We start from the raw sequence: 55,139 nt of genomic DNA on the forward strand, positions 1-55,139 counted from the left end.
TGACCTGCAGCGGGGGGGGGGGGGGGGGCCCCCGGGGGGCGGCCGGGGGGGGGGGGGGGGGGGGGGGGTGGGTGGCGGGGGGGGGGGGGGGGGGGGGGGGGGGGGGGGGTTTTCTCGCCCCCGCCGCCCCTTCCCGTCCCGTCCCCAGGGGGCTGTGCCCCCTGGACCCCCGGGACCTTTGCCCACCCACCACCCGACTCGGTGGGTGGAGAGGTGGATCTCGAGAACAGTCCCGTCCCTCAGAACGTCGCCCGGATCTCCCCCACCACCCGGCCCCCGCCCTCCAGCGGCGCCCGTCCGATCCGTTCCACCACCGGCGAGTCCACCCCCATCAGTTCCAGCGCCCGCCCCAGCACCGGACCGAGCGCCCGCCCGCCGCCGTCCTCCACCTTGAAGGCCAGGGCACGGCCGTCCGGCAGGGCGACCGCCTGGACCGCCTCCGCGCCCATCTTCGAGAGGGTGCCCGGGACCTCGCGCATCAGCCAGGTGTCGGGGCGACGGGTGCCGGCGACGTACTCGGGGTGGGCGCGCATGGCGTCCGCGACCCGGCGTTCCGCGGTGCCGGGGGCGGCTCGGACGAAGGTGCGGTAGGCGCGGGCCAGGCCGGTCAGACTGATCGCCATCAGGGGCGCCCCGCAGCCGTCCGTACCCACCGCGGCGACCTTCTCGCCGGCCGCCTCCTCCACAACCGTGTGGATGAGCTGCTGCAAGGGATGGTCGGTCGCCAGATACGTCTCCAGCGGCCAGTCGCGCAGCGCGCACACCGCCAGCATCGCCGTGTGCTTGCCGGAGCAGTTCATGGTCACGCGGGAACGCACCGCGCCCGACGCCACATACGTCTCGCGCTCCTCGGCGTCCAGCGGCAGATCGGGCGGGCACTGGAGCAGGGAGGCGTCCAGCCCGTGTTCGTCCAGCATCTTCTGGACCAGGTCGCGGTGGAAGGTCTCCCCGGAGTGGCTGGCCGCGGCCAGCGCGAGTCGCTCGCCCGCCAGGTCCAGGCCCGCCCGCAGCACGCCCGCCGCCTGCATCGGCTTGTTGGAGGAGCGCGGGAAGACCGGGGACGTCACATCGCCGAGTGCCAGCTCCACGGCCCCCTCCGCGTCCAGCAGGACCAGACTGCCCCGGTGCCGCCCCTCGACGAACCCGGAGCGCACGACCTCGGCGAGGACCGGCGGTATGGCAGGGAGTACAGCGGAACGGGACTCGGACCTGGCAGACGACTCGGGCATCGGCGGTGGCCTTCCGGAGATCGGGGGATCGGGTGACCCACCCGGGCTGCGGGCCCCGGGATCACCGGTCGGCCGCCGCCTCAGGTGAGCAGGTCGTCGACTTGAGCTTCCCCTTCACGGTACCTGCGGGCGATCTCCGCGCTGCAGTCGTCGGCCGTGCGCTGCAGCCGCTGCCGACGCCGGGACACCTGCTGCTCGTACCGCACCAGCCGGCCCATCGCGGTGTTCAGCTCCAGGTCGGTCCGCGCCCGCAGGTCCGACAGCTCGACCTCGGCGAGCATCTCCGCGGCCAGCAGCCGGTACTCCTCGCTGTGCGGGGTGCCCAGCGTCACATGGCGGGCGGAGGATCGAATCCGGGCCGGGGCGTCGGCGAGGATCTCCGACAGCCGGTCGACCACGGCCGCCGCCCCCGCGGGGGACCGCCGGGCCAGCTCCGCCCGCAGGATGTCGATACGGCCCTGCAGCAGCCGCCGTACGTAGCTGAGGTCGGCCTCGTCCCGCTGGGCGTCCCGGCGCAGGGTGCGCAGCTCGGGCAGGCTCAGTACGGCCAGAGGGGGCTCCGACGGGTCCTTGGGCAGCAGCGGGCTGCCCGTGCGCTGCAAGGGGGGCCGCTGGGTGCCCAGCCGCCCCTCGGTACTCGGTGTGCTCATGTGCCTCTACCGTCCCCTCGACCGGATGTGGAAGCATCGTGCCACCCCAAGTGGCCGCTATGTGACCGAGTGCCCCCGATCAGCCCCAGATGGGCGGTTAAGCATCAAAAAAAGGCACGTGCAGAGCACCGCGGGCCGCCCGGCATGATGGTCCCATGCGTGCAGTGGTGCAGAGGGTGGACGGCGCGAGCGTCGTCGTGGACGGCGAGACGGTCGGGGAGATCGACGGCGAGGGACTGTGCGTCCTGGTCGGCGTGACCCACGAGGACACCAAGGAGAAGGCGGCCCAGCTCGCCCGCAAACTCTGGTCCATCCGCATGCTGGCCGACGAGAGGTCATGCAGCGACATCGACGCCCCGCTCCTGGTCATCAGCCAGTTCACCCTCTACGGCGACGCCCGCAAGGGCCGCCGCCCCACCTGGAACGCCGCCGCCCCCGGCGACGTCGCCGAACCCCTCGTCGACGAGGTGGTCGCCCACCTGCGCTCCCTGGGCGCGACGGTTCAGACGGGCCGCTTCGGCGCGAAGATGCGGGTGTCGCTGACGAACGACGGCCCGTTCACCGTGCTGATCGAGATCTGAGCACCAGAAAACCCGGGCCCCTAGGGCTCTACGACGACTTCCTGGGCGGCGGCGGTCGTGTCGGCCAGCAGCCGCGCGTCCAACGGCACGTTCCGCTTCACCAGCGCCAGCGCGATCGGGCCCAGCTCGTGGTGTCGTACGGACGTCGTGATGAAGCCGATCTTGCGGCCGTCGGCGCCCTCGTCCGCGAGGCGGATGTCCGTGCCGGCGGTCGGGAGGTGGACCTCGCTGCCGTCGAGATGGAGAAAGACGAGCCTCCTCGGCGGCTTCCCGAGGTTCTGCACCCGGGCGACCGTCTCCTGGCCGCGGTAGCAGCCCTTCTGGAGGTGCACCGCGCTGCCGATCCAGCCCAGCTCGTGCGGGATGGTGCGGTGGTCGGTCTCGAAGCCGAGGCGGGGGCGGTGGTGCTCGACGCGCAGCGCCTCGTACGCCAGGATCCCGGCCGCGGGGCCGGTCTTCTCGGCGTACGACTCCAGGTCCGCGCGCGGGAGGAAGAGATCACGGCCGTACGCCGTCTCGCGTACGACGACGCCCTCGGGCACCTCGGCGATGGAACCGGCCGGCAGGTGGACGACCGCGAAGTCGGCGGTGCGATCGGCGACTTCGACGCGGTAGAAGAACTTCATCGACTCCAGGTAGGCGATCAGCGCCTCCTGGGTGTCGGGCTCGACGTGGATCCAGACCGTCGCGCCGTCGTCCACCAGGTACAGGGCGTGCTCGATGTGGCCGTGCGCGGACAGGATCAGGGCCTCGGTGGCCTGCCCCGTCGGCAGGTCGCTGACGTGCTGGGTGAGCAGCAGGTGCAGCCAGCTCAGCCGGTCGTCACCGGTGACGGTGACGACCCCGCGGTGCGAGAGATCGACGAAACCGGTGCCCTCGGCGAGGGCGCGCTGTTCGCGGAACAGGTCGCCGTAGTGGGCGGCGACGCCTTCGTCCACACCCTCGGCGGGGACGGCTCCGGGCAGGGACAGCAGAGGGCTCTTCATACGCATAAGCCTACGACTCGGTAGTTGAACTCTTCAGGGAGCAGTCCTCGCACCGGCCGAAGATCGCGAAGTGCTTCATGTCGGTCTCGAAGCCGAACTCCTTGCGGAGCTTGGCGGTGAACTCGGCCGCCACCGAGATGTCGGCCTCGATGACGTTCGTGCAGTCGCGGCAGACCAGATGGATGTGGTGATGCCGGTCCGCGAGGTGGTAGGTCGGCGCCCCGTGCCCGAGATGGGCGTGGCTTACCAGCCCGAGTTCCTCCAGGAGCTCCAGGGTCCGGTACACGGTCGAGATGTTGACCCCCGACGCGGTCTTCCTCACCTCGATGAGGATGTCGTCGGGGGTCGCGTGCTCCAGGGTGTCCACGGCTTCGAGCACGAGCTGACGCTGCGGCGTCAGCCGGTAGCCACGCTGCCTGAGGTCGCTCTTCCAGTCGGTGCTCACCACACCACAGAGTCTAGGACCACTTGGGCGGTGGGCCCGATGGAAGAGACGTGAGAGACCTACTTGAAGAACGCGATGCCGTCGTCCGGCATGTCGTCGGGGAGGGCCTTCGCCCAGCGCTCGACGTCCTCGGGGGTGACGACCTTCTTCAGGTGGGCCGACATGTAGGGGCGCAGCTCCACCTCGGGGGTCTGCTTCTCGCCGACCCACATGAGGTCGCTGTTGACGTAGCCGTACAGCCGCTTGCCGCCGGTGTACGGGCCGGAGGCGGCGGTGCGCGCCACGGCGTCCGTGACCAGGTCGATCTGCGGCTTCTTGGCGGCCAGGTCGCCGTACCAGATCTCCACGACACCGTCGTCGCGGACCATGGTGACCTCGAGCTTGCGGTCGGCGTCGATCCGCCAGAAACCGGACTCGGACTCCAGTGGCCTGACCTTGTTGCCGTCGTTGTCGAGCACCCAGGTGTGGGAGCGGTACTCCAGGAAGTTCCGGCCGTCGTGCGAGAAGGTGACCTCCTGTCCGAAGTTGCACTTCTCGGAACCGGGGAAGTCGTGCACGCCGGCGCCCGCCCAGTTGCCGAGCAGGAAGACGAGCGGGACCAGGTCCCGGTGGAGGTCGGACGGGATCTCGATCATGAGCAGCAGTTCCTAGACGTGGGTCAGCGCTGGCCCTGGTACAGCTTCTTCACCGTCAGTCCGGCGAAGGCGAGCACGCCGACGCAGACCAGGACCAGCAGGGCTTCGAAGACAACCTCAAGCACGGAGTGCTCCTTGGACGGGTGTGAGCGGGACAGAGCCGGGCCCCAGCTTACGCGGCCGGGGCCCGGCTCTCTCCGTGAGGTCGCCCTCGCGGACGTCACCCCAGCAGCTGGCTCTGCAGGGTCACCGTCTGCTGGAACGGAACGGGGTTCGCCGTGCCCTTCCGGGACTGGACGATCAGGGCGAGGACGTCACCGGCGGCCACATAGGCCTGCCGGACCTGCTCGGCGCCGTACGGCTTCGACTCCGTGTACGCCGAGCGCTGGATGTCGTCGACCCGGGCCGACGCCGGGAAGTCCTCGTCGAAGACGGAGGAGCCGGCACCGCGCAGCAGGCGGCCGGGGCTGCTGTACGGGGCGATGTCCGTGGAGAACGCCTTGTCCACGACGGCCGCGGTGTCGAAGTGCAGCAGGTAGATCCGCGTGCGCGTGCCGTCCTCGGCGGTCCACCCGCGGGCCGCGATGTGCCGCAGACCGTCGTCGACGAGCTCCTGCCGGAACTCCTCGCGCTCCTCCGGCTCGTACGCCGCCAGGAAGTCCTTGGTCGCCAGCCAGCCGTCCGCACCGCGCAGCGCCTTGTCCTCGGTGGCTCCCACGGGGGCGGGCAGGAGGAGGGCCCGCAGGTCGGCGTAGTGCGCGCCGGCCTTGTTCGCCTCGTCGAAGGGCTCCGGGCTGCCCGACGGCAGCGGCGGCTTCGCCAGCTCCGGGTAGTCCCACCGCCCGTCCGACTCCGTCGCGAGTCCCGGTACGTCCGTCCGCTCCATCCGCGTGATCCCGTACGCCGCCGAGGCCCCGACCGCCGCGAACACGACGACGGCGGCGGTCCAGCGCAGGACCGCGCGCAGGACTCGGCGGTCCTTGGGGGCCGGGGGTCCGTAGGGCTGGGGTGGGGGCAGCAGGGGCTGCGGTGCCGTCGCCGTCGGTTCAGGCGCCGTCGGCTCCGGTTCCGTCGGCTCCGGTTCCGTCGGTGTGGGATCCACAGCCGTCGGTTCCGTGGTCCGGGGCTGCTCGGTCATACCGCCTCCCCCGGCTCGGCTATGCGGTCGAGCTGCTCGGCGAGGAGCATCGCGACTCCCTTGGTGTCGAGTGGCTTGACGCCGTCGGCGGTGGCGGTGAGCAGGACGTCACCCTGGTAGGCGGAGCAGTACATGCTGTCGAGGTCCTCGTCGGCGTCCTTGGGCGGCAGAAAGCACTCGGCGTTCTTGTGGCCCTTGATCGCGGGACCCTTGCGGAAGACGTCCAGGGCGTCGAGAAACTCGTTCTGGAACGTGGCGATGTCCCGCACGGCCGCCTGGCTCTCCATCTGCGCCAGCACGATGCTCACCGTGTAGGTGCCGTCGTTCTCGCTGAGGGGGTCGGCGTCCGAGCTGAGGTAGCTGCGCATCGCCATGCCCGTGATGCGCTGCCGGTCGATCTCCTTCTCCAGCTTCTTGCGCCGGCTGCGCGGCAGGTCACTCAGCGACTCCTTGCGCAGGGCCGTCGCCTGGGCCCCGCTGAGCTGCGCGTCCGAGCCGTACTCACCGAGGTCGGGGCCACGGGTCCAGCCGTCGGTGCCGTACGGCACCAGCACGCCGGCGAGCCCCTTGGCGGTGGCCGCCTTCTCGTCCTCGGACGTGGTCTTCGGGAACGTCCAGACGGGGGCGCCGGCGTCACGGTCGGCGTCGTTCACGGTGACCACGGTGTAACCGACCCCGGCGACGACGGCACCGACCAGCACCAGGGACCCGGCCACGGCGGCGATACGGCCACGGAGGAAGGGCTTCTTGGCGGGCGGCGGCGGGACGGGGACGCCGTAGGCGTCGAACCCGACGGGCTCCGAGGGCCCGCCGGATTCGGAGTGCTGGACGAATTCGACGGGCCCCAGCTGGGCGCTCGCCGCCTCCGTCCCCGCCCTGGGAACCGGCTCGTTCTGGTTCTCGGTCACAGCCGCTCCATCTGCCGCTCGGCGAGGTCCATGATCTTCTTCTTGCTGATCGGCTTGGTGTCGTAGATCCAGATCTCCATGGCGATGTCACCGCGCCAGGCATGGGCCTCCGCGCTGTAGAGCGGCAGGTATCCGGCCTCGGTCTCGGGATCGGTGTGGACGTACGCCATGCCGCTCCCAGTGCCGGGGACGGTCCAGCTGTCGGTGGCGTCCTTGTCCTCCGCCCAGTACTGGCTGTTCTCCACCGCGTCGGCGGCCGCGGGAGACTCCTCCTGGCGGTACTGGATCAACCGGATCTCCAGGGTGGTCGTGCCGGACTCCCAGCCGGTCACGGCCGCCCGGCGGAACTCGTCGCCTACGAGGTCGCCGAAGATCTCGTCCGGCTTCTCGTACATGTCGGCGTAGCCGGCCAGGTCCATCCAGCCGTCGGAGCCGGCCAGCCAGTCGGCCTTCTTCGCCCCGCCCGGCTTCTTCAGCAGCAGCTTGCGCAGGTCGCCGTCGGTCTTCACCCGGCGGTCCTGGGCGGCGGACAGCGGCTCGGGCCCCTTGCCCTTCGCCTGCGGCAGCGTCGGCTGCGAGAGCGAGGGCAGCTTCGTCGGCTCGCGGTCCGCCTGCACGAGGTAGCCGCCGCAGGTGCCGGCGACCAGGCCGAGGACGGCGGCGCCGACGATCAGCAGTGCGGTGCGCCCGCGGCGGCGTCGCCGGGGCGTGACCTGCGCAGCGAGCTGCGCGGGCGGAGCAAGTGCGTCAACCGGAGCAACCGGGGCGACTGGGGCGTCGGCTACTTCTTCGGGTACTTCCAAGACGTCCCCCCACAGAACGTGAAGTGCGCATTCCGTATGCGCGCTCACAGGAGACTCATGGTCAAACTACGGAGTTGTAAGGGAGTTGATTACGATTCGGTCATGGCGAAGAAGCTCGTGATCAAGGTGACGGCGGGGGCGGATGCCCCCGAGCGGTGCTCGCAGGCGTTCACGGTGGCGGCGGTGGCCGTGGCCAGCGGCGTCGACGTCTCCCTGTGGCTGACCGGCGAGTCCGCGTGGTTCGCCCTCCCGGGCCGGGCGGCGGAGTTCGAGCTGCCCCACGCGGCCCCGCTCCCCGACCTCCTCGACTCGGTCCTCGCGGCCGGCCGCGTCACCCTCTGCACCCAGTGCGCGGCCCGCCGGGACATCACGGAGAAGGAGGTCATCAAGGGCGTTCGCATCGCGGGCGCCCAGGTGTTCATCCAGGAGGCCCTGGGCGACGAGACACAGGCGCTCGTCTACTGAGACAGCGGTCTCGCCGGACAGCCGGACCGGCTGATTACTGCTGCCGCCGCCGCTTGCCGTCCAGTTCGTCCCACCACTCGTCGGACTTCGGGTCGCCGGAGGGGTCGTCCCACCAGCGGTCGTCGGGGCCGCGGCGGTTGGCGACCATGGCGGCGACCGGCGGGATCAGCATGGCGACGACGCACATGCCGACGGCCACGGGGACCGACCAGAGGCGTACGACTCCCCAGGCCAGGACGAAGAGGCCGATGCAGGTCCCCATCATGGCGAAGTACACGTGCCGCCGTCGTGCGTACATGACTCCAGGGTAGGTCCGTGGGCCGGGCATGCCGAAGGGCCGCACCCCAGGGGTCCAACCCGTGGGTGCGGCCCTTCTGCCGTTCGTGAGGCGTCCGTTGCTGAGGCGTCGCCTCAGACCGCGATCGCGACCTCCGCGAGGCCGCCCTGCTGGGCGACGACCGTGCGGTCGGCGGTGCCGCCGGGCACGAGGGCGCGCACGGTCCAGGTGCCCTCGGCCGCGTAGAAGCGGAACTGGCCCGTCGCGGAGGTCGGGACCTCCGCGGTGAACTCGCCGGTCGAGTCCAGCAGACGGACGTAACCGGTCACCGGCTCGCCGTCGCGGGTCACCTGACCCTGGATGGTGGTCTCACCGGGCTTGATCGTCGAGGCGTCCGGGCCGCCGGCCTTCGCTCCACACATGTCGTACTCCTGAAGAGGTCTTGAAAGGTCGGTCGGGGGATCTACTTGTTGGCGCCGAGCTCGATCGGCACGCCCACGAGGGAGCCGTACTCGGTCCAGGAGCCGTCGTAGTTCTTGACGTTCTCCACGCCGAGCAGCTCGTGCAGGACGAACCAGGTCAGCGCGGAGCGCTCACCGATGCGGCAGTAGGCGATGGTGTCCTTGGCCAGGTCGACCTGCTCCTCGGCGTAGAGCTCCTTGAGGTCGTCGTCCGACTTGAAGGTGCCGTCGTCGTTGGCGTTCTTCGACCACGGGATGTTGCGGGCGGACGGGACGTGACCCGGGCGCTGCGACTGCTCCTGCGGCAGGTGGGCGGGGGCGAGGAGCTTGCCGGAGAACTCGTCGGGCGAACGGACGTCGACCAGGTTCTGCGAGCCGATCGCGGCGACGACGTCGTCACGGAAGGCGCGGATGGCCTTGTTCTGCGGCTTGGCCTTGTAGTCGGTCGTGGGGCGCTCGGGCACCTCTTCGACCAGCTCGCGGGCGTCCAGTTCCCACTTCTTGCGGCCGCCGTCGAGAAGCTTGACGTTCTCGTGGCCGTACAGCTTGAAGTACCAGTAGGCGTACGACGCGAACCAGTTGTTGTTGCCGCCGTAGAGGATCACCAGCGTGTCGTTGGCGATGCCCTTCGAGGACAGGAGCTTCTCGAAGCCCTCCTGGTCGACGAAGTCACGGCGGACCGGGTCCTGGAGGTCCTTGGTCCAGTCGATGCGGATCGCGTTCTTGATGTGGTTCTTCTCGTAGGCGGACGTGTCCTCGTCCACCTCGACGATGGCGATGCTCGGGTTGTCGAGGTTGGCCTCGACCCAGTCGGCATCGACCAGGACGTCGCTGCGGCTCATGCTCTTTCTCCTCCGGGGCAGTTACGGCGGGGCGTGCAGGTGAGAAGCGTGCGCGTGCAGGCCGTCGAGGGCGTACGCGCACGAATGCCCTGGGCAGGGCGGCGGGAATGCGGAAGGCGACGCTTCCGCTCAGAAGGTGCGACAGAGCATGGCGGCGACGCGGCACAGGTCTACTGCCCGCCGCTTCGTGAGATCCGCCTGTCGCTTCATGACATCGATCGTAGGGACGGACGGGCGCACATGTCACCGGCGTGTCGCATTTTGAGACGCGATCGTCCGGGATGTGAGACAAGACGGCCGCCCGGGCGATAAGGGCATGGTTCCCGGGCGGGTGTATCCGTCATCACAACTACTCTACGGACGGCAGCGTCTCGTCCTTCGGACATCCGCCGTCCAGCGCGCCGACCCTCGTCCTACCCGGCCAGCCGGACGTTCGAACCCTTCACCGTGATCTCCACACCGTTCGTCGCCGCCTGCACCTTGTCGAGTTGGATGCCGCCGGGCAGCCCGTCGATCTTCTGCTCGAAGTCGGTGACCGTACGGGCCCGGTTCTCGGCGAGGTCGACGCCGCCCAACGAGGGCAGCTTGTCGGCGTGCACCTTCACGGTGTCGCCCTCGGCGGTGACCGTGCTGAGCACGTAGACCGGGTCCGGCAGCTTGGTGCCGAGCACCGTCGCGTCCACCTCGACCTTGATCTTGCCGTTGCCGCCGTCGGAGAGGCCGACGACCTCAGCGGTGACGCCCGGGGCGACCTGGGTCGGCTCGGACTTGGCGGTCTTCAGCAGCTCGGCGTAGGTGATCGACGCGGTACCGGTGGCGCTGTTCGCGGTGGCGGAGCTGTAGTCGCCGGAGAACTCGACGCCCTTCATGCTCGCCTTGAGGTCGTCGATACGGATCGTCCCGTCGGTGGTACCGGTGTCCGCCTCGTAGTCCTTGATGCCGACCTCGACGTCGTCGAGCACGCCGCCGACGACCTGGGTGAGGAAGGGGAAGCCCTTGATGGAGACGTCGGGGGCGGCCGCCAGACCCTCGGTGGTCTTCAGCTTGTCCGCCGCCTCGTCCTCCGCGAAGTTGACCGCGAGGCGGTCGGCGAGGACGAAGAGACCGCCGATGATCACGACGAGGATCAGAAGTGTTCGCAGTGCGCGCATGCGGTGTCCCCCACGACGGCGGTCGGACGACGGTCGGTCGACGGACGGGTGGCCGTCGACCGTGAGAGTAACCCTGGGCCGGGCGGGGGTCGGAGAATTGTCGATCACCTGTGACAGGAGAGGCGCACGGCCCGACGACGTCAGACCAGCGCCCGCCCCAGCACGTACACCGCCGGTGCGGCCGCCGCCAGCGGCAGTGCCACGCCCGCCGTGAAGTGCACGAACCTCGACGGGTAGTCGTAGCTCGCCACCCGATGGCCGATCAGCGCGCACACCGCCGCGCCCGCGCCGAGCAGCGCGCCCTTCACGCCCAGCCCCGTCATCCCGCCGACCGCGATGCCCGCGCCCGCCGCGGCGAGCAGGGAGACGACCACGGAGGCCGGGGTCGGCAGGGGCAGCGCGCGGGCCAGGACGGCGACCGCCACCGCGGCCGCGCCGACCGTGACCGCGTCCGGGTCGGCGGCGAGGTGGCCGGTCGCGATGATCGACAGGGCCGCCGAGGCGACCGTCGCCATGAGGCCGTACATCCGCTCGTCCGGGTCGGCGTGCGAGCGCAGTTGGAGGATGAGGGAGAGCAGGACCCACACACCCAGCGTGCCGAGGATCGCGGCGGGCCCGTTCTCCCGGCCGGCCGCGAGGAGCACGACGTCCGCCACCAACGCCCCCAGGAACGCCAGCGCGATGCCCTGCCGGGCGGGCCACATGCCGTTGAGCCGGAACCAGCCGGCCGCCGTGACGGCCTGCAGGACGACGAGCGGTACGAGGAGGGCGTACGACCCGACGGCCGCCGTGGCGGAGAGCAGCAGGCCGAGCAGCGCGGTGAGCGCGGCGGGCTGCATACCGGGCTCGATGACCGGCGAACGCCCCTCGAGCCGGGCCCGCTGCGCGTCGCTGATCCGCGGGTTGCCGGCGATGGTGGCGGGGCCGTAGCCGGAAGCCGTCTCGCCGGAGGCGGGCGCCTGGGGTGCTTGGGGGGCTTGGGGAGCTTGCGGCTGGGACTGTGCCTGGGGCTGCTGCCCCCCGTAGGAGCCGTACGCCGACTCCACCGGCGCCCGCTGCGGCAGATACGCCGTCTCCGCGGAAGGCACCGGCTGCACCGGGTGCTGGACCTGCGTCTCCCAGGTCTGCCCCTGCCACTGCTGTGTGTACTGCTGGGCGGCCTGCGGATCCTCGTAGGCCTGCTGCCCGTACGGGTCATGGCCCTCGTACCCCTGCTGGTACGGGGTACCGCCCGTACCGCCGTCATACGGCTGGTCGCTCATCGTCACCCTCCTGCGAACGGCGGCAGCACCTCGACCGTGCCGCCGTCGGCCAGCCGTACCGTCTCATGTGCGCGGGTGCCCACCGGGTCACCGTCGACGAGAAACGAGCATCGCTGCAGGACGCGCACGAGTTCGCCGGGGTGTCGCTCGCGCACGGCGTCGAGCGCTTCGGCGAGCGTGACCGCGTCGAACGGCTCCTCGGCGATGTGGGCCGCGGCCTTCGCGGCGGCCCAGTAGCGCACCGTGACCTTTGGCATCGGTTCCTCAATCAATCGGCGGTGTACAGGGGCCAGGCTAGCCCGGCCGCGAGAGCACCCAGTCCCCGATCCGGGCCAGCAGCGCGTCGGTGGCCGCGTGCTCCGCGTGGCCCATGCCGGGCTCCAGCCAGAGTTCTCCGTGGTCACCGGCGGCGGTGGCCAGCATGCGGGGGTGGTCGACCGGGAAGTAGCCGTCCCGGTCGCCGTGCACGACCAGCACAGGGGTGGGCGCGATCCGCGGCATCGCCTCCACCGGGGACAGCGGCACCGGGTCCCACTCCCTGTGGTGAATGCGCGTGCGGAGTCCGTAGCGGCCCACCAGGCGGCCCGAAGGGCGCGTGACCAGCCAGTGCAGGCGGCGCATGGGGGCCGTGCCCCGGTAGTACCAGCGGGCGGGAGCGCTCACCGAAACCACCGCGTCCGTTCCCCCGTCCGTGCGCCCCTCTCGCTCCGAGCCTTCCGGCGGATACAGCGCCGCGTGCCGCAACACCACGGAGCCGCCCATGGAGAAGCCGACGGTGGCCACACGCGCGTGCCCGAACGAACGCGCCCACTGCACCGCGGCGGCGAGGTCGAGCACCTCCTTGTCGCCGACCGTGGAGCGCCCGCCGGAGGCGCCGTGGCCGCGGAAGGAGAAGGTGACCACGGCGCCGTACTGGGCGAACGCCTGCGCGATCCGGCGTACGTGCGGGCGGTCCACGTCGCCGGTGAAACCGTGCGCGACGACGAACACGAGGTCACGGGAAGGTGGCCGTCCGGCGTCGTATACGACGGCCCCCCGGTCGTATACGGAATCAATGGAAATACCGTCGGCCGTGTACAGAAACGTCCGCAAAGGTGCGCGTCTGCTCGTCTCGGAGTTCGGACGAACGGTGGAACGTGCCACATGACCTGCCGCTCCGGTGCTCATGTGGGCTATTCTCCTAGGCAGAGGACTCGGGCAGCGTAGCCCCCGAGTCCTTTTGTGCTTTCGGACGCGATGTATACGAAGCGGAAAACCGCAGGTGTACGGGCCCCCGGGATCGCAGAGCAATCGCAGTGCCGCAGTGCCGCAGTGCCGCAAACGTCCTCGCAGGGACCGAGGAGGAACCAGACGTATGAGTTCTCTGCTGCTCCTGACCAATGCCCTCCAGCCGTCGACGGAGGTGCTTCCCGCCCTCGGCCTGCTCCTGCACAACGTGCGAGTGGCTCCGGCCGAAGGCCCCGCCCTCGTCGACACCCCGGGCGCCGACGTCATCCTCATCGACGGACGCCGCGACCTCCCGCAGGTCCGCAGCCTGTGCCAGCTGCTGCGGTCCACCGGACCCGGCTGTCCACTCATCCTCGTAGTGACCGAAGGCGGCCTCGCGGCCGTCACCGCCGACTGGGGCATCGACGACGTCCTGCTGGACACCGCCGGACCGGCGGAGGTCGAGGCGCGCCTGCGCCTGGCCATGGGCCGCCAGCAGATCGTCAACGACGACTCCCCCATGGAGATCCGCAACGGCGACCTGTCGGTCGACGAGGCGACCTACTCCGCCAAGCTCAAGGGCCGCGTCCTCGACCTCACCTTCAAGGAGTTCGAGCTCCTTAAGTACCTCGCCCAGCACCCGGGCCGCGTCTTCACGCGCGCCCAGTTGCTGCAGGAGGTCTGGGGCTACGACTACTTCGGCGGCACCCGCACGGTCGACGTGCACGTACGACGGCTGCGCGCCAAGCTCGGACCCGAGCACGAGTCGCTGATCGGGACCGTCCGGAACGTCGGTTATCGATTCGTTACGCCCGAGAAGGCCGACCGCTCCACGGACGAGGCGAAGGCCAAGGCGGCGGCCCAGGTAGGCCAGTCAAAGCCGGAGGATGCGGACGAGGCGGCCGCTCTGGACGGCACGGAGATCCCCGCGGAGGCGTAGTGGACGCTCGGACCGGGCCCGCTTACGCACGGGTAGCCTCATTGACGCCCTGCCCAGAGCGGGTCCATCCGCGTAGACTCCGCGCGTGGCCAAGGTAACCAGGGATGATGTGGCGCGGCTGGCAGGGACCTCCACTGCCGTCGTCAGCTATGTCATCAACAACGGACCCCGGCCGGTTGCCCCGGCCACGCGCGAGCGTGTCCTCGCCGCGATCAAGGAACTGGGGTACCGACCAGACCGGGTCGCCCAGGCGATGGCATCCCGGCGCACGGATCTCATAGGCCTGATCGTGCCGGACGCGCGTCAGCCCTTCTTCGGGGAGATGGCGCACGCGGTCGAACAGGCCGCGTCCGAGCGCGGAAAAATGGTGCTCGTCGGCAACTCCGACTACATCGGCGAGCGCGAGGTCCACTATCTGCGGGCCTTCCTGGGGATGCGCGTCTCCGGCCTGATCCTGGTCAGCCACCTGATGAACGACCTGGCCGCCGCCGAGATCGAGGCCTGGGACGCCCGCGTGGTGCTGCTGCACGAGCGGCCGGAGGCCATCGACGACGTCGCCGTCGTCACGGACGACCTGGGCGGCGCCCACCTCGCCGTCACCCATCTGCTGGAGCACGGCTACGAGTACGTCGCCTGTATGGGCGGCATAGCGGAGACCCCCTCGGTCGGCGACCCGGTCTCCGACCACGTGGAGGGCTGGCGGCGCGCGATGTCCGAGGCCGGGGTGTCCACGGAGGGCCGGCTCTTCGAGGCCCTGTACAACCGCTACGACGCCTACCAGGCCGCCCTCGCGATCCTGTCCGGGCCGAACCGCCCGCCCGCGATCTTCTGCTCCACCGACGACCAGGCGATCGGCCTGCTGCGCGCGGCGCGCGAGCTGCGCATCGACGTCCCCGGCGAGCTGGCGGTGGTCGGCTTCGACGACATCAAGGAAGCGGCCCTCGCCGACCCGCCTCTGACAACGGTCGCCTCCGACCGCTCCGCGATGGCACGGGCCGCCGTCGACCTCGTGCTCGACGACGGGGTGCGGGTGGCGGGGTCCCGGCGGGAGCGGCTGAAGGTGTTCCCGTCGCGGCTGGTGGTGCGGCGGTCCTGCGGCTGCGTGTGAGGTCCCGGAAGCCTTTATGAAGGCTCCCTGAGAGACGTCGCCGAGCTGCGAGAGACGCCTTTACATCGGACGAACGAGGTTCTGCCGGGCTTCTCAGCAAGCGCTCAGGGAGCTCTCATGGTCGACGGACAAGCTGCTTGTCATGACCGAGAGCTTCCGCCGCAGCGGCGAGTACGAGAACCCCGAGCACTCCCAGGGTCACGGCGAACAGACTCCTGACCCCCTGCAGTCGGCGTACCCCCAGCAGCAGCACGCCTCCTCCCCCGTGAACCCCGAGTGGCCGCCCCCGCCGGCACATCAGCCCGTGCAGCCGGTCACCGTCGAGCCGGGCACCACCGTGTGGCCCGGCCAGGCCTCGCAGGCGTCCGCGCCGGCCGGATTCACGGCCGAGGGTGGCTACGGCGGCGGTGACGGCAACGGCGGCGGTACGGCCGTGATGACGGCGGTACCGGCCGGGCCCGCGCCCGCCGCGGCCCCCAAGAAGCGCACCCGGGGCCCGATCGCCCTGCTCGCCGCCGTGGCGATCGTCGCCGCGGCCATAGGCGGCGGTACCGCGTACGGCATCCAGGAGCTGACGGGCAACGACACGGTCGCCTCCAGCAGCACCAGCACCAACGTGATCCCGTCCGCCGACAAGGGCACGGTCGCCGGGGTGGCCAAGGCGGTCAGCCCGAGCATCGTCGAGATCAACGCCAGCTCCAACGCCGGCGAGTCCACCGGTTCCGGCGTGATCATCACCAGCGACGGCGAGATCATCACCAACAACCACGTCGTGTCCGGCGCCTCCTCGATCAAGGTGAGCACCAGCGACGGCAAGACCTACACCGCGAAGGTCGTCGGCACCGACAGCAAGAAGGACCTGGCCCTGATCAAGCTGGAGAACGCCTCCGGCCTGACCGTCGCCACCCTCGGCGACTCCTCCGGCGTCCAGGTCGGCGACACGGTCGTGGCGATCGGCTCCCCCGAGGGCCTGACCGGCACCGTCACCAGCGGCATCGTCTCCGCCCTGGACCGTGACGTGACCGTCTCGACCGACGAGAGCCAGAGTCAGGGCCAGGGCGGCGGCAGCGGCCAGTGGCCGTTCGAGTTCGGTGGCCAGCAGTTCAACGGCGACACCGGCTCGTCGACGACCACGTACAAGGCGCTCCAGACGGACGCCTCGCTGAACCCCGGCAACTCCGGCGGCGCGCTCATCGACATGAACGGCAACATCATCGGCATCAACTCCGCGATGTACTCGGCCGCCGACGCCACCAGTTCGTCGAGCGCCGGCAGCGTGGGCCTCGGCTTCGCCATCCCGATCAACACCGTCAAGTCCGACCTGGCCACGCTGCGGGCCGGCGGTTCCGACAGCTGAGTCCCTTCCTCCAGCCAGGCCCTCCAGTCAGGAGTACGTCATGTTCAAGCAGGTTTCGCACACGGTGGCCGGCACCGACCCGGCCGGCTTCGCCCTGGCCCTTGAGGTGGCGTACGAGCTGCACGCGCCGGTGACGACGCGGGCGCCCGAGGTGGCCACCGCCGCCCACGGCACGGGCCGCCGCGCGAAGGCAGCCGCCCGCCGCCGTACCGTGCGCGGCTGATCCCACCCGAACTCGTCCTTCAGCGGCAGCAGGGAAACATGCGAGGCTGAAAGCGTTCAGCAACCTTGAACACCCTTCAGTCCTTCAGTCCTTCAGCACCTTTCAGCCCCCTGTTGTCCCACCGCACCCGAGGAATCCGAAGCCCATGAGCCCCGCCGAAGGCGACCGTGACACCCAGCGCATCCTGATCGTCGACGACGAGCCGGCGGTGCGCGAAGCACTCCAGCGCAGCCTCGCCTTCGAGGGCTACGACACGGAGGTCGCCGTCGACGGCGCGGACGCCCTGGAGAAGGCGACCGCGTACCAGCCCGACCTGGTCGTCCTCGACATCCAGATGCCCCGCATGGACGGCCTGACGGCCGCCCGCCGGATCCGCGGCGCGGGCGACACCACCCCCATCCTGATGCTGACGGCCCGCGACACGGTCGGCGACCGGGTGACGGGGCTGGACGCCGGGGCGGACGACTACCTGGTCAAGCCCTTCGAACTCGACGAACTGTTCGCCCGCGTCCGCGCGCTGCTGCGCCGCAGCTCGTACGCGGCGGCGGCCGGGGCGGGGGCGGCGGAGGAGGACGAGGCACTCACCTTCGCAGACCTGCGCATGAACCTCGCGACGCGGGAAGTCACGCGTGCCGGGCGGCCGGTGGAGCTCACCCGTACCGAGTTCACGCTCCTGGAGATGTTCATGGCGCACCCGCGCCAGGTCCTCACGCGCGAGCAGATTCTCAAGGCGGTCTGGGGCTTCGACTTCGAGCCGTCCTCCAACTCCCTCGACGTGTACGTCATGTACCTCCGCCGCAAGACCGAGGCGGGCGGCGAACCGCGGCTCGTGCACACGGTGCGGGGTGTGGGGTATGTGCTGAGGCAGGGCGGGGCGGAGTGAACAGGGTGGCACGGCGGTTCCGGTCGCTCCCGATCCGGTCCCGGTTGGCGATGCTGGTCGCGGCGGCGGTGGCGTTCGCGGTGGCGGCGGTGTCGGTGACCTGTTGGTTCATCGTGCAGGGGAAGCTGTATGGGGAGCTCAACAACGACTTGCAGTCGTCGTTCCACGGCATGTCTGCGGATGAGTTCACGCAGCTCACCAAGACCTGTCTGCAGGAACCGTCGTCGAGCCAGTTCGGCGGGGGGCGGCTCAGGGGCTACGCGCAGATCATCAGTGCTGACGGCAAGGTCTGTCTCCTGCCCGGCTCCACGGCGCAGGTGAAGGTCACCGGCGGCGACAAGGCCGTGGCCAAGACCCCTGACCCCAACTCCGACACCTTCCGCAACGGCACCGACAGCAAGGGCAACGCGGTGCGCGTGATGACCACGGCGCTCCTCATCAAGGACGGCCCCGTCACCCAGGGAGTGGTCGCGGACTACGCCATCGTCGTCGCCGTCCCTCTCGAGGGAACCCAGTCCACCCTCAACGAGTTGGCCCTGATCCTCCTCCTCGTCTCCGGCATCGGAGTCCTCGGCGCCGGTGCCGCCGGCCTCATGGTCGCCCGCGCGGGTCTCCGCCCCGTCGACAAGCTCACCGAGGCCGTGGAACACGTGGCCCGCACCGAGGACCTGAGCATCCGCATCCCCGTGGAGGAGGACAGCGACGACGAGATCGCCCGCCTGTCCCGCTCCTTCAACTCGATGACGTCGTCCCTGGCCAACTCCCACGAGCTGCAGCAGCAGCTCATCGCCGACGCCGGTCACGAACTCCGCACCCCCCTCACCTCCCTCCGCACGAACATCGAGCTGCTCACCCGCAGCGAGGAGACCGGCCGCCCCATCCCCGAGGCGGACCGCAAGGCGCTCCTCGCCTCCGTCAAGGCGCAGATGACCGAACTGGGCGCTCTCATAGGCGACTTGCAGGAGCTGTCCCGCTCGGAGGGCCAGCGGGGCGAGCGGCTTCAGGTGGTCGCGCTGGAGGACACCGTCGAGTCGGCCCTGCGCCGGGCACGGCTCCGCGGCCCCGAGCTGACCATCACCGCCGACCTCCAGCCCTGGTACGTACGCGCGGAACCGGCCGCACTGGAGCGCGCGGTCGTCAACATCCTCGACAACGCGGTGAAGTTCAGCCCCGAGGGCGGCACGGTCGAGGTGCAGCTCACCGAGGGTGTGCTCACCGTCCGCGACCACGGCCCCGGCATCCCCGCCGAGGAACTCCCGCACGTCTTCGACCGCTTCTGGCGCTCCCCCAGCGCCCGCGCCCTGCCCGGTTCGGGTCTCGGTCTGTCGATCGTCGCCCGTACGGTGCAGCAGGCCGGCGGCGAGGTGAGCCTCGGGCACGCGCGGGGCGGCGGCACGGTGGCGACCGTACGACTGCCGGGGGCGCCGACGCCGCCACCCGCCTAGGTGTGAGCTAGCGCGTCGTAAAGGCTCCGCCATTGACGTGAATGGCCTGGCCGGTGATGTGCCGGCCGCCCGGGGAAGCGAGGAAGTACGCCGTCTCGGCGATGTCCTCGACCGTGCCCGGACGCTTGTTGTGCGTCTCCTCGACGAGGGCCCGGTGGCGCTCGTCGGTCATCTGGCCGCGGAAGAAGTTGGTACCGGCGATGTAGCCCGCGGAGATGACGTTGCTGGTGATGCCGTGGGGGCCGAGGTCGCGGGACAGCGAGGCGCTCCAGGCAGCCAGGGCGGCCTTGGTCGCGCCGTAGGCGCCGCCGCCGCGCTCGGCTCCGATCGAGCCGATGCTGATGACACAACCGCCCGAGGTGAGCTTGTCCCGGACCGAGGCGGCGGTCAGGACCGCGCTCAGCAGGTTCTGAGCCAGGTTGGCCTGCCACAGGGCCAGCACCGCGTCCAGAGCCGACCCGTTGCCCGGTTCCGCCTGGGGCAGGCCGCCGGCCGCGTTGACCAGGACGTCCAGCTCACTGAACCGGGCGGCGAGTTCCGCGACCTGCCCGGGGTCGGTCGCGTCACAGGCCACGCCGTGCACCCCCAGCTCTTCGGCGGCCCGTTCGACGGTGTCGGGATCGCGTCCCGTGATGAAGACCTCCGCCCGGTCGGCGGCGAACCTCGCGGCGATGGCACGGCCGATACCGCTGGTGCCTCCGGTGACGAGTACGGTGCGAGTCAAGGTTCCTCCTGCCGACTGCTACCACTACGTTTAGACCTAAACGTAACCGATGACGTCAAGGGATCGCACAGTGGCTGACACGGTCGCCGAATCCGGGGACTCCGTCCCCACCTACCCCGTCGCGGAGATCGCCGCGGCCTGGCGGCGGGAACGACCCGGCACCCCGACCGAGTCGATCGAGATCGTCACGCCCATCTGGTGGCTGGGGAAGCTGTTCGCCAACGACCGCAACCAGGTCCTGCGCGAAGCGGGGATCGACGCGGCCACTCTCGACCTGCTGTCCGTGATCCGCCGCTCCGGGCCGCCCTACACCCTCAGCACCCGCGAGCTCGCCCACCGGACACTGGTGACCGCCGGAGCGATCTCGCAGCGCGTCGCACGGGCAGAACGAGACGGCCTCGTGCGGCGCACGCCGGGGACCACCGGCCGCCGGACCGTACTGGTGTCACTGACACCCGAGGGTCACGCACTGATCGAGCGATCCGTCGATGCCGTCCTCGGCCGCGAGGCGGAACTCGTCAGCGATCTGTCGGCGGACGAACGCGGGGCACTCATCACCCTGCTGCAGAAACTGATGACCGATGTCCGACGCCGGACGGCCGCCGAGGACTGAGCGGCACGAGGACGCCGTCTGGTTCCAGGCACGGGTTCCGGGTCGTCCGGGGAGGCACGGGACGAGACTGGCTCGTCCAATTCGCGGACGGACTGGCCCAGTTGCTCGCGTAATCGGGCAAAGTCCGACAGGCACCCCCACCTCCCTGTCAATGTCCTGTCATTCCTCACGTGATTCAGACCTTACCCGTGAGTTCTCTGGAATCTTCCTGGCCTGTCAGACAGGTGCTCCGAGCATCTGTGCGCAGCACAACAGGAGTGAGCCAACCCCCATGCGACTCATTCGCAAATCGACGCTCATGAAGATCGCCAAGAAGGACACCAAGAAGGACACCAGGAGGAGCGTCAAGAAGAGCGCCCTGATCACCGCCGCCACCGCCCTCGCCCTGACCGGCCTGCTGGCCGGCACCGGCTCCGCGCAGGCGGCCGGCGGCGGACCGGGCGGTGCGACGAACATCCGAGGCACGGACCCCGGCGACACCGACCTGATGATCGAGCGGCTCTGCGAGCAGGAGGGGAGCCTGACGGGCGTGTACGGCGCCCTCAACGTCGACACCGGCGAGTTCAAGACCCAGGACGAGTACCTGCGGGACGTCTTCGGCCTGTGGGAGCCCGCCGGGCCGTGGGAGCTCTTCCGCGGCTGGTGCGGTTACGCGGAGGCCTCGACCTGGTCCACCAAGGGTGCGGCGGTCCGTACCTCGCCGTGGATCGGCAACCGGGGTTCCAAGGACGACAAGGAGACCTTCGTCAGCAGCTACAGCACCAAGACCTTCGCCAAGAAGAGCGTCGGCGCCTCGATCAGCCTCTCCATAGCGAAGAGCATCTTCTCGGGCACCGTGGGCGGCAGCGCCGGCTACGAGTGGGGCTGGGAGAAGACCTCGTCCTTCGAGCGCCGCAGCGAGAAGACGATCCCGCCGTGCACCCAGGTCGCCGTGACGTGGACGCCGTACCAGCGGGTGGTGCGCGTGAACCCGATCTTCTACGTCGAGGACTACCAGTGGAACAAGGGCGACGGCCGTAAGACGGTGCACAGCTGGCGCGACCGCGGGTACAACACGATCTACTCGTACGGCTACTACATCGACGGCACCTCCGACAAGCTCCTGCCCAACGGCCAGCCCGACGGCCGTGAGGACAAGATCGAGGAGAAGCTGGATCCGAAGACCTGCGCGTGATCCGGGTCGACGCGGCAACCTTTCCCTCACCGGCGCCGACAAGCAAGTGACGTGATCCCCCTGTCACTTGACTCGATCGGATGCAGTCGTGAGTGAAACCCGCAGCAAGCCCCGCCACCGCAGAAGGAAGACCGCACTGGCGGTCGGCGTCCCCCTGGCGCTGACCGCCGCCGGAACCCTCGCCTACGGCACGGACTTCGGCGTCTTCGGCGCGGACGCTCAGCGAACGGCCTCCGCGGCCACCGCCGCCCCCGCCTGGGCCACCGCCACCGCCGACGGCTTCGCCTCCGTCAACGCGCTCGGCCAGAACGGCACGTACGGCGGCCGGGACGGCAAGACGGTCACCGTGAAGACGCTCGCCGACCTGGAGAAGTACGCGACGGCCGCCGAGCCGTACGTCATCGTCGTCGCCGCGACGATCACCATGGACCCCGTAGGAAAAGAGATCAAGGTCCAGTCGAACAAGACGATCGTCGGGTCCGGCACCTCAGGGCAGATCGTCGGCGGCGGCTTCTTCCTCGGCTCCGGCGTCCACAACGTGATCATCCGGAACCTGACGATCCGGGACGCGTACCAGGGCATCTGGAACGACAAGGAGCACGACTTCGACGGCATCCAGATGGACGGCGCCCACCACGTCTGGATCGACCACAACGACCTGCGGAACATGGCCGACGGGCTCATCGACGTCCGCAAGGACAGCACCTACGTGACCGTGTCCTGGAACAAGCTGAGCAACGACAACAAGGCCTTCGGCATCGGCTGGACCGAGAACGTCGTCACCGACATCACGATCCACCACAACTGGATCCGCGAGACCGAGCAGCGCAACCCGTCCACCGACAACGCGGCCCACGCGCACCTCTACAACAACTTCCTGGAGGACGTGGCCGGGACGACGATCAAGTCCTCCTACGGCAACTACTCGCGCGGCGCGACGAAGATGCTGTTGGAGAACTCCTACTTCCAGGGCATGAACAACCCGGTCATCAAGGACAGCACCGCGACGATCGTCCAGAAGGGCAACACGTTCGTCTCCACGACCGGGCGAAACGAGAGCGGCGGTACGGCCTTCGACGCGAAGACGTACTACGCGTACACGCTCGACAAGACGGCGGATGTGCCCGCGCTGCTCAAGTCCGGGGTTGGACCGCGGAGTTCGATAGGCACTTCCGCGGCTGCCACGACCGCCGCGGCCGCCACCACCCTCACCGTCGCCAAGGACGGCAGCGGGCAGTACTCGACCGTGCAGGCCGCGGTGAACGCCGTACCGGCGAACAACGCCTCGCGGGTCGTCATCGCCGTGAAGCCGGGGACGTACCGCGAGCTGGTGAAGGTCCCGTCGAACAAGCCGCACGTCACGATCCAGGGCACGGGCAGCAGCCGCAAGGACACGGTGATCGTCTACAACAACGCGTCAGGGACGCAGAAGCCCGACGGCTCCGGCACCTACGGCACCGGCGGCAGCGCCACCGTCGCCGTCGAGGCCGACGACTTCCAGGCCCGGAACCTGACCATCACCAACGACTTCGACGAGGCCGCCCACCAGGACATCGCCCAGCAGGCGGTCGCCCTGCGCACCGCGGCCGACAAGGTCTTCCTGGACTCGATCATCGTCAACGGCGACCAGGACACGCTGCTGCTGGACACGGCCGCCAAGGACAAGCTCGGCCGTGTCTACGTCTCGAACTCCTACGTCACCGGCAACGTCGACTTCATCTTCGGCCGGGCGACGGCGGTGATCGACAAGTCGGTCATCACCCTGAAGAAGCGCTGGAACGGCACCTCGGCCGGCTACATCACGGCCCCGAGCACCGTCGCCAACCGCAAGGGCATCCTGATCGCCAACTCCACCGTGAACGGCGACGTTTCTTCCGCGTCCTTCTACCTGGGCCGCCCCTGGCACGCCGGCGGCGACGCCACCCTCGACCCGCAGACCACGGTCCGCAACACCACCCTCAGTGCCGCGATCAAGTCCACCCCCTGGACCGACATGAGCGGCTTCTCCTGGAAGGACGACCGCTTCGCCGAGTACAAGAACACCGGCGCGGGGTCGGGTTCCGCGAGCTCCGACCGACCCCAGCTGACGGACGCGCAGGCCTCCGGCCAGGAGGTGGCGGACTGGCTGGGGGACTGGACGCCTACGGCGTCCTGACGCGGTCATGAAGACCGGGCGGGGACGGATTCGGCCTCTGGTCGGAGCCGGACCCGCGCGGTCGCCGGTATCGCCCGGCCGTCGGCGCCGATGTCGAGGGGACGATGGCTGCGCCCGTCCTCCGGCACCTCGTACTCCCACTCCAGCGACCGGGCGACCACACCCGTGATGGGGTGGTCGCGGTAGTAACGGACCCAGTCCGGCCAGAGCCAGGACCGCTTCTCGTCGGCCAGGAGCGCCAGCCGAAGCCGCTCCGCGGTCAGGGTCTGCTGGATGCCCTTGGCGTGACGCCGTACGGCATCGACGCTTTCGCCGTGGGTCCGTGCCTTGAAGCCGTGCGGGGAACGGTACGGCGCGGTCGTGCGCGTGGTGGTGCCGTCCTCGTCGATCCAGTCGACGGTCACCTGTCCGGTGCCGTGCACGGTGATCACCGTGTCGAAGGGGACGTTCCACCACAGTGCGCCCCGGCCGGTCCATCCGAGCGTCAGCGTCCCGTCGGGGTTCAGTCCGTGCCGGGGTACCGTGCGTTCGGCCAGCTCGTGCGGCGGGACGCCGAGACGGGCGGCGGCCTTCTTCAGGGACTTCACCAGCACCTTGTGCGCGTGCCGGGCGGGGCTGACCCAGTAGTGCAGGGCCCACAGCTCCTCCATCACGGCCAGGCCGGGCAGTTCGCCCAGGGCCGTGAAGGCGGCGCCCGCCAGACCGTCGTCCACGCGGTAGTAGGTGTCCATGGCCTGGACGTTCTTCCGGGCGGTGAGGGCGAGGTCGGCGGCCAGCTCGTCGCCGCCCTCGCGCAGCCAGCCGGCGGCGAGCAGAAAGCCGATCGCCAGGCCCCGCGCCGGGGAGGGCGGCCTGGTCTGCCCGAGTTCCCGCATCACATGGTGCGGGTCCGTCATGCCGTGGAAGGAGCCGCCCTGAGCCAGCTCCCGAACCGCGTCCCGGACCAGATCCCCGGCACCGTCGCCCTTGAGCAGGGTCTTGGTCCGGCGCTTCCACGCGGCGTCGACCTTGTACTGGTAGTTCCAGAACCCGGAGGCCGCACCGAGGTGCAGAACCAGGCCGGTCAACTCCGGTGACAGGCCGAGGACTCGGTCCCGTACGCGGTTGCTCCAGTCATTGCCGGGGTCGAGCAGGTCGGCCACAAGATCAGTCATACGGCGATCCTGCCAAAGGGCACTGACATCGGCTGACCGTGCGATCTCCCCAGTCGCGCACTTCAATCCAAGGGCATGCCGGGCATCAGCGCACTTCGCTCTTGACACTTGTCAGGAACGATGCCCATGAGGTCGCTCCGAAGACGAGCACCTTGCCGTCCGGGACTTTGCTGTCGCGGACCGGTACGAGGTTGGCGTGGCCGTCGGCGACCTCGACGCAGTTGGTGCCTCCCCCGTCGCTGTAGGACGACTTGCGCCACACGGCGGTGGTGAGGTCGGGGGTGGGTTTCATGATCTGCACTCCTCCAGAAGGCGCGCCCCGTTGCCTGGCGCCCAGGCAACGCCAGCCCTCTTCCGCAGCGTACGTGCAACCAGTGACGATCGATACACGAACGGTAATCACCGCTCGTCACGACCACCGCCACGCAAAGACCCCCGCGACCGATGCACCTCGGTCCGGGGGCGTGGCCGACGCTTATAAGGAGCGCCGACATGCGCGAACGTATCGCGGGGGTTTGCGAGTTGCTACTGCTGCCACTCGTTCGGGCGCTGTTGCCCGCGAAGGGCCGCCATCGAGCCGCCCCGGCCCAACGGACCCTTCAACACTCGGTGTTGGTGCCCGCACAAGTTGGCCGCCCGCTCGACGTATGGCCCTTCGAGCCCGACGGTCGGGGCCGACCTGGTCACAGACAGGTCCGGACTCCTCCTGATCTCCGACAAGGGCTTCGTCGCCTCCAAGGAGTTCGAGAACGACCTCGCAATGCGGGGAATCGAGCTGCTGAGGCCGTCGTTAATCAGCACGCCCACCGCCGAGCCAGGCGCCACATGCGACCGAACACATCGGATTTACTTGTCCAGGGGGAGATCCTTGGGTATGGAGTTCCTCTGTTACCACCGCGACCTACCCGGCTCCCTGCCACTGCGCGATGAGCTGCTGGATGAGCATTGGAACCAGCCGCTGCGACAGAACAGCACCCACGAAAAACCATGATGCCGCAGCTCACGACTCAGCCACATGAGACATCTTCTCAGCCGGGGGTCTGGTCCTGTTTGTAGCGCAGGCGTGTCTCGTGGGGCGTGAGGTAGCTCCAGTGGACGTGCTTGCGCAGGCGGCGTCTGTTGTAGAAGGTCTCGACGAAGTCGAAGATGCCGGCCCGGGCGGTGGCCCGGTCGGGCCAGAAGCGAGTGTCGATCTCCTCTTTCAGGTCGGCCCAGAAGCTCTCCGCGGCGGTGTTGTCGAAGCAGCTCCCCGTCCTGCCCATGCTTGGCCTGCAGTCCAACGCACCTATCCGAGTGCGTAGTTGGCGGGAGGTGTTACGCAGCGTCTCGGGATTGACGCCCAGATCGGTGGCGACCGACTTGATCGTCGCTGAGGGCCGCGACTCGTACAGCGCGACCGCGTCCGCCTCAGCCATGCCCCGGCGACCGCCTCTTCCGCCATGCACAAACTCCGCCTGGATCGCAAGCTCCGCTTCGGACAATTGATGGATCGTTGTCGTACGCGACGGAGCATGTACGAATTCCAGGTCCCGCCCTTATCTTTCCTCGTTTAGGGCGCCCGAGAATTTCCGCTCCCTTGACCAGAAAGAACCCGAACAATTTAAAGCTCCTGTTGTGCAAAGCGTTTTGGAAATCTACCGTCTGTGCCCACGTAGCCCTGAGGTATCGGCCTACGCGCCAGCGGAGATGCTTCATTGCCTCCCAGTGCGGCCACATAGAGATATCCGCATGCAGCAGGAATCCTGCTCTAGGAGGCGTTCCAGTGATTTACAACCGGTACAGATTTCTTGGCGTCGGCGTCGCACTGAGCAGTGTCGCGCTGGTCTCCGCCTGTGGTGGCAACAGTGCGTCAGGCGGCGACAGCGGGACCGGCGCGATCAAGATAGGTGTGGTCGCGCCGTTGTCCGGGGACTCCGCCGCCGCCGGCACGGACATCGTGAATGCCGCCAAGCTCGCGGCCCAGGAGATCAACAAGGACGGCGGCCTGCTCGGCGGCCGGAAGGTCGAGCTCGTGGTCGTCGACGACGCCTGCGACGCGCAGACCGGTACCGCCGCGATGCAGAAGCTGATGTCGCAGAACGTGGTGGCCGTGGCGGGCGGCTACTGTTCGGGCGCCGCCATCGCCGAGACCGTGATCACCGACAGGCGCAATGTCCCGTTCATCGCCGACGCGCAGACGAACGTGCAGATCACGGACCGTGGCCTCAAGCACGTCTTCCGCACCATCGGCCGCGACGACAAGCAGGGCGAGTTCGCCGCGAAGTACCTGGTGGAGCCCCTCAAGGCGACGAAGGTCGCGATCATCCACGACAACACGGCCTACGCCAAGGGCCTGGCCGAGGCGGCCAGGACCAGCCTCGGAAAGCTCGGCGGCAAGGACGTGTTCTTCGACGCCATCACCCCAGGCGCCAAGGACTTCACCTCCTTCCTGACCAAGGTGAAGAGCACCCATCCCCAGGCGATCTACTTCACCGGCTACTTCGCCGACGCCGGCCTGGTGCTCAAGCAGGCACGCGAGCTGGGCATCAAGGTCCCGATCATCGGCGGCGACGCGACCCAGGACGCGACCGTCATCAAGACCGCCGGCTCGGCCTCCGAGGGCTTCGCCACCACGACCGCCCCGCTGCCCTCCTTCATCAGCTCGGCCGCCGGGTTCGTCACCGCGTACAAGAAGGAGTACGACACCGACGCGGGGCCGTTCGCGCCCTACGAGTACGACGCGATCAAGGTGATCGCCGACGCCATCGGGCGGGCGAAGTCCGCCGACGCGCAGAAGATCACCGACGCGCTGCACGCCACCAAGGACTACAAGGGAATCACCGGCACCCTCAACTTCGAGCCGAACGGCGACCGGAAGAACGCGGTCTATGTGACCGCGGTCGTCAAGGACTCCACGTTCGTCCCCGGCAAGACCCTCGACGCCTCGGGCGCCTGGGTCGACGCGGGCTGACCGGGCCGACACAGACCGACATGAACGAATTCCTCCAGTACACGCTCAACGGCCTGACGGTCGGGGCGTTCTACGCGCTGGTCGCGTTGGGCTACACGATGGTGTACGGGATCATCCGGCTCATCAACTTCGCCCACGGCGACTTCTTCATGGTGGGCGGCTTCGTCGCACTGGGAGTGCTCAGCCTGCTGGCGGACGGCGGCATGCCGGCCGGTGTCCTGGTCGTGGTCGCGCTCGTCGCGGCCACGGCGGTCACCGGCGCACTCGGTGTGGCTTCCGCCCGTATCGTCTACCTGCCCCTGCTCAAGGCCCCGCAACTGTCGCTGCTGGTCTCCGCCCTCGGGCTGTCACTCGCCGTCGAGTACGGCACCGCGCTGTCGCAGGGCACCGGATTCAAGAGCGTCCCGCACATCGGCTTCCTCTCCGCCGACCACGCGATCCAGCTGACCGACAGCGTCCGGCTGACCTACGCGCAACTGGGCATCTTCGGTGTCAGCGTGGTGCTGATGGCCGCGCTGTTCTTCTTCGTGCAACGCACCGTCACCGGCACCACCATGCGCACCCTGGCGATGGACCAGGACGCCGCACGGCTGATGGGCATCAACGTCGAGCGCACCATCCTGCTGACGTTCCTCATCGGCGCCGGGCTCGCCGGCACGGCGGGCACCATGTACGCCCTGTACTACCCGCAGGTCAACTTCCTGATGGGCTTCCTTCTCGGCCTCCGCGCCTTCACCGCCGCTGTTATCGGCGGCATCGGCAACATCCCCGGAGCCATGGTGGGCGGGGTCATCATCGGGCTGCTGGAGTCCTACGCCACCGGCTACGTGTCCGGGCGGTGGACCGACGTGGTCGTCTTCGGCACGCTCATCGCCGTACTCGTCGTGCGACCGAGCGGGCTGCTCGGCGAGCGCGTGGCAGAAAGGGTGTGACAACGATGCGTGGACTTCTGGACTCACCACGGTTCAAGCTGCCCTCCCTCGCCGTGTTCGCCGTGATCCTCCTCGCCTTCCCCAATGTCGCGGGTGACTACTGGACCGACGTCGGCGTCAAGGTGCTGCTGTACGTCGTCCTCGGCTTCGGCATCAATGTCGTGGTCGGCTACGCGGGCCTGCTGGACCTGGGCTACTCGGCGTTCTTCGCCATCGGCGGCTACACCACGGCCATCCTCGTAGGCAACTACGACGTCAACTGGTGGCTCACCCTGCCGATAGCGATGCTGGTCGCCGCCATGGGCGGCTTCATCATCGGCTATCCCACGCTGCGGCTGCGCAGCGACTACCTGGCGGTCGTCACCCTCGGTTTCGGCGAGATCGTCCGGGTCACCGCCCAGAACCTGGAGTTCACCGGCGGGCCGGAGGGCGTCATCATCCCCGTCCGCCCGGTGCTCTTCGGCCACTCCTTCGACGACACGCTCAGCATGTACTACCTCGTGCTGGCGATCGCCCTCGTCGTGGGTCTGGCCGTCACCAGCCTCACCCGCTCGAAGATCGGCCGCGCCTGGGAGAGCGTCCGTGAGGACGAGAAGGTCGCCGAGGCGGTGGGCGTGCCCTCCATCCGGCTCAAGGCGCTCGCCTACATCGTCGGCGGCGTGATCGCCGGCCTGGCGGGGGCCTTCTTCGCCACCTACATCGGCATCGTCAACCCGACCAGCTTCACCTTCCTCACCTCGGTGCTGATCCTGCTGGTGGTCCTCATCGGCGGACGCGGCAGCCTGGTCGGGGTGTTCCTCGGCGCACTCGTCGTCCAGGGCATGCCGGAAGTCCTGCGGGGCATCGGCGACGAGTGGCGGATCTTCCTGTTCGCCGTGCTCCTCATCATCCTGATGTTCGTACGGCCACTGGGCCTGTGGCCCGCACGCACCCGGCGCGGGGCGCGGCTCGCCGACTCCGCGCAGGAACCGCCGCTGCCGCAGACCGCCGTGGCCCCAGGGGAGCCGCTGCTCCAAGTACGCGGCCTGACCATGCGGTTCGGCGGGCTACTGGCGCTCAACGACGTGGCCTTCACCGTTGAACGCGGCCAGGTTCTCGGCGTCATCGGGCCCAACGGCGCGGGCAAGACCACCGTGTTCAACTGCGTGACGGGCGTGGTCGAACCGACCTCCGGAGAGGTCCTCCTGGGCGGTGAGTCGCTGGTCGGGCGCCGTCCCCACGAGGTCGTACAGCGGGGCATGGCCCGCACCTTCCAGGGTGCGCGGCTCTTCGGCGACATGAGCGTCGTCGAGAACGTCCTCGTCGGCATGACCTCGCAGCTGAAGAGCGGCGTACTGACCTCACTGCTGCGGCTGCCCGCCCAGCGCCAGGAGGAACAGCGCGCCGGTCGGGAGGCCCGGTACTGGCTGGAGTTCGTGGGCCTGTCCGACAAGGCCGGGCGTCTCGCGCGCGAGCTGTCGTACGGTGATCAGCGCCGCCTCGACATCGCCCGCGCGCTGGCCGGCAATCCGCTGGTGCTGCTCCTGGACGAGCCCGCCGCCGGGATGAACCCCAGTGAGAAGACCGACCTCATGGAACTCGTCGCCCGTATCCGGGACCGGGGCGTCACGGTCGTCCTCATCGAGCACGACATGGCCTTCGTCATGGGACTGTGCGAACGAGTGCTGGTCATCGAGACCGGTACGCGGCTCACCGAGGGAGTGCCGGCCGAGGTTCAGCAGGACCCCCGGGTGATCGAGGCCTACCTCGGAGTGGACGAGGACGACGATGAAGACGCCGCGGGCGACGACATCGGCCCCGACGGGTCCACCACCCCGACTCTCGCGAAGGGCCACTGAGATGGCATTGCTCGAAGTCACCGACATGGATGCCTCCTACGGCGCGATCGAGGCCCTGTCCGGAGTCTCCCTGCGGGTGGAGCCGGGAGAGATCGTGGCGATCCTCGGCGCGAACGGCGCCGGCAAGACGACCCTGCTGCGTACCCTCACCGGGCTGCACCGCGCGAAGTCGGGCAAGGTCCTGCTCGACGGCCAGGACATCACCCGCACACCGGCGCACCGCATCGTGGGCATGGGCTTCGGCCATGTGCCGGAAGGACGCCGGGTGTTCACCGCGCTCGAAGTCGACACGAATCTGACGATGGGCGGCTACCTGTCCCGCAAGGACACCGCTGCGCTGGTTCAGCGCCGACAGCAGGTGTACGAGCTGTTCCCGCGCCTCGCCGAGCGGCGCGACCAGCTCGCGGGCACGCTGTCCGGCGGTGAACAGCAGATGCTCGCCATCGGCAGGGCCTTGATGAACGCACCGCGGTTCCTCGCCCTGGACGAACCGTCGCTCGGTCTCTCCCCGCTGTTCACCCGCAACATCTTCAAGATCGTGCGGCAGATCCGGGACCAGGGCACGGCGGTCCTCCTCGTCGAGCAGAACGCCCGCCAGGCGCTGCGGCTCGCCGACCGGGCCTACGTGCTGGAGACCGGCCGGGTCGCACTGGAGGGTCCGGCCGCAGAACTGGCCGCCGATCCGCGGGTGAAGGCGGCCTACCTCGGCGGCGCCGCGGAAGCCCCGCCGCAGGACGCCATCGTCGACAGCGCCTGACCAAAAGCGCCGGGAACCCCGTCGGGGTTCCCGGCGCCTCTCATACCAGGCCGGCTACTGGCACTGCGGCACTGCGGAAACCGTGGCTCGCCTGCCTCCACAAGACCATGCGGGTGTGCGCCCGCCCCTGACCTGCGATAGCGCTTCTTGGAACCGCCGGTCCGTTTCTCGAAGCGCACACGCACAGCCGCATCCCACTCATCGCCCCGTCCCCAATTTTTCGGTCGGACGGACGAGAATCCCTGGATCTCCGAACCCCTTAGTCAAGGATGTTCATGAGCACGACGAACGGCAAGAGAGTCCTGTTGCCCGGCGCCCGCGAGCAGACTCCTCCCTCGGACGGTCTGCGGGCCGGACTCAAGGACCGCCATCTGTCCATGATCGCCATTGGCGGGATCATCGGCGCCGGCCTCTTCGTGGGCTCTGCCTCGGGCATCGCCAAGGCCGGACCCGGCATTCTGCTGTCGTACGCCCTGGCCGGTGCGTTGGTCGTCTGCGTGATGCGGATGCTCGGCGAGATGTCCGTGGCCAACCCCACCTCCGGCTCTTTCTCCGCCTACGCCGACCGGGCGCTCGGCCGCTGGGCCGGGTTCTCGATCGGCTGGCTGTACTGGTTCTTCTGGGTCGTGGTGCTAGCTGTCGAGGCGACCGCGGGTGCCGTAATCCTCGAAGGATGGATACCGGCCCTCCCGCAGTGGGCCTGGGCGCTTGTCGTGATGGTCGTTCTCACCGCCACGAACCTGGCGTCGGTCGGCTCCTTCGGCGAATTCGAGTTCTGGTTCGCGGGCATCAAGGTCGTCGCCATAGCGGGTTTCGTCGTCATCGGCGGACTGGCGGCCTTCGGTGTACTGCCCGGCTCGGACAACCCGGGGGACGGCTTCGCCAACCTCACCGCGCACGGCGGCTTCCTGCCCAACGGCGCTCACGCGATCCTCTCCGGCATGCTGTTGGTCGCCTTCTCCTTCATGGGCAGCGAGATCGTCACCCTCGCCGCCGGTGAGTCCGAGGACCCGCAGCGTGCGGTCACCAGGGCCATCAGCAGCGTGATCCGGCGGGTCGGCTTCTTCTACCTGGGCTCTGTCCTCGTCGTGGTCTGTCTGTTGCCGTGGAATGATCCGGCGATCGCCGAAAAGGGCTCGTACGTCGCGGCCCTCGACTCGATCGGCATCCCGCACGCCGGCCAGGTCATGAACGCCGTCGTGCTCACCGCTGTGCTTTCCTGTCTCAACTCCGGTCTCTACACCGCCTCCCGGATGGCCTTCTCGCTCGGCCAGCGCGGCGACGCGCCCAGGGCCTTCGCCCGCACCACGATGCGGGGTGTCCCGCAGGCCGCGATCCTGGTCTCCGTCGTCTTCGGCTTCGTCGCCGTCACCTTCAACTACCTGTGGCCGGACACTGTCTTCCAGTTCCTGCTGAACTCTTCAGGTGCGATCGCGCTCTTCGTGTGGCTGGTCATCTGCTTCTCGCAACTGAGGATGCGGGGAATCATCCTCCGCGAGAACCCGGAGAAGCTCCTCGTCCGGATGTGGCTCTTCCCGTACCTGACGTGGGCGACCATCGCGGTCATCACGTTCGTGCTCGGCTACATGCTCACCGACGACAGTGAGGGCGGTGGACGGATCCAGGTGCTGTTGTCGGTGCTGGTTGCCGTGCTGGTGGTGGTGGTCTCAATGGTCCGAAGCGGTGTCGGCCGAAACGCCGACGATGAAGCCGTCAGCCGCTGGTAGGTGCCGGCCTGCGTTCAGCGGAGCCCCGGATGCTGCGGCCACCGGTATTCGGAGCCCACCACAGGAAGGAGTTGATGGCATGTCCGCCTTCAGACGACGCAAAGGCAACCTTCCTCGTCTGGCCCCCGAACTCGACGACATCGTCCTCGGCCGGGTCCGGCGACGTCTTGAGATCAGCTGGGCCCGCGGCGAACTCGATACCACGGTCGTCGCACTGATGGAGAAGGTGATCCTGGACGCAGGACAGGACTGGGACCGTAAGGCGCACCGCATGGGGGTGCTCGCCGAGGCCGCCGGGCGGGCACTGCCACAGATCTGGCGGCGTCAATCCCCGCAGGATCCAGAAGCACTTCTGCTCCACGCCTGGTCAGAGGTGGCGCATGCGCGGGCGCAGGGAACGCACGTGGACCTGCGCAGCATCCGGGAGACCTGCCTGCGCGCGGCCGAGCTGACACCCGCCGACCCCACCCCCTGGACCGTGCTCCTGGCCGCGATGCGATGGGAGCAGGAACCTTACGGCGAGGTGGGGCAGGTCTGGCGGGAGATCAAGGCCCGGGATCCGTGGAATCGGGAGGCGCATCTTCAGGCCTTGGGATATCTGTCACCGGGCGAGTGCGGTTCCACCGGGCAGGTGCTCGACATGCTCGACGGCATCCGTTCCTTGATGCCGGCCAGGGCTCCCACGGTCGGTTTGGAAGTCACCGCGTTCGTCCACGGCTACCTTCGCGCCGTTTCCGCCGGCGGCATGGCGGCGCTGAACGCCGGGGACCACTGGAGACGACCTGATGCGGCCGCGGCACTGAGCCGAGCGGCGCGTGACTGGCCGCTCCCTGGATTCCTCGGCCACGCGGCGGCACTGGCGGATCTCAACGTGCTGGCCTACGCGTTGGTCAAGGCCGCCCTGATGGACGAGGCCGTTGTCGTGCTGCGCGCCACGGCAGGCATAGCGACGCCTTGGCCATGGAACGCGGAGGGAGACCCCTTGGAGCGCTTTTCGTACTGGCACGGCGCGATCTCACGCGCCCGGCCCGCGGACAGCCGACGATGACCGCAGGTACCAGCCTTGCCCTGTCACTCACACCGGGCCGGAGGTTGTTACGCGTGAAAGCGAAGTCAACTGTTCTTCTTCATACGGCCGCAGTCACGGCCCCAGTCACGGCCTCAGTCGCCGAAGGCCAGCCCCCGCCCCGCCAGCCGGACCCTGATCCCTTCCTTCTCCACCCGCACGTCCCGCAGCCGCAGTTCACCGCTGGGCGGCTCGGGCAGCTGGAAGCCGAGGGAGAGCTGATCGGCGAGGACAGGGCGGGTGAGCCGGGAGAGGGCGTCGAGGAGCGCCGGGTCGAGGCCGAGGCGGTCGAGCACCTCGGGGTGGGCCAGGGTCAGGTCGAGGAGGTTGACCCGCATGGCCTGGTGGACGAAGTCGGGAGAACCGGTCAGGGCGGCGAGCTTGTCGTCGTTGCTCAGCGCCTCGCGGACGGTCGTGTCCGGCACGCCCATGCGCCGTACGACCGACGGCACGCCCAGCAGCGCCCGCACCTTGCGGGTCTCACGGGCCAGCCCGGCGGCCGACTCGGGCGTCAGGTGCAGGCCCTCCGAGGCGCGGGCACCGGGCCGGTACGTCGCCAGGTCCCCCACCTTCAGGCGCATTCCGCCGATCGTCGTGGCGATGCCCTGGTCGCCGTCGCGCCCGATGCGTACGTCGGCCCGCAGCCGCAGATCGTGTCCGGCGACCGGCAGCATGCCGCGCGCCAGGATCCGGTCGCGGCCGGCGCCCGTGAACGTCACCTGGGACGCGCCGAGTTCACGGTTCATGTCGGCGAAGGAGAGCAGGACGTCGCCGCGCAGCTCGGGAACGCGGGCCCCGCGCACGGAGGTCGGCCCGTCGCCGTCGAGTGTGATGTCGTGTGCCGTCGCCGACACCGAGGCGAGGGTGACCCGGTCGGCCGCCACGTCCGGGACGGTCACCTTCACCGAGTCCAGGCGCCCGCCGACGAGTTGGGGCAGGAAGGGGAAGCCGTCGATCTCCACCTCGGGTGCCGCGGTCAGCTTCATACGGTTCTTGAGGGCGTCCGCCGCCCGGTGCTCGGCGTAGAGCACGGCCCAGCGGTCGGCGAGGGTGAGGAACGCGGCGAGCACCAGCAGGCCCATCACCGCCTTCAGCGCGAACGGCAGTCCGGCGAACCGACCGCGCCTACGGCGTCGGCCGCCTTGGCGGTGCTGGGGCGGGGACCAAGGTTCCTCGTCCCCGCCCGGCACTTCATACGGGTCATGCGGGTCGTGCAGGTCATACAGGTCACGCGGGTCATTCAGATCATGCTGGTCTGGATAGGGATGCGTCGATACGTGGTGGGGGGCGCGCATCGATCCATCCGACCATGCGTGTGCCCCCCACCCGCAACCTCTACCCCCCGTATGCGACTCAGCTCACGATCTACTGCACGACCGTGATCCGGTTCGTCGCGGGCGGTGCGATCGGGCTGGTGGCCGACGAGTTGGCCGTCAGGTACTTCTCCAGGGCCGCCAGGTCGTCCCCGCCGACGAGGTCGTTCGTGCCCTGGCCCAGCGTGGTGATGCCGTCGCCGCCGCCCGCGAGGAAGCTGTTCGTCGCGACGCGGTAGGTGGCCGCCGGGTCGATGGCCGTGCCGTTCAGCTTGACGGTGTCGGCGACCACGCGGTCCGCGCCGGTCTTCGTCATGTCGAGCGTGTACGTCAGGCCGGTCGACGGCAGCAGGATCCTCGGCGAGGCCGTGTTCGTGCCGCTCACCTGCTCCTTGAGGACCTGGATCAGCTGGGCGCCGGTGAAGTCCTGAAGATTCACGGTGTTGGAGAACGGCTGCACCGTGAAGCCCTCGGCGTACGTCACCACGCCGTCGCCCTCGGTCGCCTTGGCCGCATAGGTGAGGCCCGCCCGGACGCCGCCCGGGTTCATCAGCGCGAGGTCCGTCTCCGGGTCGAGTCCCTTGCCGTACGCGAGTTGCGCGTCGGCGATGAGGTCGCCCATCGGGGACTCGGTGCCGGTGCTGGGTATGTCGGCGGAGATGTAGCCGATCGCGCGGTTGCCGATGGGCGCCGCGAGGGTGTTCCACTTGGCGATCAGCTCGGTCATGTCCGCCGCCTTGGCCACGGTCCGGGTGACCACGTGGTTCGCGGACGGCACGGCCGTACGGGCGATGTCACCCGTCCAACGGTCGTACGTCAGCGTGGTGTCCGTGTAGAGGCGGCCGAAGGACGCGGCCGAGGTGACCGTACGCGGGTTGCCCGCCGGGTCGTTGATGGTGCACGCGTACGCGGCGTGGGTGTGGCCGGTGACCAGCGCGTCCACCTGCGGGGTGATGTTCTTGGCGATGTCGACGATCGGGCCGGAGATGCCGTCGCCGGCGCCCGGGGAATTGCAGTCGTAGTTGTACGACGCCGAGGCGGGCAGGCCGCCCTCGTGGATGAGCGCGACGATCGACTTGACGCCCTGCTTCTGCAGCACCTTGGCGTACTTGTTGATCGTCTCGACCTCGTCCTTGAACTTCAGGCCCTTGACGCCCTCGGCGGAGACGACGCCCGGGGTGTCCTCCAGGGTCACGCCGATGAAGCCGACCTTGACGTCGTTCTTCTTCCACACCCAGTACGGCTTGAGGATCGGCTTGCCGGTCTTCTCGTCCAGGACGTTCGCCGCGAGGTACGGGAAGTCGGCGCCCTCGAACTCCTCGTCCGTGTAGCAGCCGGCGGTGGGGTGACAGCCGCCGTTCTGCAGACGGCCCAGTTCCTTGGCGCCCTCGTCGAACTCGTGGTTGCCGACGCTCGTGACGTCCAGCTTCAGCTTGTTCAGCGCCTCGATGGTGGGCTCGTCGTGGAAGAGGCCCGAGATCAGCGGGGAGGCGCCGACCATGTCGCCGCCGGCCGCCGTGATGGAGTACTTGTTGCCCGCGCGGGCCTGCCGCAGGTGGGTGGCGAGGTACTCGACACCACCGGCGTCGATCGTCTTGGTGGTGCCGTCCGCCTGGAGCTCGGTGACCCGGCCGGAGGAACCGGACGGCGGCTCCAGGTTGCCGTGCAGGTCGTTGAACGACAGCAGTTGTACGTCCTGGTAGCGGCCCGACGTCTGACCGCCGGGCTTGCCCTTGCTCTCGCCCGCGCTCGCCGCCGAGGGCAGCGCGGCCGCCAGCGCGCCGACGGTGGCGATACCGGCGGCCGCGGCCACCAGACGGTACGTACGACGTCTGCGGTGCTGGTGCGGCTGGGATGTGGCTGGCATACGCCCCCCTGTGATCCTGATGCGGAAGTGGGTGAGGAAGTGGCCCCCGTCCGGCGCAGCCTAGGGTCAACGCGCGTAGCGCGACAGAGGTTTCGTGGTTACATCCTGGTTGCTTCTTTGCCGCCACTTTGCCGGGACCTCCCCTTACCCTCGTACGCATGACCAGCGACGACATCGCACAGCCCGGCATCTCCCGCTCGATCGAGACCCACTCCGCGCTCTCCCCGGACCGGACCGAGGCAGTGCTGGAGCTGCTCACGGAGGCCGCCCGGAGCGACGGGCAGCAGGCGGTGTCCGAACAAGGACGGTTGCAGTTGCGGGGCGGACCGCGCGAGGGCGTGTCCCATTTGCTCCTTTCTGTGGGGGCCGAACTGGTCGGCTACGCCCAGCTGGAGGACACCGACCCGGTGGAGGCGCCGACCGCCGAACTGGTCGTCCACCCCTCGCACCGCGGCCATGGCCACGGGCGGGCGCTCGGCTCGGCGCTCCTCGCCGCGTCCGGCAAGCGTCTGCGGGTATGGGCGCACGGCGGCCACTCGGCCGCACGGCATCTGGCGCAGGTCCTGGGTCTCACGCTCTTCCGTGAACTACGGCAGATGCGGCGCCCGTTGACGGGGATGGACCTCCCCGACCCGGTGCTCCCCGAAGGCGTGACCGTCCGCACCTTCGTCCCCGGCGCCGACGACACGGCCTGGCTCGCGGCCAACGCGGCGGCCTTCGCCCACCATCCCGAACAGGGGTCGCTCACTCAGCGCGACCTCCACGACCGCAAGGCCGAGCCCTGGTTCGACCCCGCCGGCTTCTTCCTCGCCTTCCGCGGCGACGAACTGATCGGCTTCCACTGGACGAAGGTCCACGCGGACGAACGGCTCGGCGAGGTGTACGTCGTCGGCGTACGGCCCGGTGCCCAGGGCGGGGGGCTGGGCAAGGCCCTCACGACGATCGGGCTGCGGCACCTTGCGGGGCAGGGGCTGCCGACGGCGATGCTGTACGTCGACGCCGACAACAAGGCGGCGGTGTCGGTGTACGAGCGGCTGGGCTTCGTGACGTACGAGACGGACCTGATGTACCGCACGGAGACGTGAAAGACCGTGACAGGCATGGGGGGCGTATCAGGCATGGGCAAATGGGTCGTGATCGCGGAGTTCCGCAGCGGTGACTACGACGAGAGCGAGTTCCACGACGCGGGAAGCACGAAGGACCAGGCGCTGGAGGCACTCCACGGCCTCGTCCACACGTACTTGCCGCGGTCCGGGATCACCGAGAAGTGGCGCCGGGTGTACCGGCTCGCCGACCGAGAATCGTATGTGGTGACGATCAAGGGGGCGATGAGTCTGTGGCACTGCACCCTGCGTGTCGCGGAGCTGGTGTCCGACTCGACCGACCCGGCCGTGGCCGCGAGGGCGCGGGCGGAGGACGCGGCAGCGGAAGCCGCTGCCGCACCCCAGGACCGGATCCCGCCCGGCCATGACTGAAGCGGGCCTCCTCGAGTGAAGTCCTCGCCCTCACCCGCCCGTCGGCCCGGCCACGGGGGACCGGCGTCGCAGCAGGTGCCCCCGCCGCACCGGCTCCGGCCCGCACGCCCCCCACACCAGCACCGCCGCCGTCAGCACCACCGCCCAGCGATCGTGGGCGGCGTCCCACCGCGGGTCGTCGGTCGGTACGAACAGGGACCAGCGTGCCGGAAGCAGCAGCGCGGCCAGAAGCGCCGTGGTCAGGACGGCGGCCGCGACGGACGGGCCCGGCTCGGGCTCGCTCGCGAAGCGCACGGCCGTCGCGGCGGCGGCCAGTGCGAGGGCGGCGGTCGCGCCGGCCTCCAGGGTGAGGGCGCCGACCGGGGGCCGAACCTCCTCCGGTATGAGGGTCAGTGCGGCCGTCCACCACAGCACCGCGACCGGCGCGACCCACGCCACTCGCAGCCCCGTCCGCACCCAGCGCCGGGTGGTGACGGGCACGGTGAGGTGCCGGGCGGGGTCGTCCAGGAGGAACGCCAGGCCGAGGGCGAAGGCGAGGGCGGCGGCCCGCAGCAGATTGAGTGCCAGCCACGGGTCCGGCGGACTGTCGGACAGCCGCGGCAGCCCGACGACCAGCAGCCCTATGACGGCCCCGGAGCCAAGCGCCCGCCAGGGGACGGTACGCCGGACACCCCACACCAAGTCCCGGCTCACGCCCCGCACCGGACGGTCCCCGTCAAGGCCCTTCATCGCCAAGCCCCCTGCCTCGAGCCCCGCACCGCCACGCCCCCTCACTCCTGACACTCGTCGCCGCCCTTGGGCACCTCGGCCCCCAGCACCCGAGCCACCTGAGCCGTGGTCACCCCCGGCGCCGTCAGCTCCTCCCAGTGCTCCTTCACGGCCGCTGTGACCTCGACGCCTGAGCAGTTCCACCACCACCGAGGTCTGTCCGGCGGACATGGACAGCGGGTTGGTGGGGGTCAGGACGATCGCCGAGCCGCTGAGGCTGTCATCGAGGCGGACGTTCCGGAGGTCGGTCATCGGGTCGGCGGCGCCGCCCAGGGCCAGCCACATCACCGTCACCATGCGTCCGTCGCACAGTTCGCCGCCCTTCGCCTCGTCGCCCGCGACCAGCACGGAGGCGACGGCGGCCGCGAACTCGGGGACGCGGTTGCCGCCCCAGCGGGTGCCGACGGTGACCTGGTGAGGAGCGGTCAGCGATTCGAGTGTCGTGTCAGCGCTGAGGCCGTAGGTGGCGTCGATCCGCTGTCGTACGAGCAACGGCTCCTTGGCCGCCGGACCGGTCGCGAGGGCCTGGACGCGGTCGACGACTCCCGCCCAGGTGCCGGTCCGGCCGGTCCACTCCGGGAACGCGCAGTACGTCGAGGCATCGTGCCGGGTGCACGACTGCTCCTTCTCCGGGGTCGAGGTGGCCCGCTCGCGGGCCGCGGTCAGCTCCGCCGAGACGCCCCCGGACTGTGCGATCGCGCCGGTCAGCGTCAGGGCGAGGGCGCCCGCGAGGCCTGCCTTGACAGGCCAGGTCCGGCCGCCCCCGGCCAGCACGGAAGCCGTTGCCGCCAGCAGGACGAGCCCGATCAGATAGAGGGCGTGCCAGGCGGCGGGCCGCCCGATCAGGTCGGACGGCAGTGTCTCGCCGCCGTTCTCGCCGACGACCGGCGACAGCCAGCGGCTCCACTCGGCCTCGCTCGTGCCGGCCGAGACGAACGTGGCGACGGTGAACAGGCCGAGCACCAGGATCGGCGCGGCGAACACGGTCGGTATCAGACGGGCGAACAGCACCCCGAGGGCGCCGCACAACATCACGTAGAGGGGCCCGACGGCGAGTTCGGCCACCGAGCCGTGGCCCACCGCGCCCGGCCTGAGCGCCTGCCAGGTGAACTCGCCCAGTACGACCAGTGCGGTGAGCACGGCGAACGGCACGACCGACAGGACGTGCGCGACCGTACGCCGCCACGGCTCCATCACCAGCACGTCGAAGTGCCGGTCGGTGCCGCGCCGGCGGGAGCGCAGCGCGGCCCGGTTGACGCAGACGAGCAGGGCGATGCCGAGGAGGAAGGGCGCGCCCTGCGTGTCCCGGTCGACGTCCTGGAGCGCCGGGAAGGCGTCCATGCCCTCGCGTCCGGACAGCAGCCCCCAGAGGGTGTAGCCGACGTACACGAGGAGGGTGACCAGGACCGGGATGTACCGCAGGAGGTCGCGGGCCTCGAAGCGGGCGAGGACGAACACGGCCGCCCAGGGCCGGCGCGGCTCGCTGTGCACGACGGGCGGGGCCGTCGGTTCCATGACCGTGTTCACGCTGCCGCCACCTCCGCGCCCGCGCCGTCGAGCGTGAGCAGGTAGCCGTCCTCCAGGGTGGGTTCCAGGAGGTCGGCGCCGGGCGGCGGATCGCCGACGTTGCGGAAGGAGCCGGTGCCGGTGCGCCAGCCGGCCAGCGCGCCGGGGTCGCGGTCCGTGCTGCGCCACACCTGGCCGGCGGCCCGAGCGGTGAGCTCGGCGGGGGTGCCGTCGAAACGGACCTGGCCGGCGGCGAGTACGACGACCCGGTTGCAGAGCATCGCCACGTCCTCCGTCTGGTGCGTGGACAGCAGCACCGTCCGCCCCTCTCCCGCCTGTGCGATCAACTCCCGGAAGCGCATGCGCTGTTCAGGGTCGAGGCCGACGGTCGGTTCGTCGAGGACGAGGAAGCCGGGGTCGCCGACCAGGGCGGCCGCCAGCGCGACCCGCTGCCGCATGCCGCCGGACAGCTTCTTGATGCGCCTGCCGCGTAGGTCGCCCAGATCGACCTCCTCCAGCACCCGCCGGACCTCCCGGTGGCGTGCGCCCCGGTCGGTGAGCTCCTTGAGGATCGCCACGTAGTCGACGAACTCGAAGGCTGTGAAGTCCGGGTGGAAGCCGGGGGTCTGGGGCAGATAGCCCAGCGAGCGCCGCACTTCCTGTCGCCCGCGCGAGGTGTCCGGGTCGTTCCCGAGGACGGTGAACGCCCCCTGGTCCGGCGGCACGGCCGTCGCCAGCACCCGCAACAGGGTCGTCTTTCCGGCCCCGTTGGGCCCGAGCAGTCCGGTGACGCCCCGGGTCAGCCGCAGCGACACGTCGTCGAGGGCGCGGGTACCGCCGTAGCGAAGGCTCAGCCCGGAGGCGGAGACGGTGGGGGTCATACGGAACTCCCGTTGAAGAGGTCGAAGCGGTCACGAAGAAGGAAGAGCAGCCCGACGGCGAGCGCGGCGACCGCCGCGGCCACGCCCTGCCCGGCCGCGGTGAACGGTGCGAGCGGATCGCCGTCGGCCGTCCGCTGCGCGTGCGCCGTCAGCAGCAGCGCGACCCAGGAACCGCCGACCAGGGCCGGCGCGAACACCGGCCCGAGTCGTGGTGTGAGCGCCAGCCCGGTCGCGGTGAGGGCGAGGGCCGGCAGCAGCCAGGCGAGGGCGCGCAGGCCGTACTCGGGGAGCGCGAGCGTGGCGAGTCCGTTGAGGCCGAGTCCGGCGACCAGTACGGCGACCGTGCGGATCATCAGCAGCCGGAAGCCGTGCGTCGGCGAGACGACGGCCATCTCGTACGTCGGGTCCAGCGCGGGCCCGTACGACAGCGCGACCCCGGCGAGCGGCAGCAGCGGTGCGAGCGCGAGGAACAGCGTGAGCGTGCCGGCGTCGGGCCTCGAATTGGCCATGACGACGGTCATCACGAGGACGGCGACGACGGAACCGAGCCACGAGCCGCGCAGCACCGGCGTGGCCGCGAGCAGCCGGGCGGTGTGGTCGGCGACCCCGATCCGGATCAGCAGCGACTCGAACAGGCCCGGACGGGGCGCGTCGAGTTCGGCGTCGAGGCGCTCCCACGCCGCGTCGAGGGCGACGGGATCGCTGACGTCGGCCAGCACCCCCCGGCACCGCGCACAGGCGGTGAGATGCGCGTCGGCGGACCACAGGACAGGGGGCGCCAACTCGCCCTGGGCGTAGGCCCGCAGATCCTCCTCGGACACATGCCAGGTCATGCCGCCACCTCCCGCGCTCGTGGATACGTACTCATGCCAGCGCCTCCCGCAACTGCTTCCGGGCCCGCATCGCCCGCGTCTTGACCGTGCCCGGCGGGATGCCGAGGAGGACGGCCGCCTCCCGGGTGGTCAGGCCGTCGATGACCGTCGCCTGGAGCACGGCGCGCAACTCCGGTGAGAGGCTCACCAGGGCGCCCGCGAGGTCCCCGTGCTCCACCCCCGCGAGCACGCGTTCCTCCGCGGACGCCTCGTCCCGGTGCCGCAGCCGTGCCAGCGCCTGCCGCAGCCGCCCGCGCGCCCCGTCGCCGCGCAGCGCGTCGACCAGCCGCCGCGAGCCGATGCGCCACAGCCAGCCGGCGACATCCCCCTCCTCGCGGTAGCGGGCGGTTCCCCGCCACACCGCGAGGAACGTCTCCTGTACGACGTCGTCGACGACCCCCGTGTCCGAGCACCGGCCGCGCAGGCGTGCGGTGAGCCACGGCGCGAAGCGCCGGTACAGCTCTTCGAAGGCGCGCCGGTCCCCGTCCGCCGCGATGGCCCGCAGCAGCTCCCCGTCGCTTCTCGTTTCGCTCACGTCTCCTCATCGGACGAGCCCGCTCGATCGGTTCACACACATCACGCTTGACTTTCCGACACCGCTTCCACCACCCTTTCACTACTCAACTAGTGAAAGGGTGGTGGAACGCGTGGTCGAGTACCGCATCGACCGGCACAGCGGCGTGGCCACCTACGTCCAGATCGTCCATCAGACCAAGCAGGCGCTCCGCCTCGGCCTCCTCGAACCCGGCGACAAGCTGCCGACGGCCCGCGAGGTCGTCGAAGCCACCGCCATCAACCCGAACACCGTGCTCAAGGCCTACCGCGAGCTGGAGCGGGAGGGCCTGGTCGAGGCGCGGCGGGGCCTGGGCACCTTCGTCCGGCGCACGCTGGGCACCGCACCGGCCGACTCCCCCCTGCACGGCGAGCTGGACACCTGGACGGCCAGGGCCCGCGAGGCCGGGCTGGCCCGCGAAGACGTGGCCGCGCTGTTCACCGCCGTACTCGAGAAACACTTCCAAGGAGACCCCTCATGACCGACACGGCGATAGCCGCGGCCGCGCTCGGCAAGCGCTTCGGCCGCCGAGGAGGCTGGGCGCTGCGCGAGTGCACCTTCCGGCTGCCGGCCGGCCGAGTCTGCGCCGTCGTCGGCCCCAACGGGGCGGGCAAGTCCACCCTGCTCGCCCTCGCCGCCGGCCTGCTGGCCCCCAGCGAGGGCACGGTCACCGTCCTCGGGACGACCCCGGGCCAGGCACGCGCACGCGTGGGCTTCGTCGGCCAGGACAAGCCGCTGTACCCGCAACTCAGCGTCGCCGAGACGCTGCGCATGGGTGCCGACCTCAACCCCGGCCGCTGGGACGCGCCCGCCGCCGAGCGGATCGTGGCCGACGGCGAGCTGAACCCCAAGTCCCGCATCCGCACCCTCTCCGGCGGCCAGCGCACCCGCGTCGCCCTCGCCCTCGCCCTCGCCAAGCGGCCCGAACTGCTGCTCCTGGACGAGCCGATGGCCGACCTCGACCCGCTGGCCCGGCACGAACTGATGGGCGTCCTGATGGCACGGGCCGCCGAGCACGGCACCACCATCGTGATGTCCTCGCACGTCGTCGCCGAACTGGAGGACTCGTGCGACCACCTCCTGCTGATCGGCGGCGGCCGGGTCCGCCTGTCCGGTGAGATCGACGACCTGCTCGCCGCCCACGCGCGCGTGTCGGCCCCCGCGGAGACCGACCTCGCCCCGCACACCGTCGTCGAGTCCCGCACCACCGGCCGCCAGCTCACCGCGCTGATCCGCCCGGCGGGCCCGCTCCCCGGCGACTGGCGCACGGGCGGCCGCCTCTCCCTCGAGGAGCTGGTCCTCGCCCATCTGCGCAGCCCCGAGGCGCCGAACCTGACCCCGGTCGACACCGACAAGCCCGAGGAGAACGCCGCGTGAGCGCCCTGACCGTCGCCGCGCCGGCCCCCTCCGCCTCCGCGTCGCCCCCGCGCCAACTCCGCTGGCTGCTGCGCCTGCACCGCCCGGCCCTGTACGCCTGGGCGGGCCTGGTCGTCGTACTCGCCGCCCTGCTGCTGTGGCTCGGGGGCCCGCTCACCGACGCGTCGGCGGCTGCCTGGAAGCAGTACAACGCCTGCGCAATGGAGGCGTGCGCGTACGACCAGGACGCGATCCTCCTCTACAAGGACGTCTTGCTGTACACGAGCTCCGCCGTCCTCGCGGTGCCGTTCCTGGTCGCCGTCTGGTCGGGCGCCTCGCTGATCGGCCGCGAACTGGAGACCGGCACCGCACAGCTCGCCTGGACCCAGGGCGTCTCCCCGACCCGCTGGCTCGCCGCCAAGCTCGCCCTCCCGGGAGCCCTGGTCACGGCCGGAACGTCCCTGCTGGTCCTGCTGAACCACCTGGCGTGGTCGGCGGGCCGGGGCCGCGTCGACAACGCCAAGTCCTGGTACAGCTTCGAGACCCTTTACGGGGGTGGACCGGTCCTCGTCGCCCTCGCCCTGGCGGGCCTGGCCGCCGGCGCCCTGCTGGGCCTGCTGTTGCGCCGCTCCCTCGCCGCACTGGTCGGGTCGGCCTGCGTCACGGGCGTCCTGTGGATCGGGACCTTCCTGGCCATGCCCCACCTCTGGCCCACGGTCACCCACGTCAGCAGTCTGCGGGACGGCCCGAAGGGCTCCGGTATCACCGTCGCGGAGGGCCTGCTCACCGCCGACGGCGACCGCCTCGACATCCCCCGGTACTGCGGCAGCAGCATCGACCCCGCGTGCGGCACGCTCTTCGACCGCCTCGACGCCGTCAGCTTCTACAAGGACTACCACCCCCAGTCCCACTACTTGCCCCTGATGCTCATGGCGACCGGCGTCCTGTTCGCCGTCGCCGCCCTGCTGACCGTCCTCGCGTTCCGCGTGCTGCGGCACCGGACCGCCGACCGCAAGGGGGCCGTCGTATGACCACTGTCGGAGGTCTGCCGCGCACGGTGCTGCGCCTGCACCGCACGGCGGCGATCGTGTGGGTGGTCTTCATCCTCGCCGCCGTCGCCTGGCTGGTGTGGCTGAACGAGATCACCGCGGCCGCGGCGCGCGCCGCGGTGAACAGCTGCCCCAGGAACACCGGCATCTGCGCCTCGGTCTGGGCCAGCCTCGACTACAGCGAGCCGACGGGCTGGATCAGCACGCTCGTCTACTACAGCTTCTGGGCCGTCGCCGCGTGGGCGGGCGGCTCACTGATCGGCCGCGAGCTGGAGAGCGGCACCGCGCAGCTCGCCTGGACGCAGGGCGTGACGCCGACCCGCTGGCTGGCCGTCACACTCGCGCTGCCCGCACTGCTGATCGTCCTCGGCGGCGCGGTCTTCGTCCCCGTCTACCGGTGGGCCTGGTCGGCGAACCGCGACCTGATGGGCGACGACTGGACCTTCCCCGACGTGTTCGCCGCCCACGGCCCCGCGGTGGTGGCGTACGGCCTGTGCGCCCTCGCGGTCGGCGCGCTCACCGCGCTCCTGCTGCGCCGCTCACTGCCCGCGCTCGGCGTCACCGTCGCCGTGATGGTGCTGATCAACCAGGTCCTGGAGCGGTACCGCGAGGACTTCTGGCCGACGGTGACACGGGCGTCCGCCGGCCGGTCGGAGGTGCCGAACGACTGGTGGCAGGCGGACACGGGGGTCTACCACCCTCCCTCCCACTTCTGGCCCATGCACCTCGTCGAGACCGGCATCCTGCTCACCGTCACCGCCGCGGCCACGCTCGCCGCCTTCCGGCTGCTGCGCCGCCGCACCAGCTGAAACCGGCCGTACGTCCAACGGGCCGTACGTCCCTCCACGGGCGGAGGGACGTACGGTCGAGGCACGCGTCGCCGCACGTGAACGCCCGCGAGCTGCTCCCCGGTGTCCCACACGCCATGTCGCCGTAACCATTGGTTCAGACGGGCTTGCGAAGCTCACTGAATGAAGCCCGTCGTGCCAGAGCCTTCGCCGCCCCCCGAGGGATCCGCAGGGAACGGGGACGCCGGCCGTGCCGCCACGCTCCCTCCCGCGCTGTCCGACGCGCCCGTATCGCTCGTGACGCGGAAGAATGGGTCCATGAGCCAGTCAGACACCCAGGCCACGGTCCAGCACGCGCAGCCCTCCGTGGGTTCCATAGCCGCGCACCGCCCGCACACCGTGTCGGCGGCCGTCTCCGACCTGGAACCCGACATCGACGCCGATCTCGACGCGTACGAAGAGGCGCCGTTCGACGGTCCGCAACTGCCCCAGGGGCGTTTCCTCGACCGGGAGCGCAGCTGGCTCGCGTTCAACGAGCGCGTCCTCGAACTCGCCGAGGACCCGAACACCCCCCTCCTCGAACGCGCCAACTTCCTCGCGATCTTCGCCAGCAACCTGGACGAGTTCTTCATGGTCCGGGTGGCCGGTCTCAAGCGCCGTATCGCCACCGGTGTCGCCACCCGGTCCGCGTCCGGCCTCCAGCCGCGCGAGGTCCTGGAGATGATCTGGGCCCGCTCGCGCGAACTCATGGCCCGGCACGCCGCCTGCTACCACGAGGACGTCGCCCCCGCCCTCGCCGAGGAGGGCATCCACCTGGTCCGCTGGAACGAACTCGAGGAGAAGGAACAAGCCCGCCTGTTCACCCTCTTCCGCCACCAGATCTTCCCGGTGCTGACCCCGCTGGCGGTCGACCCGGCGCACCCCTTCCCGTACATCTCCGGCCTGTCGCTGAACCTGGCCGTCATCGTCCGCAACCCGGTCACCGGCCACCGCCACTTCGCCCGCGTCAAGGTGCCGCCGCTGCTGTCCCGCTTCCTGGAGAGCTCCCCGGGCCGCTACGTCCCCATCGAGGACGTCATCGCCGCCCACCTGGAGGAGCTGTTCCCGGGCATGGAGGTCCTGGAGCACCACGCCTTCCGCCTCACCCGCAACGAGGACCTGGAGGTCGAGGAGGACGACGCCGAGAACCTCCTCCAGGCCCTGGAGAAGGAGCTCATGCGGCGCCGCTTCGGGCCGCCGGTGCGCCTGGAGGTGGAGGAGTCCATCGACCGCGAGGTCCTCGACCTCCTCGTCCGCGAGCTGAAGATCAGCGAGGCGGAGGTCTACCCCCTCCCCGGTCCCCTGGACCTCACCGGCCTCTTCCGCATCGCCTCCATCGACCGGCCCGAACTGAAGTACAAGAAGTTCATCGCCGGCGTCCACCGCGACCTGGCCGAGGTCGAGTCGGCGTCCGCGCCCGACATCTTCGCCGCCCTGCGCACCCGGGACGTGCTGCTGCACCACCCGTACGACTCCTTCTCCACGTCGGTCCAGGCGTTCCTGCAACAGGCGGCCGACGACCCGGACGTCCTCGCCATCAAGCAGACGCTGTACCGCACCTCGGGCGACTCCCCCATAGTCGACGCGCTCATCGACGCCGCCGAGGCCGGCAAGCAGGTCCTCGTCCTGGTGGAGATCAAGGCCCGCTTCGACGAGCACGCCAACATCAAGTGGGCGCGCAAGCTGGAGGAGGCGGGCTGCCATGTCGTCTACGGCCTCGTCGGCCTGAAGACCCACTGCAAGCTGTCCCTGGTGGTCCGTCAGGAAGGCGACACGCTACGGCGCTACAGCCACGTCGGCACGGGCAACTACCACCCGAAGACGGCGAGGCTGTACGAGGACCTGGGCCTGCTGACGGCGGACCCGCAGGTCGGCGCGGACCTCTCCGACCTCTTCAACCGCCTCTCCGGCTACTCCCGCCGCGAAACCTACCGTCGCCTCCTCGTCGCCCCCAAGTCCCTCCGGGACGGCCTGATCGCGCGGATCAACAAGGAAGTCCAGCACCACCGCGCCGGACGCCCCGCCTTCGTCCGCATCAAGGTCAACTCAATGGTGGACGAGGCGATCATCGACGCCATGTACCGCGCGTCCCAGGCAGGCGTGCCCTGCGACGTGTGGGTGCGCGGCATCTGCGCGGTCCGCCCCGGCGTCGCGGGCCTGTCCGAGAACATCCGGGTCCGCTCGATCCTCGGCCGCTTCCTCGAACACTCCCGGGTGTTCGGCTTCGGCAACGGCGGCGAGCCCGAGGTGTGGATCGGCAGCGCCGACATGATGCACCGCAATCTCGACCGCCGTATCGAGGCACTGGTGAGGGTCACCGACACGGCCCACCGCGCCGCCCTCAACCGGCTGTTGGAGACCGGCATGTCCGACACCACCGCCTCCTGGCACCTCGGCCCGGACGGCGAGTGGACCCGGCACGCGACGGACCAGGACGGCCAGCCCCTGCGCAACGTCCAGGAGACGCTCATAGACGCCCGGAGGCGCCGGCGTGGCACAGCAACACCTTGACCCGACGGACCCCCGGCCCAGGCACGTCGGCCCGGTGACCGGGGACGCCCTCGCCGGCTACCTGCGGGCCCAGGCCACGGAGTTCCTCCGCGCGCTACGGCTGCACCGTGAAACCGGCGGCACGACAGCCGGCGCGAACGGCGCCGAGGACTCCGTCGACGCGGCCCGGGCCCTACGCCGCTCGGTCCGCCGCATCAGCGGCAGCCTGCACACCTTCCGGCCCCTCCTCGACGCCGAATGGTCGGACGCGATGCGCCCCGAACTGGCCTGGCTGTCAGGCACGTTGGCGATGGAACACGCGTACGGCGCCCGCCTCGAACGCCTGCTGCTCGCCCTGCACCGGCTGTCGGGCGCGGTGTTCCCGACCCAGTCGGCGAGCGCAGTCGCCGGCACGGCTTCCTCCGGAACTGCGGGCAGTCGTGCCGACGCAGCCGCGGGCAGTCGTGCCGCTGGGGCGGCACGGGTGGGCGCAGCGGCACACCAAAACGCCGGGCCGCCGACCAACCTGCCCGCACCCGACCGCGGCAACCTCACCGTGGGCGCGGCAAAGGCAGGCGCCCTGCTCGAGCGCCAGCTCACCCTCGCCCGCACCCGAGCCCACAGCACCGCCCTCCAGGCCCTCGGCTCCTCCCGCTTCCACGCGGTCGCCGACAGCATCGCCTTACTCGCCAGCGAGGTCCCCCTCACCACCACCACCGCCACCACCGACCTGCACCCCTTCGCGGCCGCCGCCGAGGAACGCCTCACGGACGCGATCACGGCCCTCCCCCTCGTCACCGCCGGCAGCCCCTACAACGCGGAGGCCCTGATCCACGGCCTCTCCCCGGACCCGTCCCCGCACCCCCAGGACGCCCCCTGGCACCAGGTCCGCCTCCTCCTGCGCCTGCACCGCTACGCCCGCGAGGTCCTCGACGGCGATGGGGACACCTCTCGCTCGAGCGCAGCCGAGAGTGGGGGAACGCCCATCGACGGCCGGCTGCTCACCGCCGGCCAGGCCCTGGACCGCCACCGCGACGCCTCGGAGGCGGCGGCAGCGGCGGCCCACGCGGCCCGTACCCCCCGTATCGCCCCGGCGACGGCCTACGCCCTCGGCGTACTCCACGCCGACCAGCGGCACGAGGTGGAGGCGGCCCGCTTCGCGTTCCAGCAGTCGTGGCAGAAGCAGGCGGTCGGCACGCCCTGACCCTTCATCGATCCGCGCCATGGAGGCGGTGACACCGATGCCCCGAGCCAACGAAGCCGAGGAGCCCCCCGTCCAGGCCGCCGGCTGCGTCTTGTGGCGCCGCTCCCCGGTCGACGGCGAGCTGGAGGTCTGCCTCGTCCACCGGCCGAAGTACGACGACTGGTCGCACCCGAAGGGCAAGCTGAAACCCGGCGAGAACCACCTGGCCGGCGCCCTGCGCGAGGTCGAGGAGGAGACGGGCCACCGGGCCGCGCCCGGCACCCGGCTGCCCACCGTCCGCTACCTGGCGAACGGCCGCCCCAAGGCGGTCCGCTACTGGGCGGCCGAGGCCACGACCGGCGCCTTCACCCCGAACGACGAGGTCGACCGCATCCTCTGGCTCCCCCCGACGGCCGCCCGGAACCGCCTGACCCAACCGAGGGATCGCACCCTTGTCGACGCCCTGCTCCAGGCGCTCCGGCTGACGTAGTCGGCCGGAATCACCCCGTGTCCTCGATGTAAGCGTTCCGTGACCTCACCGCACCGCCCATCAGGGTTCACCCCCCGTTCATTCACGGCCTTCGGTGCCTTCACCTGTTCTGCCTAATTTCGGCCTTACGCGGTGCGGACCGGACTTCGCGGACCCACCACGAAGACGTAGAAGACGTAACAGTACAGATGCACGCAAAAAGGCCTCGAACACGCGGCCGCATCACACGGACTTCGCACGCCGCCGGTTCAGGACGGCGGCTCCTGGAAGGAACTCCCTCAAGTGAAGCTTCAGCGCATGAACCGGCGGGCCCTCACCCTCGGTGCTCTCGCCGTCTCCGGCGCCCTGGCCCTCACGGCGTGCGGCTCCGACGACACCGGCAACGGCGGGGACAGCAGCGCCTCGTCGACCGCGGCGGCCGGCAACATCAAGTGTGACGATGCCAAGGGTCAGCTCCTCGCCGACGGCTCCTCCGCGCAGAAGAACGCGATCGACGCCTGGGTCAAGCAGTTCTCCGCCGCCTGTGGCGTGCAGATCAACTACAAGGGCGGCGGCTCGGGCGCCGGCGTCACCGCGTTCACCCAGGGCCAGGTCCCCTTCGCCGGTTCCGACTCCGCCCTGAAGCCCGAAGAGGTCACCGCCTCCAAGGAGGTCTGCTCCGGCGGCCAGGGCATCGACCTCCCGATGGTCGGCGGCCCGATCGCGGTCGGCTTCAACGTGTCCGGTGTCGACAAGCTCACCCTGGACGCTCCTACCCTCGCCAAGATCTTCAACAACGAGATCACCAACTGGAACGACGAGGCGATCAAGAAGCTGAACCCGGGCGTCGAACTGCCCAACCTCAAGATCCAGGCGTTCCACCGCTCGGACGAGTCCGGCACCACGGACAACTTCACCAAGTACCTGATCGCCACCGCCAAGAGCGACTTCCCCTACGAGGGCGGCAAGGCCTGGCAGGCCAAGGGCGGCCAGTCCGCTCCGCAGTCCTCCGGTGTTGCCCAGCAGGTGAAGCAGACCAACGGCGCCATCGGCTACTTCGAGCTGTCGTACGCCAAGGACGGCATCAACACGGTCGCCCTCGACACCGGCGCCTCCGCCCCGGTCGAGGCCACCATCGACAACGCCACCAAGGCGATCGCGGACGCCAAGGTCATCGGCACCGGCAAGGACCTCGCGCTGCAGCTGAACTACGCGACCAAGGCCGACGGCGCCTACCCGATGGTCCTCGTCACGTACGAGATCGTCTGCGACAAGGGCAACAAGGCCGACACCCTGCCCGCCACCAAGGCGTTCCTGCGCTACATCGCCTCCGAGGACGGTCAGAAGATCCTCGCGGAGAACGACTACGCCCCCATCCCCGACGACATCATCGCCAAGGTTCGCACCACCATCGAGAGCCTGAGCTGATCCGAGTGCGGTCCGGCCCGGGGCCCGAAAACCCCGGACCGGACCGCACCGTCCGGTGCACCGCCGCCAGGAGCCACCCGCACATCGCGTACGGCTCCACAGGGCCGTACGGCGCGTACGGCCCGCAGACCGGAGAACCCGATGGACATAACGACAAAGAACACCCAAGCTCCTCCCCCCACTGAGCCACCGACCGCGACCGAACAGAAGCGCGCGGCCCGTGGCGCCACCCGACCCGGCGACCGGATCTTCCTCGGTCTCTCCCGCGGATCGGGCATCCTGCTGTTGGTGATCATGGCCGCGATCGCGGTCTTCCTCACCTACCGCGCCTCCCTCGCGATCAGCAAGGACGAGGCCAACTTCCTCACCGCCTTCGAGTGGAACGCCACCGCCATCCCGCCGAAGTTCGGCATCGCGGTCCTGGCCTTCGGCACGGTGGTCTCCTCGATCATCGCCATGGTCATCGCGGTCCCGATCGCCGTCGCCATCGCGCTGTTCCTCTCGCACTACGCCCCGCGCAGGCTGAGCGGTCCCATCGCCTACGTGATCGACCTGCTCGCCGCCGTACCGTCCATCGTGTACGGCCTGTGGGGCGCGCTGATCCTCGTACCGCACATGAACGGCCTCTTCGGCTGGCTGGACACCTACCTCGGCTGGACCGGCATCTTCTCCTGGGAGGGCGGCGCCCCCCGGTCGATGCTCACGGTCGGCATCCTGCTCGCGATCATGATCCTGCCGATCGTGACCAACGTGAGCCGCGAGGTCTTCCGCCAGGCTCCGCTGATGATCGAGGAGGCGGCCCTCGCCCTCGGCGCCACCCGCTGGGAGGTCATCCGCATGGCCGTCCTGCCCTTCGGCCGCTCCGGCGTGATCTCCGCCTCGATGCTCGGCCTCGGCCGCGCCCTCGGCGAGACGATGGCCGTCGCCACCGTGCTCTCCCCGACCTTCACCATCCAGACCAGCCTGCTCGACCCGGGCGGCGGCACCTTCGCCCAGAACATCGCCAGCAAGTTCGGTGAGGCCACCGAGCAGGGCCGGGACGCGCTCATCGCCTCCGGCCTCGTTCTGTTCGTCATCACCCTGGTGGTCAACGGCGCCGCCCGCGCGATCATCGCTCGCCGCAAGGAGTACTCGGGGGCCAACGCATGAGCACCGCACTCGCCGAAAACCGCGCCAGCACCCTGCAGGGCTCCCGCCTCCCGAAGTGGTCCCCGTACGCGATCGCCGCCGGCTCCGTCGCCGTCGCGGTCGGCGTCGGCCTGGCCGCCGGCCTCGACAGCCGCATCCAGTGGGGCCTGATCGCCGCGATCGTCTTCATCATCGGTTCGTACGTCATCGCCGCCCGCGTCGAGGGCGTCCGCCAGGCCAAGGACCGCCTCGCGACCTCGCTGGTCTGGGTGGCCTTCCTGCTCGCCGTGATCCCGCTGGTCTCCCTGGTCTGGGTGACCGTCGCGCGCGGCGTGAAGGTCCTCGACGTCTACTTCCTGACCCACTCCATGGGTGTCGTCGCCGACACCGAGCCGGGCGGCGGCATCTACGCCGCCATCCTCGGCAGCCTGGAGCAGGTCGGCCTCGCCACGCTGATCGGTGCGCCGATCGGCGTGCTCACCGCGATCTACCTGGTCGAGTACGGGCGCGGCAACCTCTCCCGGGCCATCACCTTCTTCGTCGACGTGATGACCGGTATCCCGTCGATCGTCGCCGGCCTGTTCATCCTCAGCCTGATGCTGATGTTCGACCTCGAGCCCTTCGGCTTCGCCGGCTCGCTCGCGCTCGCGATCCTGATGATGCCGGTCGTCGTCCGCTCCACGGAGGAGATGCTCAAGCTCGTCCCGAACGAGCTGCGCGAGGCCTCCCTGGCGCTCGGCGTCCCGAAGTGGCGCACCATCCTGAAGGTGGTCCTGCCGACCTCCATCGGCGGCATCACCACCGGCATCATGCTGGCGATCGCCCGTATCGCGGGCGAGACGGCTCCCGTACTGCTCCTGGTGTGGGGCAACCCGTTCATCAACTCCAACCCCTTCGAGGGTGCGCAGGCGTCGCTGCCGCTGTACATCTACCAGCAGTACGCGAACAGCGCGGGCTCGGGAGCGGCGTACGACCGCGCCTGGGCGGCGTCGCTGACGCTGATCGCCTTCGTGATGATCCTCAACCTGGGAGCCCGCGGCATCGCCCGCTGGAAGGCCCCGAAGACCGGTCGCTGACGCGGCCATACGGCGACTGATCCGGAAGTGAAGTAGAGACATGGCCAAGCGAATCGACGTAAGCGGGCTCACCGCCTACTACAGCGCCCACAAGGCGATCGAGGACATCTCGATGACGGTCGAGCCGCGCTCGGTGACGGCCTTCATCGGCCCGTCCGGCTGCGGCAAGTCGACGTTCCTGCGCACCCTGAACCGTATGCACGAGGTCACCCCCGGTGGCCGCGTCGAGGGCAAGGTCCTGCTGGACGACGAGGACCTGTACGGCCACGGCATCGACCCGGTGTCGGTGCGCCGCGAGGTCGGCATGGTGTTCCAGCGTCCCAACCCCTTCCCCACGATGTCGATCTTCGACAACGTGGCGGCGGGTCTGCGCCTGAACGGCAACTACAAGAAGAGCGAACTTCAGGACATCGTCGAGAAGTCCCTGAAGGGCGCGAACCTCTGGAACGAGGTCAAGGACCGCCTCAACAAGCCCGGTTCGGGCCTGTCGGGCGGGCAGCAGCAGCGGCTGTGCATCGCGCGGGCGATCGCGGTGGAGCCGAACGTGCTGCTGATGGACGAGCCGTGCTCGGCCCTGGACCCGATCTCGACCCTCGCCATCGAGGACCTGATCGGCGAGCTGAAGGAACGCTTCACGATCGTCATCGTCACGCACAACATGCAGCAGGCGGCGCGGGTCTCCGACCGTACGGCCTTCTTCAACCTGTCGGCGGTCGGCCAGCCCGGCAAACTGGTCGAGATAGACGACACGGAGCGCATCTTCTCCAACCCGTCGGTCCAGGCCACCGAGGACTACATCTCGGGCCGCTTCGG

56 protein-coding genes and 1 pseudogene (1 of these 57 running past the window's edge) are annotated in these 55,139 nt (G+C 69.9%); 30 read left to right on the forward strand and 27 right to left on the reverse strand.

The features are described 5' to 3' along the window. Positions 1–239: 239 nt before the first annotated feature. Entirely contained in the window at positions 240–1,229 is a 990-nt protein-coding gene (locus ACFYO2_RS38550; RefSeq protein ID WP_388359058.1) for an asparaginase, read from the reverse strand. An 80-nt stretch (positions 1,230–1,309) separates the two neighbouring features. Then, entirely contained in the window at positions 1,310–1,879 is a 570-nt protein-coding gene (locus tag ACFYO2_RS38555) for an aerial mycelium formation protein (RefSeq protein ID WP_388359060.1), read from the reverse strand. Positions 1,880–2,034: 155 nt separating this feature from the next. Between ACFYO2_RS38555 and dtd the strand changes: the two genes are divergently transcribed. Beyond that, positions 2,035–2,460 carry a D-aminoacyl-tRNA deacylase gene (gene dtd, locus ACFYO2_RS38560; RefSeq protein WP_388359062.1) on the forward strand — a complete coding sequence of 142 codons (426 nt, stop codon included), beginning with the start codon at positions 2,035–2,037 and terminating at the stop codon, positions 2,458–2,460. Between the two features lie 20 nt (positions 2,461–2,480). Here dtd and ACFYO2_RS38565 read toward each other — a convergent pair whose 3' ends face one another. The 6 genes from ACFYO2_RS38565 to ACFYO2_RS38590 all read right to left on the reverse strand — a co-directional run bounded on the left by ACFYO2_RS38565 (position 2,481) and on the right by ACFYO2_RS38590 (position 7,375). Further along, positions 2,481–3,446, reverse strand: coding sequence for a YgfZ/GcvT domain-containing protein (locus ACFYO2_RS38565; protein ID WP_388359065.1), 966 nt, complete (start codon positions 3,444–3,446; stop codon positions 2,481–2,483). Between the two features lie 10 nt (positions 3,447–3,456). Further along, positions 3,457–3,894 (reverse strand): Fur family transcriptional regulator, encoded by a 438-nt coding sequence (locus ACFYO2_RS38570; RefSeq protein ID WP_388359067.1) that lies wholly within the window; start codon positions 3,892–3,894, stop codon positions 3,457–3,459. A 56-nt stretch (positions 3,895–3,950) separates the two neighbouring features. Then, on the reverse strand, positions 3,951–4,526 hold the full coding sequence (locus ACFYO2_RS38575) for an FABP family protein (RefSeq protein ID WP_388359070.1): 576 nt from the start codon (positions 4,524–4,526) through the stop codon (positions 3,951–3,953). A 220-nt stretch (positions 4,527–4,746) separates the two neighbouring features. Continuing rightward, positions 4,747–5,664 carry a hypothetical protein gene (locus tag ACFYO2_RS38580; protein ID WP_388359072.1) on the reverse strand — a complete coding sequence of 306 codons (918 nt, stop codon included), beginning with the start codon at positions 5,662–5,664 and terminating at the stop codon, positions 4,747–4,749. Then, a complete protein-coding gene (locus ACFYO2_RS38585; RefSeq protein WP_388359075.1) occupies positions 5,661–6,572 on the reverse strand; it encodes a hypothetical protein in 912 nt (303 codons plus the stop codon). The genes ACFYO2_RS38580 and ACFYO2_RS38585 overlap by 4 nt, the downstream gene beginning before the upstream one ends. Then, positions 6,569–7,375, reverse strand: a complete 807-nt coding sequence (locus tag ACFYO2_RS38590) for a hypothetical protein (RefSeq protein WP_388359078.1) — start codon at positions 7,373–7,375, stop codon at positions 6,569–6,571. Before ACFYO2_RS38590 ends, ACFYO2_RS38585 begins: the two co-directional genes overlap by 4 nt. Before the next feature lie 102 nt (positions 7,376–7,477). Between ACFYO2_RS38590 and ACFYO2_RS38595 the strand changes: the two genes are divergently transcribed. Further along, on the forward strand, positions 7,478–7,840 hold the full coding sequence (locus ACFYO2_RS38595) for a DsrE family protein (protein WP_388359080.1): 363 nt from the start codon (positions 7,478–7,480) through the stop codon (positions 7,838–7,840). 34 nt (positions 7,841–7,874) lie between these two features. On the opposite strand, the gene ACFYO2_RS38600 is transcribed toward ACFYO2_RS38595, so the two are convergent. From ACFYO2_RS38600 to ACFYO2_RS38635, 8 genes are all read right to left on the reverse strand, one after another. Then, on the reverse strand, positions 7,875–8,138 hold the full coding sequence (locus tag ACFYO2_RS38600) for a DUF3099 domain-containing protein (protein WP_388359083.1): 264 nt from the start codon (positions 8,136–8,138) through the stop codon (positions 7,875–7,877). A gap of 113 nt (positions 8,139–8,251) precedes the next feature. Beyond that, on the reverse strand, positions 8,252–8,539 hold the full coding sequence (locus ACFYO2_RS38605) for a DUF1416 domain-containing protein (RefSeq protein ID WP_004986406.1): 288 nt from the start codon (positions 8,537–8,539) through the stop codon (positions 8,252–8,254). A 41-nt stretch (positions 8,540–8,580) separates the two neighbouring features. Beyond that, complete coding sequence (locus tag ACFYO2_RS38610; protein ID WP_388359086.1) at positions 8,581–9,420, reverse strand: sulfurtransferase; 840 nt, start codon at positions 9,418–9,420, stop codon at positions 8,581–8,583. Positions 9,421–9,549: 129 nt separating this feature from the next. After that, positions 9,550–9,630, reverse strand: coding sequence for a putative leader peptide (locus tag ACFYO2_RS38615; protein ID WP_350310325.1), 81 nt, complete (start codon positions 9,628–9,630; stop codon positions 9,550–9,552). Between the two features lie 203 nt (positions 9,631–9,833). Then, a complete protein-coding gene (locus ACFYO2_RS38620; protein WP_388359088.1) occupies positions 9,834–10,571 on the reverse strand; it encodes a DUF2993 domain-containing protein in 738 nt (245 codons plus the stop codon). A 140-nt stretch (positions 10,572–10,711) separates the two neighbouring features. Beyond that, a complete protein-coding gene (locus ACFYO2_RS38625; protein ID WP_388359090.1) occupies positions 10,712–11,833 on the reverse strand; it encodes a hypothetical protein in 1,122 nt (373 codons plus the stop codon). 2 nt (positions 11,834–11,835) lie between these two features. After that, complete coding sequence (locus ACFYO2_RS38630) at positions 11,836–12,090, reverse strand: MoaD/ThiS family protein (protein ID WP_388359092.1); 255 nt, start codon at positions 12,088–12,090, stop codon at positions 11,836–11,838. A 37-nt stretch (positions 12,091–12,127) separates the two neighbouring features. Continuing rightward, positions 12,128–13,000 (reverse strand): alpha/beta hydrolase, encoded by an 873-nt coding sequence (locus ACFYO2_RS38635; RefSeq protein WP_388359094.1) that lies wholly within the window; start codon positions 12,998–13,000, stop codon positions 12,128–12,130. A 187-nt stretch (positions 13,001–13,187) separates the two neighbouring features. Here ACFYO2_RS38635 and ACFYO2_RS38640 point away from each other — a divergent pair, with 187 nt between their 5' ends. From ACFYO2_RS38640 to ACFYO2_RS38665, 6 genes are all read left to right on the forward strand, one after another. Then, the gene (locus ACFYO2_RS38640) at positions 13,188–13,979 is read left to right on the forward strand and encodes a winged-helix domain-containing protein (protein WP_388359096.1); all 792 of its coding nucleotides are present in this window, start codon (positions 13,188–13,190) and stop codon (positions 13,977–13,979) included. A gap of 85 nt (positions 13,980–14,064) precedes the next feature. Further along, the gene (locus ACFYO2_RS38645; RefSeq protein ID WP_388359099.1) at positions 14,065–15,087 is read left to right on the forward strand and encodes a LacI family DNA-binding transcriptional regulator; all 1,023 of its coding nucleotides are present in this window, start codon (positions 14,065–14,067) and stop codon (positions 15,085–15,087) included. Positions 15,088–15,229: 142 nt separating this feature from the next. After that, on the forward strand, positions 15,230–16,444 hold the full coding sequence (locus ACFYO2_RS38650) for a S1C family serine protease (protein WP_388359102.1): 1,215 nt from the start codon (positions 15,230–15,232) through the stop codon (positions 16,442–16,444). Between the two features lie 40 nt (positions 16,445–16,484). Beyond that, positions 16,485–16,667 (forward strand): hypothetical protein, encoded by a 183-nt coding sequence (locus ACFYO2_RS38655; protein WP_388359105.1) that lies wholly within the window; start codon positions 16,485–16,487, stop codon positions 16,665–16,667. A gap of 145 nt (positions 16,668–16,812) precedes the next feature. Further along, positions 16,813–17,550 carry a response regulator transcription factor gene (locus ACFYO2_RS38660; protein ID WP_388359108.1) on the forward strand — a complete coding sequence of 246 codons (738 nt, stop codon included), beginning with the start codon at positions 16,813–16,815 and terminating at the stop codon, positions 17,548–17,550. Continuing rightward, positions 17,547–18,995, forward strand: coding sequence for a sensor histidine kinase (locus ACFYO2_RS38665; protein WP_388359111.1), 1,449 nt, complete (start codon positions 17,547–17,549; stop codon positions 18,993–18,995). Before ACFYO2_RS38660 ends, ACFYO2_RS38665 begins: the two co-directional genes overlap by 4 nt. A 7-nt stretch (positions 18,996–19,002) precedes the next feature. Here the strand turns inward: ACFYO2_RS38665 and ACFYO2_RS38670 are convergent, their stop codons facing one another. Beyond that, on the reverse strand, positions 19,003–19,719 hold the full coding sequence (locus ACFYO2_RS38670) for an SDR family NAD(P)-dependent oxidoreductase (protein ID WP_388359114.1): 717 nt from the start codon (positions 19,717–19,719) through the stop codon (positions 19,003–19,005). Between the two features lie 70 nt (positions 19,720–19,789). On the opposite strand from ACFYO2_RS38670, the gene ACFYO2_RS38675 reads away from it, so the two are divergent. The 3 genes from ACFYO2_RS38675 to ACFYO2_RS38685 all read left to right on the forward strand — a co-directional run bounded on the left by ACFYO2_RS38675 (position 19,790) and on the right by ACFYO2_RS38685 (position 23,661). Beyond that, entirely contained in the window at positions 19,790–20,332 is a 543-nt protein-coding gene (locus ACFYO2_RS38675; protein ID WP_388359116.1) for a MarR family winged helix-turn-helix transcriptional regulator, read from the forward strand. A 271-nt stretch (positions 20,333–20,603) separates the two neighbouring features. Beyond that, positions 20,604–21,506 (forward strand): hypothetical protein, encoded by a 903-nt coding sequence (locus ACFYO2_RS38680; protein WP_388359118.1) that lies wholly within the window; start codon positions 20,604–20,606, stop codon positions 21,504–21,506. A gap of 88 nt (positions 21,507–21,594) precedes the next feature. After that, on the forward strand, positions 21,595–23,661 hold the full coding sequence (locus tag ACFYO2_RS38685; RefSeq protein ID WP_388359121.1) for a pectinesterase family protein: 2,067 nt from the start codon (positions 21,595–21,597) through the stop codon (positions 23,659–23,661). A 5-nt stretch (positions 23,662–23,666) separates the two neighbouring features. Here the strand turns inward: ACFYO2_RS38685 and ACFYO2_RS38690 are convergent, their stop codons facing one another. The 3 genes from ACFYO2_RS38690 to ACFYO2_RS38700 all read right to left on the reverse strand — a co-directional run bounded on the left by ACFYO2_RS38690 (position 23,667) and on the right by ACFYO2_RS38700 (position 26,230). Continuing rightward, on the reverse strand, positions 23,667–24,815 hold the full coding sequence (locus tag ACFYO2_RS38690) for a hypothetical protein (protein WP_388359124.1): 1,149 nt from the start codon (positions 24,813–24,815) through the stop codon (positions 23,667–23,669). An 85-nt stretch (positions 24,816–24,900) separates the two neighbouring features. Further along, the gene (locus ACFYO2_RS38695) at positions 24,901–25,107 is read right to left on the reverse strand and encodes a DUF397 domain-containing protein (protein ID WP_388359127.1); all 207 of its coding nucleotides are present in this window, start codon (positions 25,105–25,107) and stop codon (positions 24,901–24,903) included. A gap of 736 nt (positions 25,108–25,843) precedes the next feature. Next, positions 25,844–26,230 carry an IS3 family transposase gene (locus tag ACFYO2_RS38700; protein WP_388359129.1) on the reverse strand — a complete coding sequence of 129 codons (387 nt, stop codon included), beginning with the start codon at positions 26,228–26,230 and terminating at the stop codon, positions 25,844–25,846. Between the two features lie 347 nt (positions 26,231–26,577). On the opposite strand from ACFYO2_RS38700, the gene ACFYO2_RS38705 reads away from it, so the two are divergent. The 6 genes from ACFYO2_RS38705 to ACFYO2_RS38730 all read left to right on the forward strand — a co-directional run bounded on the left by ACFYO2_RS38705 (position 26,578) and on the right by ACFYO2_RS38730 (position 34,067). Then, positions 26,578–27,765 (forward strand): branched-chain amino acid ABC transporter substrate-binding protein, encoded by a 1,188-nt coding sequence (locus tag ACFYO2_RS38705; protein WP_388359132.1) that lies wholly within the window; start codon positions 26,578–26,580, stop codon positions 27,763–27,765. A gap of 20 nt (positions 27,766–27,785) precedes the next feature. Continuing rightward, a complete protein-coding gene (locus tag ACFYO2_RS38710) occupies positions 27,786–28,697 on the forward strand; it encodes a branched-chain amino acid ABC transporter permease (protein WP_388359135.1) in 912 nt (303 codons plus the stop codon). 5 nt (positions 28,698–28,702) lie between these two features. Continuing rightward, complete coding sequence (locus tag ACFYO2_RS38715) at positions 28,703–30,535, forward strand: ATP-binding cassette domain-containing protein (RefSeq protein WP_388359137.1); 1,833 nt, start codon at positions 28,703–28,705, stop codon at positions 30,533–30,535. Position 30,536: 1 nt separating this feature from the next. Further along, positions 30,537–31,292, forward strand: coding sequence for an ABC transporter ATP-binding protein (locus ACFYO2_RS38720; protein ID WP_388359140.1), 756 nt, complete (start codon positions 30,537–30,539; stop codon positions 31,290–31,292). Positions 31,293–31,567: 275 nt separating this feature from the next. Further along, positions 31,568–33,019: an amino acid permease gene (locus ACFYO2_RS38725; RefSeq protein WP_388359143.1), complete on the forward strand. Its 1,452-nt coding sequence runs from the start codon at positions 31,568–31,570 to the stop codon at positions 33,017–33,019. Between the two features lie 79 nt (positions 33,020–33,098). After that, entirely contained in the window at positions 33,099–34,067 is a 969-nt protein-coding gene (locus tag ACFYO2_RS38730; RefSeq protein ID WP_388359146.1) for a hypothetical protein, read from the forward strand. Positions 34,068–34,180: 113 nt separating this feature from the next. Here the strand turns inward: ACFYO2_RS38730 and ACFYO2_RS38735 are convergent, their stop codons facing one another. Both ACFYO2_RS38735 and ACFYO2_RS38740 read right to left on the reverse strand, forming a co-directional pair. Next, a complete protein-coding gene (locus ACFYO2_RS38735) occupies positions 34,181–35,380 on the reverse strand; it encodes a DUF2993 domain-containing protein (RefSeq protein WP_388359147.1) in 1,200 nt (399 codons plus the stop codon). A 70-nt stretch (positions 35,381–35,450) separates the two neighbouring features. Then, positions 35,451–37,265, reverse strand: a complete 1,815-nt coding sequence (locus ACFYO2_RS38740; RefSeq protein ID WP_388359150.1) for a bifunctional metallophosphatase/5'-nucleotidase — start codon at positions 37,263–37,265, stop codon at positions 35,451–35,453. Positions 37,266–37,423: 158 nt separating this feature from the next. Between ACFYO2_RS38740 and mshD the strand changes: the two genes are divergently transcribed. Both mshD and ACFYO2_RS38750 read left to right on the forward strand, forming a co-directional pair. Beyond that, positions 37,424–38,350, forward strand: coding sequence for a mycothiol synthase (mshD, locus tag ACFYO2_RS38745; protein ID WP_388359152.1), 927 nt, complete (start codon positions 37,424–37,426; stop codon positions 38,348–38,350). A gap of 15 nt (positions 38,351–38,365) precedes the next feature. Beyond that, entirely contained in the window at positions 38,366–38,740 is a 375-nt protein-coding gene (locus ACFYO2_RS38750) for a hypothetical protein (protein ID WP_388359155.1), read from the forward strand. A 30-nt stretch (positions 38,741–38,770) separates the two neighbouring features. Here ACFYO2_RS38750 and ACFYO2_RS38755 read toward each other — a convergent pair whose 3' ends face one another. From ACFYO2_RS38755 to ACFYO2_RS38775, 5 genes and pseudogenes are all read right to left on the reverse strand, one after another. After that, complete coding sequence (locus tag ACFYO2_RS38755; RefSeq protein ID WP_388359158.1) at positions 38,771–39,433, reverse strand: ABC transporter; 663 nt, start codon at positions 39,431–39,433, stop codon at positions 38,771–38,773. Positions 39,434–39,510: 77 nt separating this feature from the next. Next, positions 39,511–41,035, reverse strand: a pseudogene (locus ACFYO2_RS38760) (ABC transporter permease). Continuing rightward, positions 41,032–41,895, reverse strand: coding sequence for an ABC transporter ATP-binding protein (locus tag ACFYO2_RS38765; RefSeq protein ID WP_388359160.1), 864 nt, complete (start codon positions 41,893–41,895; stop codon positions 41,032–41,034). Before ACFYO2_RS38765 ends, ACFYO2_RS38760 begins: the two are co-directional and overlap by 4 nt. Further along, positions 41,892–42,728 carry a zf-HC2 domain-containing protein gene (locus ACFYO2_RS38770; RefSeq protein ID WP_388359163.1) on the reverse strand — a complete coding sequence of 279 codons (837 nt, stop codon included), beginning with the start codon at positions 42,726–42,728 and terminating at the stop codon, positions 41,892–41,894. The genes ACFYO2_RS38765 and ACFYO2_RS38770 overlap by 4 nt, the downstream gene beginning before the upstream one ends. Before the next feature lie 31 nt (positions 42,729–42,759). Continuing rightward, entirely contained in the window at positions 42,760–43,302 is a 543-nt protein-coding gene (locus tag ACFYO2_RS38775; protein ID WP_307675783.1) for an RNA polymerase sigma factor, read from the reverse strand. A 112-nt stretch (positions 43,303–43,414) separates the two neighbouring features. Between ACFYO2_RS38775 and ACFYO2_RS38780 the strand changes: the two genes are divergently transcribed. From ACFYO2_RS38780 to pstB, 11 genes are all read left to right on the forward strand, one after another. Beyond that, positions 43,415–43,801: a GntR family transcriptional regulator gene (locus ACFYO2_RS38780; protein ID WP_388359257.1), complete on the forward strand. Its 387-nt coding sequence runs from the start codon at positions 43,415–43,417 to the stop codon at positions 43,799–43,801. Beyond that, positions 43,798–44,697 (forward strand): ABC transporter ATP-binding protein, encoded by a 900-nt coding sequence (locus tag ACFYO2_RS38785; RefSeq protein WP_388359166.1) that lies wholly within the window; start codon positions 43,798–43,800, stop codon positions 44,695–44,697. Before ACFYO2_RS38780 ends, ACFYO2_RS38785 begins: the two co-directional genes overlap by 4 nt. Continuing rightward, a complete protein-coding gene (locus ACFYO2_RS38790) occupies positions 44,694–45,707 on the forward strand; it encodes an ABC transporter permease (protein ID WP_388359168.1) in 1,014 nt (337 codons plus the stop codon). The genes ACFYO2_RS38785 and ACFYO2_RS38790 overlap by 4 nt, the downstream gene beginning before the upstream one ends. Next, positions 45,704–46,534: a hypothetical protein gene (locus tag ACFYO2_RS38795; RefSeq protein ID WP_388359171.1), complete on the forward strand. Its 831-nt coding sequence runs from the start codon at positions 45,704–45,706 to the stop codon at positions 46,532–46,534. Before ACFYO2_RS38790 ends, ACFYO2_RS38795 begins: the two co-directional genes overlap by 4 nt. Positions 46,535–46,696: 162 nt before the next feature. Beyond that, positions 46,697–49,063 carry an RNA degradosome polyphosphate kinase gene (locus ACFYO2_RS38800; RefSeq protein WP_388359173.1) on the forward strand — a complete coding sequence of 789 codons (2,367 nt, stop codon included), beginning with the start codon at positions 46,697–46,699 and terminating at the stop codon, positions 49,061–49,063. Continuing rightward, positions 49,044–50,246 (forward strand): CHAD domain-containing protein, encoded by a 1,203-nt coding sequence (locus ACFYO2_RS38805; RefSeq protein WP_388359176.1) that lies wholly within the window; start codon positions 49,044–49,046, stop codon positions 50,244–50,246. The genes ACFYO2_RS38800 and ACFYO2_RS38805 overlap by 20 nt, the downstream gene beginning before the upstream one ends. 37 nt (positions 50,247–50,283) lie before the next feature. Next, a complete protein-coding gene (locus ACFYO2_RS38810; RefSeq protein WP_388359177.1) occupies positions 50,284–50,715 on the forward strand; it encodes an NUDIX hydrolase in 432 nt (143 codons plus the stop codon). A 282-nt stretch (positions 50,716–50,997) separates the two neighbouring features. After that, a complete protein-coding gene (gene pstS / locus ACFYO2_RS38815) occupies positions 50,998–52,122 on the forward strand; it encodes a phosphate ABC transporter substrate-binding protein PstS (protein ID WP_388359179.1) in 1,125 nt (374 codons plus the stop codon). A 141-nt stretch (positions 52,123–52,263) separates the two neighbouring features. Next, complete coding sequence (gene pstC, locus ACFYO2_RS38820) at positions 52,264–53,271, forward strand: phosphate ABC transporter permease subunit PstC (RefSeq protein ID WP_388359182.1); 1,008 nt, start codon at positions 52,264–52,266, stop codon at positions 53,269–53,271. After that, positions 53,268–54,326 carry a phosphate ABC transporter permease PstA gene (gene pstA / locus ACFYO2_RS38825; RefSeq protein ID WP_388359184.1) on the forward strand — a complete coding sequence of 353 codons (1,059 nt, stop codon included), beginning with the start codon at positions 53,268–53,270 and terminating at the stop codon, positions 54,324–54,326. Before pstC ends, pstA begins: the two co-directional genes overlap by 4 nt. 40 nt (positions 54,327–54,366) lie before the next feature. Beyond that, positions 54,367–55,139, forward strand: the 5' portion of a protein-coding gene (gene pstB, locus ACFYO2_RS38830; RefSeq protein WP_388359186.1) for a phosphate ABC transporter ATP-binding protein PstB. It continues 4 nt past the right edge of the window; 773 of the gene's 777 nt are visible here — the first part of the coding sequence; the start codon lies at positions 54,367–54,369; its stop codon lies beyond the right edge, outside the window.

It is taken from the genome of Streptomyces sp. NPDC006602 (assembly GCF_042870385.1).
Classification (GTDB): domain Bacteria; phylum Actinomycetota; class Actinomycetes; order Streptomycetales; family Streptomycetaceae; genus Streptomyces.

Bases quoted from the DNA above. Each gene is read 5' to 3' on its own strand.
- ACFYO2_RS38725 (WP_388359143.1), top strand. From the start codon at position 31,568: ATGAGCACGACGAACGGCAAGAGAGTCCTGTTGCCCGGCGCCCGCGAG.
- ACFYO2_RS38610 (WP_388359086.1), bottom strand. From the start codon at position 9,420: ATGAGCCGCAGCGACGTCCTGGTCGATGCCGACTGGGTCGAGGCCAAC.
- ACFYO2_RS38695 (WP_388359127.1), bottom strand. From the start codon at position 25,107: ATGAAACCCACCCCCGACCTCACCACCGCCGTGTGGCGCAAGTCGTCC.
- ACFYO2_RS38655 (WP_388359105.1), top strand. From the start codon at position 16,485: ATGTTCAAGCAGGTTTCGCACACGGTGGCCGGCACCGACCCGGCCGGC.
- ACFYO2_RS38630 (WP_388359092.1), bottom strand. From the start codon at position 12,090: ATGCCAAAGGTCACGGTGCGCTACTGGGCCGCCGCGAAGGCCGCGGCC.
- ACFYO2_RS38550 (WP_388359058.1), bottom strand. From the start codon at position 1,229: ATGCCCGAGTCGTCTGCCAGGTCCGAGTCCCGTTCCGCTGTACTCCCT.
- ACFYO2_RS38730 (WP_388359146.1), top strand. From the start codon at position 33,099: ATGTCCGCCTTCAGACGACGCAAAGGCAACCTTCCTCGTCTGGCCCCC.
- ACFYO2_RS38580 (WP_388359072.1), bottom strand. From the start codon at position 5,664: ATGACCGAGCAGCCCCGGACCACGGAACCGACGGCTGTGGATCCCACA.
- ACFYO2_RS38640 (WP_388359096.1), top strand. From the start codon at position 13,188: ATGAGTTCTCTGCTGCTCCTGACCAATGCCCTCCAGCCGTCGACGGAG.
- ACFYO2_RS38575 (WP_388359070.1), bottom strand. From the start codon at position 4,526: ATGATCGAGATCCCGTCCGACCTCCACCGGGACCTGGTCCCGCTCGTC.
- ACFYO2_RS38650 (WP_388359102.1), top strand. From the start codon at position 15,230: ATGACCGAGAGCTTCCGCCGCAGCGGCGAGTACGAGAACCCCGAGCAC.
- ACFYO2_RS38770 (WP_388359163.1), bottom strand. From the start codon at position 42,728: ATGACCTGGCATGTGTCCGAGGAGGATCTGCGGGCCTACGCCCAGGGC.
- pstC (WP_388359182.1), top strand. From the start codon at position 52,264: ATGGACATAACGACAAAGAACACCCAAGCTCCTCCCCCCACTGAGCCA.
- ACFYO2_RS38765 (WP_388359160.1), bottom strand. From the start codon at position 41,895: ATGACCCCCACCGTCTCCGCCTCCGGGCTGAGCCTTCGCTACGGCGGT.
- ACFYO2_RS38700 (WP_388359129.1), bottom strand. From the start codon at position 26,230: ATGGCTGAGGCGGACGCGGTCGCGCTGTACGAGTCGCGGCCCTCAGCG.
- ACFYO2_RS38720 (WP_388359140.1), top strand. From the start codon at position 30,537: ATGGCATTGCTCGAAGTCACCGACATGGATGCCTCCTACGGCGCGATC.
- ACFYO2_RS38555 (WP_388359060.1), bottom strand. From the start codon at position 1,879: ATGAGCACACCGAGTACCGAGGGGCGGCTGGGCACCCAGCGGCCCCCC.
- ACFYO2_RS38710 (WP_388359135.1), top strand. From the start codon at position 27,786: ATGAACGAATTCCTCCAGTACACGCTCAACGGCCTGACGGTCGGGGCG.
- ACFYO2_RS38615 (WP_350310325.1), bottom strand. From the start codon at position 9,630: ATGAAGCGACAGGCGGATCTCACGAAGCGGCGGGCAGTAGACCTGTGC.
- ACFYO2_RS38600 (WP_388359083.1), bottom strand. From the start codon at position 8,138: ATGTACGCACGACGGCGGCACGTGTACTTCGCCATGATGGGGACCTGC.
- pstA (WP_388359184.1), top strand. From the start codon at position 53,268: ATGAGCACCGCACTCGCCGAAAACCGCGCCAGCACCCTGCAGGGCTCC.
- ACFYO2_RS38595 (WP_388359080.1), top strand. From the start codon at position 7,478: ATGGCGAAGAAGCTCGTGATCAAGGTGACGGCGGGGGCGGATGCCCCC.
- ACFYO2_RS38690 (WP_388359124.1), bottom strand. From the start codon at position 24,815: ATGACTGATCTTGTGGCCGACCTGCTCGACCCCGGCAATGACTGGAGC.
- ACFYO2_RS38635 (WP_388359094.1), bottom strand. From the start codon at position 13,000: ATGAGCACCGGAGCGGCAGGTCATGTGGCACGTTCCACCGTTCGTCCG.
- ACFYO2_RS38810 (WP_388359177.1), top strand. From the start codon at position 50,284: ATGCCCCGAGCCAACGAAGCCGAGGAGCCCCCCGTCCAGGCCGCCGGC.
- ACFYO2_RS38620 (WP_388359088.1), bottom strand. From the start codon at position 10,571: ATGCGCGCACTGCGAACACTTCTGATCCTCGTCGTGATCATCGGCGGT.
- ACFYO2_RS38625 (WP_388359090.1), bottom strand. From the start codon at position 11,833: ATGAGCGACCAGCCGTATGACGGCGGTACGGGCGGTACCCCGTACCAG.
- ACFYO2_RS38680 (WP_388359118.1), top strand. From the start codon at position 20,604: ATGCGACTCATTCGCAAATCGACGCTCATGAAGATCGCCAAGAAGGAC.
- ACFYO2_RS38785 (WP_388359166.1), top strand. From the start codon at position 43,798: ATGACCGACACGGCGATAGCCGCGGCCGCGCTCGGCAAGCGCTTCGGC.
- ACFYO2_RS38715 (WP_388359137.1), top strand. From the start codon at position 28,703: ATGCGTGGACTTCTGGACTCACCACGGTTCAAGCTGCCCTCCCTCGCC.
- dtd (WP_388359062.1), top strand. From the start codon at position 2,035: ATGCGTGCAGTGGTGCAGAGGGTGGACGGCGCGAGCGTCGTCGTGGAC.
- ACFYO2_RS38605 (WP_004986406.1), bottom strand. From the start codon at position 8,539: ATGTGTGGAGCGAAGGCCGGCGGCCCGGACGCCTCGACGATCAAGCCC.
- ACFYO2_RS38800 (WP_388359173.1), top strand. From the start codon at position 46,697: ATGAAGCCCGTCGTGCCAGAGCCTTCGCCGCCCCCCGAGGGATCCGCA.
- ACFYO2_RS38750 (WP_388359155.1), top strand. From the start codon at position 38,366: ATGGGGGGCGTATCAGGCATGGGCAAATGGGTCGTGATCGCGGAGTTC.
- ACFYO2_RS38565 (WP_388359065.1), bottom strand. From the start codon at position 3,446: ATGAAGAGCCCTCTGCTGTCCCTGCCCGGAGCCGTCCCCGCCGAGGGT.
- ACFYO2_RS38660 (WP_388359108.1), top strand. From the start codon at position 16,813: ATGAGCCCCGCCGAAGGCGACCGTGACACCCAGCGCATCCTGATCGTC.
- mshD (WP_388359152.1), top strand. From the start codon at position 37,424: ATGACCAGCGACGACATCGCACAGCCCGGCATCTCCCGCTCGATCGAG.
- ACFYO2_RS38735 (WP_388359147.1), bottom strand. From the start codon at position 35,380: ATGCGCGCCCCCCACCACGTATCGACGCATCCCTATCCAGACCAGCAT.
- ACFYO2_RS38795 (WP_388359171.1), top strand. From the start codon at position 45,704: ATGACCACTGTCGGAGGTCTGCCGCGCACGGTGCTGCGCCTGCACCGC.
- ACFYO2_RS38740 (WP_388359150.1), bottom strand. From the start codon at position 37,265: ATGCCAGCCACATCCCAGCCGCACCAGCACCGCAGACGTCGTACGTAC.